Genomic DNA, 56428 nt, shown 5'->3' on the forward strand with positions numbered 1-56428 from the left:
TCTTGATGTTCATAGTAACTCCAGTTCCAATATCGATTAGGTATGACTATCCACGCCGAGAAAATCGACGCGCCCTACCCCACCTGGTTTTCAAACGTTGACCCCTGATCTGGGAGAACCAAGACATTCAGTCTCGATTCCGACATGATACATGACGGGACTTGGAGGCGATGTTTAGTAATGTATTTCTATAAAATTTATAGATTATAGAACAGCGTATTCTGTTGCGTAATTGTCACGGTATTGTCATGTGTATACCCGTCCGCAGGCAGGGAGCTGCCGGCGTCATCAGCGGCAAGTAGGCGCAATGGGCCTGTGCTGGGCGGTTCAATATCGCTGGCGAAACGGGCAGAAGCGACAGAGGCGCGATCATGCCGCAGGCATCCACGCCCAGCGATCGGCAGGCGCCTTGGATCGGTTCAGAAAGCCGCTGCGTCAAAGCAAGGAGGCAATGGGGCCGTTCTCTTGGCGATATGAAGCCGCCCGGCGCAATTTCATTGCGCCGCCAGCTCAACTGCCCCTGCTGAAACCTGCCGATCGGATGCGTGAAAATCGACCAGCAGCAACGCGATTTCGTAGCCGCGCCGTTGCAGCCAATGGGCAACGGTACGGGCCCGAACGCCAAGAAGATCGTCGATCAGGACCACCCTTGCGCCTCTCACCGAGATGGTGCGGTAGGCGACGCCCAGCAATTGCCCTCCTTCGGACGACAAGGTTCCCTCAAGATGGACCGTCTCGAATTCTTCGGGTGTCCGCACGTCGAGCAGGTAGGTGGTCCGATTGGGGTCGCCGGCCCACTTTCTTGCCGTATCGAGATCGATTTCCGGGAATTGATCAGGCTCGCTCAATGTTGCGATATGCTGGCGCGCGAAGTCGCGCGCCTCGTCCGTCGGGTCGCGATAGATGCGTGTCCTGCCGCTTTCCAGTTGAAGGCCCGCAGCGCTCCAGGCTTTTGTTCCGTCGTCGAGATAGGCAACCCGGTTTGGAACGTTCGCGTCGATGAGCGTCTGGGCGCCGAGGATGGCGCGCGGCAGTCCGGCACAGGAAACCACGACCCTTGTCGTTTCCGAGGGGACAATATCCCTATAGCGCAAAACCAATTCCGCCCCGGGAACGCTGACTGCGCCCGGGACGTGATCACGGGCGAATTCCGCCACCGTGCGCGTATCGATGACGATCACGTCTTCGCCTGCGTCCTGCAGCTTTTTCAGCTCCAGCGCCGAAATGGCTGGCGTCTTCCTTTCCTTTTCGACGGCCTTGGAGAAGTCCACGCCGGGTATGTCGAATGTCGGCAGCGGAGCGCCGTCATCGGCTGCGGTCCAGGCTGGTATGCCGCCTTCGAGCGCAAAGATATTCGGCCAGCCGGCCGCCCCCAGCTCGTCCGACAGGCGCGACGCAATCCCGTCGCCCGCATCGACAAGGACGGTACGAACGGCTTTGCGCGGCACGAACCGGCCGAGTTCGTTCACAACCCGGTCTGCCGGCAGGTTGGTGGCAAATAAAGGCGAAGCATAGCCGACAATGGCGGGATCGCGAATGTCGAGCACGGCAAGCTCCTTGCCATCCTCCAGCCAATTGCGAAAGGTGTCCTTGGAAATCGTCTTCTGGCTCATGATTTCGCTCCCGTGCGGTGCCGTTTCCTCCTTCAAACCTAGCGCCGGAGTTTGCCGGTGACGACGGCGGAGCCAGGCGCAATCGCCCGGCAAATGGGAAAGCATTTTTATAGTCTATAAAATCTATAGATAAAATTTTCTTACGATGAAGCCAATGCTTTCCTACTGTCTCGGTCATCGAACAGCGACGCGTTCGACCGCGTAGGTTCGATGCGCTGTTCTCGTCCGTCGCCAAGGAAAGGCATTATCGGAATGACCTGTTTGTCGCGCCTTTTTCAGAGAGTCGTCCTGCCAATCGCTCTGGCGGCCTCGTTCTCCATGTCCGCATCGGCCCAGTCCGCAGCCGATCTTTCAACGGTGACGGTCACAATCGGGACGCCGAACAAGACCGGCCTCCACCGTCAGCTGATTGCCGCCGGCGAGGTCGAGAATGTACCCTATAAGATCAAGTGGGCCGATTTCGATTCGACGCCGCCGCTTGTCGAGGCGCTAAGGGCCGGACATGTGGATATCGCCGCGGGAGGCGATACCGGCGTGCTTTCGGCGATTGCAAACGGCGTGAAGGTGACGATCCTGGCCGCGACCTGGGAGCGCAAGGAAAGCGGCAGCGCCATTCTGGTGCGCGGGGATTCCGATCTCGGCAAGGTGGCCGATCTCAAGGGTCGCAAGGTGGCGCTGCCTTACTTCACCAAGCAGCACTATCAATTCGCCAAGGCATTGGAACAGGCCGGCGTGCCGTGGGATCCAAAGCTGATCCTCAACCTCAACACGACGGATGGCCTGTCCGCTTTGGTCAATGGCCAGGTCGACGCCTTTGTCGTCTGGGACCCGAATACCGCAATCGCCCAGCAGCAGCACGGCGCCCGCATCCTCCAGTCCCTGAGCAAGGTCATCGATACGGCCGGCGTGCTCTACGCACCGACCTCCTCGCTTGCGGATCCTGCTCGCAAGGCTGCTCTTGAAGATCTCACGCGCCGGATCATCCGTGCGCAGGCCTGGGTCAACGCCCACCCGCAGGAATGGTCGGCGCAGGTCGCCAAGCTGTCCCAGATCTCGCCGGACGCCGCCAATCTCCAGACCAGCCGTTCTTTCCAGGAATACGCTCCGGCAACGGATGCGAATGCCTTGAAGGGCTGGCAACAGGAAGTGGCTTATTTTCACCAGAGCGGGCAATTCAAGAACGAGTTTCAGGTGGAGAATTACGTCGCCAAGGATTTTGACGATGTGATCAACAGCGAAAACAAGAAGCTCGCAAAGAAAAATTGATGGCGACGCTAGCAAGCCTTTCGGACGATACGTCGCCTCTATCGACACCTCGAAGAACCGTTTCGCGGTCGGAGCTTGCGGATCTCGAGCGTATTGTGCCGCTTGGCCGTCAGCATCGGCGACTTATTCCGGGCGGCGTCATCGGCAAGGGGCTCGGCCCTGCAGCGCTGGTGCTGCTGTGGTCCGTCGGCACGAGTTACGGCTGGATATCGCCGGACCTTCTGCCGACGCCTCAGACGCTTTGGGCGACGCTGATCGATCTCATTACCAGCGGCGATCTCTCCGACGCCCTGACCTTGTCGCTGCAGCGGGTCGCGGCTGGCTTTTGCTTCGGCTTCGTCATCGGTGTCGGTCTTGCGCTCGTTTCGGGACTTTTCCGCCTGGGAGAGGATTTGATCGACGCTCCGATGCAGATGGCACGCACCCTTCCATGGGCAGGCCTCGTGCCGCTTCTGATTATCTGGCTTGGCATAGACGAGACGCCGAAAATCGCGCTCGTCGCATTCGCGGTGACGTTCCCGCTCTACATCAACACCTTTGCCGGCATCCGCAATGTCGACAAGGCGCTGGTCGAGGCAGCGCAGACCCTGTCCTTCGGGCGAGCCGCTCTGATCTTTCAGGTCATCCTGCCCGGTGCCTTGCCCAACCTCCTGGTCGGCCTGCGCTATTCGCTGGGCTCTGCATGGCTGGCGCTCGTTTTTGCCGAGACCGTCAATGCTCAAGGCGGGCTTGGCTATCTCATCATGCATGCACGCGAGGTCTATCGCGTCGATATCATCATTCTCTGCCTCGTCATTTATGCCCTTCTCGGGCTCAGTGCCGATCTGGTCGTGCGGCTGCTGGAGCGGATATTGCTCCGCTGGCGCCAGAACTTCGACGGGGCGTGAGGATGGACAGTTCCGCTCCCAATCCTGCTGCCAGCCTTGCCGTGAGCGTTCAGGGCGTCGTTCGCCGCTTCGGAGACAGAACGATCATAGACCGCCTGAGCCTCGATATCAGGCGAGGGGAGTTCGTCGCGCTGCTGGGCACGAGTGGCTGCGGCAAAAGTACGCTGCTTCGCATCCTTGCGGGTCTCGATCGCGAAATCGAAGGCGAGGTCTTTGTCTCGCGCCGGCGTGGCGTTGCGTTCCAGTCGCCACGGCTCTTTCCATGGAAAAAGGTCTGGAGCAATGTCGTTGCGGGGCTGCCCGCCGGGCGCAACAAGGCGCGAGCCGAAAATGCCCTGGCCGAGGTTGGTCTTGCCCACCGCCGCGATGCCTGGCCCAAGGATCTGTCCGGTGGCGAGGCCCAGCGCGCTTCGCTCGCGCGGGCGCTTGTGCGCAATCCCGATCTTCTGTTGCTGGACGAGCCTTTCGGAGCGCTCGATGCCCTGACGCGCATCAAGGCACAGGCACTCGTCGCCGATCTCTGGCAGAAACATCGTCAGGCTGTTCTTCTCGTCACCCACGATGTGGAAGAGGCCCTGCTGCTTGCCGACCGTGTGCTGGTCATGCGGGACGGCATCGTGGCCCATGAGGCGCCGGTTGATCTGCCGCGCCCCCGTTCGGCGGGCGGCGCGGAATTCGACCGGCTGCGATCGCAGCTTCTGGCATGGCTGGGGGTCGCCGGTCCGGCAGCCGGCAAATCCGATATGGGCACGAGCAAGCCGGCGGGAGGAAAGCTCATGACGCAGGTTCAGTTCGGGCAGGCCGCAATTCAAGGAGCATTGCATGACCAGGATCAGTGACGGCTGGGGCAGCGGTCCCAGCGCCCGATATGATGAGATCGCCGCCCACTTCCGCCCGATTTTCGAGCGGATCGCTCAAACCGCGATCGAGAGAGATCAGGAGCGGCGCCTCCCCTTCAGGGAGGTCGAATGGCTGCGCGAGGCGGGATTTGGCGGTCTTCGCATTCCGAAAGCCTATGGAGGGAGCGAACTGACCTTGCCGGAGTTGTTTGCTCTTCTGATCGAGCTATCGGCGGCGGATCCCAACATCACGAATATCTTCCGCAGTCATCAAGGCTTTACGGAGGATCTCCTCAACGCGCCCCATGATCAATGGCGCGACGAGTGGCTATCCCGCCTGGGCGGCGGCGAGATGATCGGCAGCGGGTTCTCCGAGCTCGCCGGGGCCAAGGTGGGCGACTATGCGACGACGATTGTCACGGATGGTGACGGCTATCGCCTGAACGGCGAAAAATTCTACACGACAGGCTCGATCTACGCGGACTGGATCAATCTCGGCGCGGTTGACGGATCGGGAGAGCCGATCGCCGCCCTTGTCCCGACCTCGGCAGCAGGCGTCGAAATTCTGGACGATTGGGATGGCTTCGGGCAGGCGCTGAGCGGCAGCGGCACGGCACGATTCAAGGATGTCCGGCTGGAAAGCTTCCACATCAAGCCGAATTCGGCGCGTTTCCCCTATACGACGGCGTTCTTTCAGCTTGTGCATCTCGCAAGCCTTGCCGGGATCGGCCGAGCCGCCGCCGGCGAGCTATCGCGGCATGTGGGCGCGCGGGCACGCATATACCCTCGCGGGAACGGCGCGGCGAGCGCGGAGGATCCTCAGGTCCTTGAAGTCGTCGGCCGGGTGAGGGGCCCGGCATATGCCGCGGGCGCCATCGTGCTGAACGTCGCCACCGCCCTTCAGCGATCCTATGAAGCCAACCTCGCCGGAGTTGACCCGACCGAAACGGATATTCATCTGCTGGCAGAGATCGAAACGAGCCAGTCGGTGACGGTTATCTCGAAGCTGATCCTGGAGGCGACGACCGTGCTCTTCGACGCTCTCGGGGCATCGGCGGCCAAAAGAGCAACGGCCCTCGATCGTCATTGGCGCAATGCCCGCACGATTACATCGCACAATCCGCGCATCTATCACGACCGCGTCGTCGGCGAATTTGCCGTCTCCGGCAAGAAGCCCGTCGCGGTCGGTTACCGAAAGATCATCACGCCCTTCAGCACGACAAGCGAAGTGGCGGAATTGGGCGGGGTATAGACAACAACATGCCAAATGCTCCCGCCACGCAGCGGGAGTTCAATGCCGTTGGTAGCAAAGCATTCGCAAGGCACCTCTGCCGGGAACGGGCCTCTTTGCGCTATTCGGCAGGCGGCGATGCTTCCGCGTTCGCCGGAGCTGTCGAGGCAATACCACCGCTATTGGGCTATGCGCACGATCAGCTTGCCGAAATTCTTTCCTTCGAGAAGGCCCATGAACGCTTCCGGTGCGTTCTCAAGTCCGTCCACGATGTCTTCCCTGTACTTGAGGCGCCCTTCTGCGATCCACTGCGCCGCCTCGCGATAGAAATCGGGGCGCTGGTCGACGAATTCGCGCTGTATGAAGCCTCGTATCGTCAGGCTTCGGCGCAGGATGCCTCGCATCACCGTCGGAAGCTGATTGTGTCCCTCCGAAATCGAAGGCTCTTCGTTGTAGTGGGCGATCAGTCCGCAGACCGGGACGCGCGCGAAGTCGTTGAGCAACGGAAACACCGCGTTCCAGACGTGACCGCCGACATTCTCGAAATAGACGTCGATGCCATTCGGGCAGGCGGCCTCGAGCCGGCTGGCGAAATCGCTCGAACGGTGATCTATCACGGCGTCGAAGCCGAATTCCCGGCTTGCATAATCGCATTTCTCCGCGCCGCCGGCGATGCCGACGACCCGCGCTCCGAAAATCCTGGCAATCTGGCCGACTGCGGAGCCGACGGCGCCGCTTGCCGCGGCGACTACCAGGGTTTCGCCGGCTTTGGGTTTGCCGATATTGCGAAGCCCTGCATAGGCGGTAAAGCCGGTCATGCCGAGAATGCCGAGCGCCGTCGTGATCGGCGCTGCGTCCGGATCAAGCTTGCGCAATGCGGACCCGTCCGAGATCGCATAGCTCTGCCAACCGGAATGCGAGAGAACGATATCCCCTGGCTTGAACGCCGCGTTGCGGCTGCCGACGACCCGGGCGACCGTTCCCCCTTCCATGACGCCGTCGATCTCGACTGACTTGGCATAGGATTTTGCATCGTCCATGCGGCCGCGCATGTAGGGATCAAGAGAAAGATAGAGGATCTGGAGAAGAACCTCGCCTTCGCCGATATCCCGAACCGTCTCTTGTTCAAGCCGGAAATTGGCCGCGACCGGTTTTCCGGTCGGGCGGGACGCAAGCACGATGCGTGTGGTGACGGGCTGGGTGGCCATGCATATGTTTCCTGGCTCTGATCTGTTTTAACAATGAAACTTTAGGCGAGCAGCCGCGCGTTTGCGACCGGATTTATCGTCGTCTCCGCCGACGATCGGCGATCGGGTTATCGATATCGTCGTGGGAATGAATGGTCCCGGTCTATTCCTTGAACCAGAGAGCGACACCATTGGCGGCCTCGGCGTCAACAAGCAGGCCGTCTTCGAACGGCCGAGGCGAAACGCCGCCGAGCGCCAGAGCATCGGCGGCGGCCTTCAGGGAGCGAACCTTGAGTCCGAGCGCGACCTTGCGCTCATTGCCGTCGAAGCCCTGCGGAATGGCCTGCCCGAAGCGGGCGGCGGCGCTGTCTTCCGATAGGAGGTGGATCGTGACGATGCCGGCCTGAATGGAGATGCCGTCCTTGCCGGCTTGAGGGGCCGACGCCGCAGGAAATCCATCCAACAGCCTCGTGATCGTTTGGGGCGCGCGGCTGACGATGAAGACATCGCTGATGTTCACGACACTATTCGGATGGTTCTGATCGACCGACCGCCACACCAGCTCCGGCGTATTGTGCTGGCAAAAGAAGAAGCGGCCATTGGAAATCGCATCTCCGCCGATCTGGAAGGTACGGAAGCTTGCCGGCTTTTGCACGCCATCGACGTCGACAGGGCGCGAGAAATCCTTCCAATCCGTCACCGGTTTGCCGGCTGCCGCCAATTCGCCTTGCAGGGTGGCGGCATCGGTGGTGCGAAAGGCAAGACCGTTCAGGCCTGCCGGATACGACCAGAGATCACTCCTGGCCTTGGCGCCCTCCGCTGGAAAGCCCAGAAGCTCCAGATAGTTGTCGGTAAAGACGGCGAGATGGTTGATCGAGCCGAGCGTGTGATAGCCTCGCGGCGTCAGCGCGAATCCGAGCTTGCGATAAAGAGCTGCGGCGGCATCGAGCTGGTCGAGTACGCCAATAACCGCGTGATCGAGGACGAGGGGCTGGGTCGTGGCAGGCATGAATGGGATCTCCGAAATTTAGATCTGGTCGATGGCGATGGTCTCGTTGGGTCAGGCTCTGGTCCGACCCTGTGCTTCAGGCCCTTGCGAGAGCGCAAAGACGATAGAAAGGGCCGGGCAGTTCATGCCGCGCGCCTCATACGGATCCTCACTCATCTCGGCTCCAGCCTTTGATCTCCGACGTCTTTTCGACGAGGGATGCATAGTCCTTGCCGATCTCGTCCAGCTTGTTTACCAGTTCAGAGCCGGATCCGCCGAGCAGGCTCAGATAATCCTCGCCTCTTTGGGATTTGTCCCAATCATTCCCGATAAATCGCGCGGCCGCCCTGCCGGAGGCGGACACTTCCGGTTCCGGATCGCGAAACGATGCGGCCGTTTGTTTCAGGCCCTCAAGGAAAGCCGTGTCGTCGAGGCCGCTATAGGGCTTTCCTTCGGAATTGGTCACATTAAGGAAAATCTGCTCGTCTCCGAACACCGTATAGCCACCGCCCAGGCCCTTTCTCGTAGCGTCCGCCGCCTCGAAGAACCTTTGGGCGACGGCAGCGTTGAGGCTGTCCTTGGGAAAGCGCACGACGACGAAGCCGGTTCGGCCGGTGGTGTCGTCGAGGCGAGAGGCAAGGACGCTGTATTGACGGAAGACGTATCCCAGAGAGCCGGCAAGCCGATCGGCCGCGACGTCATCAAGGTCTCCCTCGGTCTGAAGCGACGCGTTTGTTTTCAGGAGATAACCGCCCGGCGTCACCTCCGTCTCCAAGGTCGCAGGATCGATCCCGTTGGCCGCTACGATCCTCGGTACGATCTCCCTCAGCACGTCAACCGAAAAGGCTGCCCGATCATCGTAGCTGGCCTTGGCAAGCTGCGGCAGGTGAAAGCCTGCAGAAGGCGTTGCCTCATAGGACAGAAGCACCTTCTGACCCGCCACCGCCGTCGTCTGAAACGAAAACGGGAGGATGACGAGCAGCGCCGCCATCCTCAATGTCGCTTTCAACACCGAGGCTCTTTTGGAGAATAGTCCGCTATGCATGTATGATGTCCTGATTGAGCGCCGCAGCGTTCCTTGGCGATGGCGATGGAGGAGGTCGATCTTCAGCGGCGGCCGAGACCATGGATCCGCACGGCTCTTCGCCGCAAGGGAGAGGTTGCAGCGTTCATGAAAACTTCGGCCTGTTCCATCAATGACGGTGCCTGAAGCGGCGCGAGGAGATTGCCGCGGAGAGTTCCGCGCATTTCGCTCGCAGCTCCTTGTCAGTGCCGTCCTCGAAAGGGTCTTCGAGGAACAGCGCGCTGAATTCTCGAAGAAGAAGCTTCGTTTCGATATCGTCGCGCTGCGCGGAGAGACGGAAGAAGTGGCGTAGCCTGGCCATGATTTCTCTCCCCGTCAGGCGGCGCGATGGGCGCCGGCGCTCGATACGAGCATCAGTTTATGGATCGCGCGCAACACCTCCGATGACGACGCAAAGTGCTGGCCATCGAGCTCATGCACATGAAATTTCACGGCAATGAACTTGAGCAAGTCCCGGTCCGGTACGACAATGCCAACCGGCACGCCGGCATATTCGATCACCTGTTTTGCCATTGCCGTCACCCCACACAATCTGTCCTTCAGCTACGCTTGCCGAGCGGGAAGGGAGGTTATTAGTCCATAATTTTAATAGACTATATGATGTGCCAACAGGGATGGCTATTCCGGTTGATACCAAATGGACCCGACAATCGTAGAAAAGAATTCCAAGATCTTGCCCGAAGTTTCTCTTCTGGAAATTGCCCGCGAATTGAAACGTTCCGATAGGAGCGCCCTGATATGCGTGTTCGCTCAGGCGTTGCCCCCGCGAATTCGAAAGCTCGCTCGAGCGGTGGCCGTGTTGTGGCGATATGTTTCAAGCTTGCGCCGGATATTAGGCATATATGTCGGATACCGGCGAAAATTCGAACACTCTATCTGTCGCCTTTGACGCCCGTCGGATGCACTATCTCCATAGTCAACGCGTTCGGCGTTTCGTTCCTCCCTGTTGCGCTGCGTTGGCTGTTCCCTCTGGAGGTTTTACCTTCAAACCTTAAAGGGCTCCGGCTATGCCGAGAGCCCTTCCTTTTTGTTTTGTGATGACACAGCTATGGGTCGCCCATCCTTTCGGTGACGATCCGGACAGCGGAACTCGCGAGACGTCGCCGCTGACCTGTCTTTGCAAGCGCGCGCCCTCTATCTCATGCGATGTGCCGTCAATTCGGCATCCGCCGTCTCGCTGGGTCGGGAGTGGACCAGATACTGCCTTGTCATGGACGGGTTCGAGAAATGCGTTTGCGTCGGCTGGAAGATACGTCGTGCGCTCTGCGCCCGCCGTTCCAGCAGCTGTTCGAATGCCTGTTTGATCCTCATCACATGCTTGGTTTTATATTCGAAGCCCGTGTTGTGAAGATGGATCAACATGGAGGCGTTGACTTCGAACACCACGACCCGGCCCTCGGAATCCAGCGAACAATCGATCCCGAAATAGTCCAGTCCCACCTCTCTTCGGATCGCATCCAGCGCCGCCATGGCCCCGGTTCCGAAGACGTCGTGGGGTCGTTCCAGGAATGCCTGCTCTTCCTTGCGCATCCATTCGACATCCGCCATGCGGGTTGACATGTGATGGACCTTCCAGACATCCCCGATTGCCAGGTGATAAGGGAGAATTTCGTCCCCGACGAAGATGAAGCGGTATTTGCGATAAAAGCCGTCGGCCGACCTGTAGTCGAAGAAATCGGTGAGATAGAGAGGTTGATCTCCCGCCTGCTCGGCAAAGGCACTCAATTCCCGAGAGGTGGAGAGCAACTCCATCTTGTCGCCTCCATGAGTGCCTGCGTGGCGGGCGATGAGGTTGATGCCCGGGAGAGTGTTTGTGCACAGGAACCGGTATAAAGCGGTTGCCTCTACCCGAATGGTGGCCGGCACGACCGCGCCGGCAATGGCCGCAAGCCGTTGTGCGATGCTCTGGCGATCCGTGCCGAGGATCAATTGCGGATGATTGATCACGGGCTTTCCGATGGAATCGACGAAATCCCCAGCCTGGGCGACGATATCTCGCCCGAGATCGGCTTCTGAAACCAGATTGACGACGACGTCCGCATTCACTGCGCGCGGATCGTCGGAATGTCCGGGCAGAATAAGGACGACATCGGCGTCGTAGCAGCTGTCGCTGATCAGATCTTCATAGGGCGTGTTACCGGAAAACGGCGAAAAGAGCAGTAGCGCCTGGAAGCGTGCCGGCTGGCATTTCGCTCGGTAGCTGCGAGCGACGCCCTTGGCCGCGACACGGCGAAAACAGTCATACGCCTGCCCGGTATTGCCGAGTTCCTGCTCGATGCCGGCGCAGAACAGCAGTGCATCCTTGTTGTCCGGTTCGATATGCAATGCAGCTTGTGCATGAGCAAGGGCAGCCTCCCTCTGCCCCGTCCGCTTGAGCGCAAATCCCTTGTTATAGAGACATTGAAAGTTTGCCGGCGAGACTTCCAGCCCTTTGTCGTAGGCCGATATCGCGCGTCCGAGGTCATCGTGCTTCATGCAGAGATCGCCGAAGAGCAGCCAGGACGATGCGTCGTTCGGCGCCAGTTGACAACAACGCATGGCCGACAGGGCCGCTCCCGAAACGTCGCCAAGCGCCGATAGAACCTGGCAGCGCTTGGTGAACGCTGCGACGTAGTCATCCTGAAGCTCTATTGCCTTGTCGAGGCTCGAAAGCGCCTCGCGCAAACGTCCCAGCTGCGTGAGCAAGGCACCATGATAGTACCAGGCAGGGGCGTGGTTCCAACGGGGCACGAGCGCGGCTTCGTAACACTGCAATGCGCGCGCAAGATCCCCGGTGGCCTGGCAGGCCATGCCGAGGCCCGAGAGCGCTTGAGCGTCGCCGGGGTTGACGGCAAGGGCGGCCTCGAACCAGGAAATGGCTTCCGGCGATCTATCATTGTGCAGCAGCAGGTAGCCGAGCGTGCAGCAGGCCAAAGGCTGCGATCGGATAAGATCCTGAACAGCCAGCAGGCTATTGATCGCGTCCTGGCTGTTTCCCGATGCCATCAGCTCGGAAACGTGATGCAAGATTCCGGCGAGTGCGGCCGGGTCCGGTGGGGTGACACCTGACGGCAAGATCATCCGCGTCTGCTTTCGGTTGAAGAGAGTGGGAACGTCGATTGCGAAAAGGCGGCTCTTCCCGGCAGGCGGTAGCCGCAGCTCTCCCGGCGCATCCGAACGCACCGAGCTCTGCCGCCGCCATGTTGTGGCGTCGCCGCAATGGTGCGGATAACGCCGGCCGGGCGGATCGGGGTGACGATGGGAAGGATTCTATTTCCGAATATCGAATCTCGGAGGAAGGACATTGCTGGCTCATGAATCGCGGTGAGCCGGTGTCTGCCTATGCGACGTGGAACAATGCATGGCGGCGGTTGCCTGCTCTATAAATCGGAAACATTGCAGACAAGGAGCTTCCTGCTCGCCGCTTTTGACGCTGCACCGCCTAGGAGGTCAGATAAGACTGGCAAAGACAATTGACATTTATGAATATTACGCAAATTTAATCAAATCTACTCTGGAGCTTGCAGGAAGTTGCATCGTTTCCCGCAAATTGCATTTCGAGAGCGAGTGCTTATCTTAAGTCGTCTCCAGTCAATACTTGAACGCCTGCGTTGGTAATACGTAGCCTCGAGGTAGTCGGCGCGTAGCCGAACTCAACCCTTGGCTACGCCCCAAGGCGCGCAGATCGGCAATTCGCCATCATTGTTGATATCGGCAGCCGCAGACTATCCGTACCGGTGCGGCTCGGCAGCGGCGAACAATGCCCGGTCTCCTTCGAATTCTCAGCTGCGAAATTCGGTATGCGGGATCCGGAAGGTGACCATTCCACACGATGCGCCGCCGCTGATTCGCGTCGCTCAGCGCAAGTTACGGCGTCATCAAACAAGTCGGGAATTGTTGCGGATCTGCAAGTCGAATGTCCCGGGAGGAGTGCGGTGCCAGCGACGTGGCCGGTCGTTCGGATCCCTTCAAGGCGACCCATCTCGTTCGGCGTTGCCGCTCCGTCCTTCAATGCGAGCGAAAACCCGGTCCAATGCCGAGACTATTGCGGCACGGCCGCCTCTCTCTTCGAAATCCGACAGGACCTGCTCATTCAACCCGCCCTTCGTTGCAAATTCTTCGCTGAGCGCGTGAAACGAATGTCCGCTGCCTTCGTTGGCCCGCTGCGCGAGGCTTTCAAATAGCGGCGCAATATAGGCTCGTCCCTTCGAGCGATCGAGCCCGTTCTTTTCCAGCCAGTCTGTCGTGAACTCCATGACGCCGAAGAAGGTCGACATCATGGCGCTGGCAGCGGCAAGAAGATCATATTCCTTTCGGGATTCGCATTGAACGGCGGTGCCAAGGGCATCGAAAAGGGCTGCTATTTCGGGATCGGGCGGATAGACGGCGGTTGCGCCGCGACGATCCGCGACAAAAGGCAACGGGATCGCCTGAACCAGACTTATGTCCGCCTGGATCCAGTCGAGCAAGCTTTGGCGCTCCATCGTCGCGACAACGCTGACGATGCTTTGTCCATCTCTGAAGCGGAGCCCGCGTATCACGTCTTCGGCAATCTGCGGGCGTATGGCCAGCACGACGATGTTGCTGCGATCGACGACCGCCTGGTTATCGGCGGCAACGGTCACATTGTCGAATCTGGCGGCAAGCCTTGCCGCGATGTCCGCATTGCGAGGCGAGAGATGGATGGCGGATACGTGCTTAGGCCCGGTCAGGAGACCCTGCACCATGGCTTCCGTGATCGCGCCGGTTCCGACAAAGCCGATTGTTTTCATCCCCGCCACCTACTGCGCCGCCCGCGCGGACCCGAGCGGGACGTCGGTGGTGTAGTTCTCGCGCATGAAGTTGATGAAGTTATCCTGGAACTGCCGGGTGTGAGCATGAGCGAGTTCATCCGCCAGATCGACGTTCTTGTCGCGGATCGCCTCCAGCATCAGACTATGCTCGTCCGTGAGAAGATACCCCTCGTGGGTGCGCTCCAGATATTCGAAATGCAGATGCAGCATGCGCTGGCCCTGAGACAGGAGCTTGTCGTAGAAGGTCGCCAGATACTGGTTCTTGCCGGCATAGGCGATCGCCATGTGGAATTCCTTGTTGGCCTCCGACATCGCCAGATGGTTTCCGGTTCTGACCGCGGTCGCGAAGGCCTTTTCCCGCTTGGCGATCAGCTTCAGATCGGTATCCGTTCGCAGCGCCGCCGCCAGCCGCGTGTTCATTCTCTGGGCGATGTCGAGTGCTTCCACGTATTTCGGAAAGGTCGCCACCTCGATCGGCGCGACGATCGTGCTGCGGTTGGAGAGCGTGACGACGAGCTCGTCGGCGCCCAGGCGGATCAGGGCTTCGCGCACCGGCGATCGCGACATGTCGAAACGCTCGGCCAGACTCATCTCGTCGAGGAGCTGGCCCGGCGGCAGGGCGAGAGCGAGAATTTCGTTTCGCAGCGTTTCATAGACGCTTTTCCAACCGGTTCCGCGGACGCGTTTCACTTCGGTTTCGTCAGACACTTAGGTCCCTTTCATCGGCGCATGCTGCATTGGGTCAGAAAAGCAGCGTGTCGGCAATGTAATTTTTCCGCTTGACTTTGTCGACACGCTGTTGACATAAATTTGTCAGTCGACACGCAGCCGACAGAAAAATTGAAAAGAAACGGCCAAAGCCGACGAGTGGAACCGCGCTTCGCGCACAGCAAAAGAGGAATGCCGATGCTTTCGAAGTTGATCACGTCCGCCTTGCGGGCGTTGCCTGCGCTCGCCCTCATGGGAGGTCTTTCCGTCACCACAGCACATGCCCAAACCGCCGATGGCTACTGGCAGGGCGTGCAGAAGGCCGGTGTCCTGAGGTGTGGAGCAGCCGTAGCGCCGCCCTACGTCATGCGCGATCCGGCAACGGGCGAGTATTCGGGCTTCTTTGCCGATCTCTGCAAGGAATTTGCCGATGTTCTCAAGGTGAAGCCGCAATTTGTCGATACGACATGGGACAATATCGTTGCCGGTCTTCAGGCCGGAAAATGGGACGTCTCGCTGGCCCTGAACCGGACGCCCACCCGCGCGATGGCCGTTCAGTTCTCCATCCCGGCGATGGAGTATCAGATCTCGCTCGCCTACAATAAGAACAATCCGAAGATTCCGGCGACGGCGGTCTCGGTGGCGGATATCGACAAGGCCGGTGTGACGATCGCCGTCATGTCCGGAACAGCCCAGGACAAGGCAATCTCGGCAGCCGTTAAGAATGCCACCATCATGCGTCTTCCCGGCAATGACGAGACGCGCCTGGCCCTTACCTCGAAGCGCGCCGACATTCTGGTCGACGCCTCCGACACCAACCAGCTTCTGACCCAGGCAAATCCCGACTGGGCCGTCGCCCTGAACCCGCAGCCCGCGCTTGCCAAGCAAGGCGTATCTTTCGGTCTGCCGCACAACATGTCCGCGGCGGACGTCGAAGTCGCGAACATCTTTCTCGAAGAGAAGGTAGCTACCGGTCATGTCGACGAGCTGATCCGCAAGGCCGTCGAGGAAGTCCTCAAGGGGGCAAACTAAGTCCCGCCCGGCGTCGGCGCTTCGTCGCCGGCGCACTCTCTCGCTTTTCAGACAAACCGAGATCGGCCATGACCATGTCCTTCAGCCTTCCCCTCGTCAAAATGCAGGCCCTTCACAAGAGCTACGGCAACGGAGCCATTCAGGTGCTGAAAGGCATCGACATCGAAATGAAACCTGGCGAACGCGTCGTTGTCATCGGCCCGAGCGGCGGCGGCAAGAGCACGCTGCTCCGGGTGATGATGGGCCTGGAGCAGATAGACAGCGGGTCGATCAGCTTTGACGGCAAAGCCTATATTTCGTCCGGAGGTGCCGGCAAGAAGACCCTCATCGATACGGAAGTCCGCCGGTCGATCGGCATGGTCTTTCAGCACTACACGCTCTTTCCGCATTTGAACGTGATGCAGAACCTCGTTCTCGCGCCTTGCAAGGTGCGCGGGGAAGCCAAGGCACATGCGATGGCGCGCGCGGAGGCCCTCCTGGAACGGTTCGGCCTGGCAGCGAAGGCCAGGGCCTATCCCGCCCAGCTCTCCGGCGGTCAGAAGCAGCGCGTCGCCATCGCCCGCGCCCTGATGCTGGATCCCAAGCTGATGCTGTTCGACGAGGTCACGTCGGCGCTCGACCCGGAGCTTGTCAGCGAGGTCGAGCAGGTGATCCTGCAACTGGCATCGCAGAACATGCCGATGATGATCGTCACCCACGACATGTGGTTTGCGAAGAATATCGCCTCGCGCGTGATTTTCTGTGCCGGCGGCGTCGTTGTGGAGGATGGCCCTCCCGAACAGGTGCTCGGCTCTCCCAGGGAGGAGCGTACCAAGGAATTCATCGACCGCGTCTTCCATATCAAGCAGCAGGGGGCGGTCGCGTGAACTACACGTTCGACTTCAACGCTGTATCGATCGCGCCGCTGCTGCAGGGATTGTGGGTTTCCCTGGAGCTGACCGCGGCGGCCAATGTCATCGGCATCGTTCTGGGCTTTGGATTGGCCCTTCTGATCATGAGCCCCTACAGGCTGGTCCGCTTGCCTTTCGTGCTCTTCGTCGAATTTTTCCGCTGCACGCCCGCCATCGTTCAGATCGTCTGGATATTCTACTGCGTTCCGATGATCTTCGACGTCTTCCTGGATCCGATCACCATGGGCGTGCTGGCGCTCGGGCTGAACCTCATGGCGTTCAACGCTGAGGCCTATCGGGCGGCAATCCAGGCGGTTCCAAAGGAGCAGATCGACGCGGGGATTGCGCTTGGCCTCTCGCCGCTGCAGCGCGTGCTCTACATCGTCTTCCCGACGGCGTTCCGTGCCTCCATCCCCGTTTTGCTGACGAACGGCATCGTCATCTTCCAGCAGAGCGCGCTCGTTGCGATCGTCGCAATCCAGGACCTGATGTACCAGGGAAAGACGCTCGCGACCGAAACGTACAGACCGATCGAAACATTCACCGTCGTGGCGCTGATCTATTTCGCCGTGTCCTTTCCGATCACGCAGATCGTCGGCTTCCTGGAACGCCGCCGACAGCTTCTCGTCAGCTAGGAGGCCAAGGATGACACTCGATTTCTCGATCCTTCTGCGCTTCGAGCACGCGCTTTTGCTCGGTCTTTGGATGACCGTAAAACTGACGGTGACCTGCATCGTGCTCGGATGTTCTCTCGGCTTTCTGGTCGGCCTTGCCAGAACGTCCCGCAATCTCGTGCTAAAAGCCGTCTCCAGCATCTATGTCGAGTTCTTTCGCGGCACGCCGGTCCTCATCCAGCTCTTCTGGATCTTCTTTTGCCTGCCTCTGCTGCTTGGCGTCGAGCTGTCAAACCTCGCATCGGGTGTCATCGCATTGACCCTCTACATGGGGGCGATCACCAGCGAAACCTTCCGGGCGAGTCTGAAGTCGATCGGACCGGAGCAACTGGATGCCTGCGTTGCTCTCGGACTTCCCCGAAATGTCCAGATCGTCAACGTCGTGCTTCCGCAGGCCGTCTTGCGCGCGGTCCCGACATTGCTGTCGAACTGCGTCAGCCTGTTCAAGGAGAGCGCCCTGGTTTCGGCGGTCGGCATGGCCGACCTGATGTTCGTCGGCCAGAACATCTCGAACAATACCGCGCGTCCCGTCGAAGTTCTGACCGTCGTCGCCCTGATCTATTTCGTCATCGCATTTCCGTTGACGCGAGCCGTCTCCCTCATCGAGGCGCGCATACTCAAGAAACTCGCCATCTAAACGCAATCGCTTCACGTACAGGAGATTTTCATGAAACTGTCCGGCGTCATGCCCGCGCTCATCACCCCCTTCGATGCGAACGGCAAGGTCGATTTCAAGGCCTTCGAACGACATCTAACCGCGCTGCGCGCCGCCGGCGTGACCGGATGGGTGCCCATGGGGTCGACGGGCGAGTATTCCGCGCTGTCGAATGCAGAGCGCGACGACGTGTTGAAGTTCGTCAAGGACTTCGCAAGGGAAGGCGAAGCGCTGATTGCCGGCACGAACGCGCCTGCTAGCCGAGAGGTCATTGAAAACACGCTTCGCGCGAAGGAAATCGGCTACGATACCGTTTTGCTGGCGACGCCTTTCTATACACGCCCCACGCAGGACGAACTCCTTGCCCATTTTCGCAGGGTGCTCGACGCAACCGACATCAACCTCGTGCTCTACAGCTATCCGTACAAGGATGGTGTCGAGATCGGCTTCGATATTCTCGATGCGCTCGCGGACGATCCCCGCGTTCTCGGCATCAAGGAAAGCTCCGGCTCGCTCCAGCGCGCGATCGACATTCATTCTCGGTACAAGGGCCGCATTGATCTGATCTCCGGGTCGGACGATATCGCCCTCGACTTCATGTTCTGGGGCGCGGACGCCTGGATCTGCGGACCCGCCAATTGCATGGCGAAGGCCTGCGTCGATCTCGATCGAACCTTCCGCTCGGGTGATCTTGCCGCCGCGCGCGAGAAGATGATCGTGCTCTATCGTGCGATGAACATTCTCGAGAGTGGAAAGTTCGTGCAGAAGGTCAAGTATGGCTGCGATCTTCAGGGCCTGCCCGTCGGCAATTGCCGCGCGCCGCTCGGCGAGCTGACGGCCGATGAGAAGGCTGAATTCAAGGCCGCGATGCAACCTATCCTGAACTGGTGAGCAGATCGGGTATCGCGGTGCGGTGGCGCCTCGATACCCATTTTTGAGGACGTGAAGTGGCTTCAATCGTTGTCGTCGGCGCCGGTATAATCGGAACCAGCCTTGCTTATGAGTTGCAGTGCCGCGGCCAGTCCGTCGTGCTCGTCGACAAGAGCGCGCCGGGGCAGGGCGCCTCCTATGGCAACATGGCCAGCATCGCGGTGACGGAATTCATGCCTGCCTCGCGCCCCGGTATCTGGGCGCAGATGCCCAAATGGCTTCTCGATCCCGAAGGGCCCGTTCGCATCCGGCCCTCCTATGTGCCGCGGCTGATCCCCTGGTTTCTGCGGTTCATAGCCGCAAGCCGCCCATCCAGGCTGAGACAGCTTGAAGAAGCCGGCGCGGCGCTGTGCGCACGCGTCCACGAGGATCTTGGAGCCTTCCTCAAGACGACTGGTCTCGAGCATATGCTGAGCGCCGAAGGATGCCTCAGTCTTTACGCCGACGAGGCCGAGTTCCGGGCCGATCGCGAGCATATCGAAATTCTCGAACGCTTTGGGTTCCGGCACGAGATCCTCGGCGGCAATGCCATCCGCGATCTCGAACCGGCGCTGACGACGAAGATCACAAAGGCCGTCCTGTTCCCGGACAATCGTTCGATCGCCGACCCCTATGGGTTCGTCCTTGCCATAGCCGACAGGTTCAGAGCCCTGGGGGGCATTATCGAACAAGGCGGGGTGATCGGCTTCGAGCATCGCGAGGAGGGCCTATCCGCCGTCAGGCTGAACGACGGACGATTGCTTGCTGCAGACAAGTTTGTCCTTGCGGCAGGCGCCTTCACGGCACGGCTCTCGGACATGCTGAGAGAGTACATCCCGCTTGAGACCGAGCGGGGTTACCACACGCAGATCATGGATCCCGGCGTTTCGATGCGTCATTCGATCATATGGCCGGCGCGTACCTTCATGGTCACGCCGACGGCCGGCGGCATCCGGGTCGGCGGGACGGTCGAGATGGCGGGCCTTGATGCGGCGCCGGATTATCGCCGGGCAAAAGTGCTGGTGAAGCGAGCCAGGGAGGCGCTTCCCGATCTGCAGCCGCGCCAGGCAACGGAGTGGATGGGACACCGTCCGGCTCTTCCCGACACGGTGCCCGTGATGGGGCCTTCCGCCAAGCGAAGAAACCTCTGGTACGCGACAGGCCATGGTCATCTCGGCCTGACCTATGCGGCGACCACCGCCCGGCTGATGGGGGACATCATTACTGGTCTCAAGCCGCCCGTGGACATGAAACCCTATCGCGTCGACCGGTTCTAGCGCCGCGGCGACCGATGTCAGCAAGGATATGAAGATGCGAAGCGAACTCTACATCGACGGCAATTGGGTGAAGCCTCTCAAGGGGGGCGTCTGCGAGGTAATCGATCCGGCGACCGAAGACGTCGTACAGACGATCGCAGCCGCAACGGCCGAAGACGTCGATGTCGCCGTCAGGGCGGCCAGGCGAGCCTTCGACAAGGACGGCTGGCCGAAGCTTTCAGGCACACAACGGGCGAAATACCTGCGCGCGATCGCCAAGGGTATTCGCGCCCGGCAAGCGGAGATCGCTCGTCTGGAGGTCATCGACAACGGCAAGCCGTTGCCGGAGGCCGACTGGGATATCGCCGACGCCGCCGGCTGCTTCGATTTCTATGCGGGACTTGCCGAGCAGCTCGACAACAATCCGGTGGAAACGATAGCTCTCGCGGATGATCGTTTCACATCGAAGGCGGTCAGGGAGCCGATCGGCGTCGCCGGCGCCATCATTCCCTGGAACTATCCGTTGTTGATGGCCGCCTGGAAGGTTGCGCCCGCTCTGGCCGCCGGCTGCACGGTCGTTCTCAAGCCGGCCGAGCTGACGTCGCTCACCGCATTGGAGCTCGCCGCCGTCGCCGATGAAGCCGGACTTCCGCCGGGCGTGCTGAACATCGTCACCGGTTCGGGTTCGGTCGCGGGACAGGCGATCATCGATCACAAGGGCGTCGACAAGTTGGCGTTCACGGGCTCCGGTCCGGTGGGATCGAAGATCATGGCGGCCGCGGCCCGCGACATCAAGCGCATCAGTCTCGAGCTTGGGGGCAAGTCGCCCTTCGTCGTGTTCGACGATGCCGATATCGACGAGGCGGTGGAATGGATCATGTTCGGCATCTTCTGGAACCAGGGCCAGGTCTGCTCGGCAACGTCCCGCGTGCTCGTGCATCAAAAAATCTACGAGCGCCTGCTGTCGCGCCTCGTCGAGGAGACGGGCAAGATCAGGATCGGCAACGGTCTGGAAGAAGGCGTCCTTCTCGGGCCGTTGGTGTCGAAGCGGCAGTACGATCAGGTGGTCGCAGCGATCGAAGGCGCCCGCAAGGCCGGGGCGACGATCGCCTGCGGTGGAACGCGCCCGGAAGGGTTCGACAAAGGCTATTATCTGCGCCCGACCGTGCTGACGGACGTTCCGCTCGACAGCGCCGCCTGGGTCGAGGAGATATTCGGTCCGGTCGTATGCATCAGGCCCTTCGAGAGCGAGGAGGAGGCAATCGAGCTTGCCAACGACTCCCGTTTCGGCCTTGCCGCCGCCGTCATGTCGAAAGACGATTCTCGTGCCGAACGCGTCGCCGCAGCGTTCCGGGCAGGTATTGTCTGGATCAATTGCTCGCAGCCGACGTTCACCGAGGCCCCATGGGGCGGATACAAGGAATCCGGAATCGGGCGGGAGCTCGGCCGCTGGGGCCTCGAAAACTATCTCGAGACCAAGCAGATCACCAAATACGTCACCGACAAGCCCTGGGGCTGGTATATCAAATAGAGGTCTCACGGGATGCGTTTCGAACGATCTCTCGAACTGCTGCTCGTTCACTGCCAGGGCGAGCTCGGCCACGTCCTCGTCGCCGGCGCTCCGGACATTCCCGGCGCGACGATGCTCGACAAGATGAACCACATCAATACGGTCGATGATAGCCTCAGGCGCTTCGTCACCTTCGAGCCGCGCGCCAATGTCGCCATGTCCGTCAACCTGCTGGTGGCGCCCACGCGCGCCGACGCCGATGCCGGTTTCATCGTGCTGCAGGCGGACCGTGCCCATCCCATGTCGGGCAGCAATTGCATCTGCGTTGTCACGGCGCTTGTCGAAAGCGGCCGTGTTCCCATGCACGAGCCGGAGACGGTGGTCCGGCTTGATACGCCGGCCGGCCTTATCGTCGCCCGCGCCCGCTGTGAGAACGGCCGTTGCCTCAGCGTCAGCCTCGACAACGTGCCGAGCTTCGCGGAACGGCTCGACCACCAGATCGATACGCCGCTCTGGGGTCGCGTCAAGGTCGATATCGCATTCGGCGGCGTCTACTACGCTCTGGTCGACGTAGGTCAGCTTGGGCTTACCATACGACCCGACAACGCACGGGCGCTCGCCGAAGCAGGCATTGAGCTCAAGCGTCTTCTCGCCGAGCAGGTGGCGGTCGTTCATCCGACGCTTCCCGGTATCGATGAGATTGCCTACGTGATGTTCCGCGACGCAGAGCCGGACGGCGCGGTTCGCACCTGCACGACACTGCAGCCTGGCCGTGTCGACCGCTCACCCTGCGGAACCGGCAGCTCTGCCAATCTCGCGACGCTCCATGCGCGCGGCGTGGTCACCGTCGGCGATGTCCGGACGTCTCGTTCCATCATAGGCGGAGAGTTTCTCGCCGAGGCGATCGGTGAAACGGAAATCGGCGGTCGCAAGGCCGTGCTGCCCCGCATTACCGGGCAGGCTTACATCTACGGACGCTCGGAACTCCGTATGTCCGATGACGATCCGTTTGCTGCGGGCTTCGCTCTCTCGGATACGTGGGGTCCGCAGGTGGGCCTGCTGAAATAGGAGACTGAAATGAGCAAGTCACTTGAAGGACACGCCATACTGGTCACCGGGGCGTCCGGGGGAATAGGTGCCGCTATTGTCGAGCGGCTTGCTGCAGAAGGCGCAAGGCCGATCATCCACTACGGTCGGGACAGGGAAGGGGCCGAAGCCTTGCTTGCCCGCGTTGGCGGTCACGGCTGGATTGTCCAGGCGGATCTGTCGACCGAGCAAGGCCCTTTCGGCCTTTGGCGAGGTGCCGTCGCGGCTGCAGGAAGGGTTCATGGCCTGGTGAACAATGCCGGCATTCGCACCGAGATTTCCGTCGAGGCATCTCCGGAAGACTGGAAGGCCGCCTGGCAGAAGGAATTCCAGATCAACTTCTTCGCCGCTGCCGATCTTTCCAAGGAAGCGATCGTCCATTTCAAGGCACATGGCGGCGGCCGCATCGTCAGCATCGCCAGCCGCGCCGGTCAGCGCGGTTATGCGGCCGAGGCGATGCCTTATGGCGCGAGCAAGGCGGCCCTCATCAACCTGACCAAGTCCATCGCCCGCAGCTTCGGGGCCGAAGGTGTGACGGCGGTGGCGATCGCTCCCGGCTGGGTGCGCACGGACATGGCGGAGGATTTTATCGCCGCGCATGGAAAGGCCGCTGCCGTCGCGGACATTCCGATCGGCGAGATGGCGTCGCCATCCGAGGTGGCTGAACTTGTCGCATTCGTCCTGCGGCCCAGCCAGGCGTCGCTGAACGGAGCGACGCTCGATGTCAATGGCGGAAGCTACATTCGATAATATGGAGATGGTTCTCATGAAGCGTTTTGAGGAAAAAGTTGCGATCGTCACGGGAGCGGGCGGCGGGATCGGCTCGGCCATCGCCAGGCGCCTTTCGAGCGAGGGGGCTTTCGTCGTCGTCACGGATGTGAACGCCGAGGCAGCCGCGCAGGTCGCAAGCGATATCGAGGCCGCCGGCGGCAAGGCGCGGGTGATCGCGGCAGACATCTCAAGCAGGGATTCATGCTTCAATCTGGTTGGGCAGGCATTCGGCTGGCGGAACCGCTTGGATATCCTCGTGAACAATGCGGGCATCAATCGTCGTGGCAATCTGCTGTCGTTGTCGGACGAGGATTGGGACATCAGCTTCGCAGTCAATCTCCACTCGATGTTCCATCTGTGCCGTGCAGTTCTTCCGCACATGGTTGCGGCGGGCGGCGGCGCGATCGTGAACACGGCCTCGCAATGGGGGCTTCATCCCGCGCCCAATCATATCGCCTACAACACCACGAAGGCGGCTGTTGCGGCATTCACGCAGAACCTGGCCCGCGACTATGCGCCGGACAAGATCCGGGTCAACGCAGTCTGCCCGGGCGAGATCCATACGCCTATGCTGGAGGCCGGGGTGAAGCGGTCCGGCCGCACGATCGCGGATCTGGACAGGCTCGTGCCCTTCGGGCGCATCGGCAAACCCGAGGAAGTCGCCGCCCTCGTCGCGTTCCTGGCCTCGGACGAAGCCGCGTTCATGTGCGGGTCGCTGGTCGAGATCACCGGTGCCCAAGCCGTCGCTTAGCGAGCCTGCGACGTTTGGTCTGCGTCGAGACGATCCTCCACGGAGGATCGTCTCGACTATCGAAGTGCACCGTTACTGACGCTCCCCGAAAGAAATGGGATAGGTGTGGTTACGGAACGTCAGCATCGGATCGGCTGGGTCGATGCCGGGATGCGAGGTGCCTGGCAGGAACAGGGTTTGCTTGTCGGCGACATCCTTGTCGGCCGGCAGGCGATCGAAGGTGAAGGTTCCGAGCTTGACGAGCTTGCGGCTTTCCGGCCATGCGATCGAAGGGTCTTCGATCTTGTCGCCATCCTCCGCGATCTGCGCGTACCAGTCGAATTCCACAGGCGCCTTGGCGATGCGGGCGACGATCTCGTCCTGCAGATAGTTCGGGCCCATGGTTTTCAGCTCTTCCGGCCGCAGGTAGCGCTCGCCGGCCCTGGGAACGAAACGATACCGCACGAACGCCGATTTGCCTGCGGCATTGGTCCACTTGAAGGAGTTGATACCGAAGAACGTCGCGGTCGCGTAGGACGCCGGCGAGGTCAGCGTCTCGACGAAGTGTTTCGATACCGGATGGGTATTGAGGAAGGTCTCGAGAGGGGTCGGGTGGGCGACGCCAGGCCCGCTTTCGCCGACGAGGCGAAGGAAGTTCGCAAACTCGTCGCTCGTCGCGACGACGAAGCCGTTGTGCTGGTCGGTGGCAAAGTCATACTCGGTCCCGTCCTTGGCCTTGATCTTGATCGCGAGGCCGGTCGGTGCCGCGCCATTCGCCGTGTCCGGGATATCCGGAACGCCGGCGAAGAGCGAAAAGCGGGCGACCACCGGCAGCTTGCCCATTTCGAATACGGACGCCTTGGTGATGGATCTGGCATCCTTTGCGGGGACGAAAGTTCCCACAACCATCACGCCCTTGGTGTGAACGGCTCGCGCATGATGCGCCCCGAACGTGCCGTGGAGCGCGTTCACGAGATCCTGTGGCGATTCCTTCTGCTCGATGCCCGCAGCGGCCAGGCTTGAGGTCGCAAGGCACAGGGCCGTCCCCAGCAGCCGGCCGGCAAAGCGTTTCAAAGTGAAGTCTTCGAACATCTGCTGCTCCTCTCGGTGTTGTCGCAGGACAATAATCGGATGGATGCTTCACTCGTTCTTTTGCAAGGCGGGCGCCTTTTTTCACGAAAGGGCCATGAAACGCGGAACCGCTGCAGCGCGGCGTATCGCGGCGATGCGAAGCAGACCTGCGAGAAGCATCAGAGCTTGTTTCTTGGAGTGTCGCTGCTCGGAGCCACGCCGGTACGCCGCTTGAAGTCGGCGGCAAAGCGAGCGCCGCTGGCATAATTCAGAAGCCTGGCGATCGTCTCGAGATCATAACCCCTCTGCAGCATTCGCCTTGCGCGCTCGATCCTCAGATCGCTTCGCCAGCGATGGATGCTGACACCCGCGCCGAGTTCGAACGAGGCCGCGAAATCGAGGGGCGGCATACCCGTCTCGTCGGAAAGGGTCTCCAGCGTTATCTCGCCATCCAGATGTTCGCGATCTGCTCCCTCGCGCGCTTGGCCTCAAGCGGCGAAAGCGCGTGAGCGCATGGACCGGCTGGAGGGTGCCGGCACGCATAGCTCTTTACCGCATGAGCCGTTGCGGCAATCGTGACATGGTCGACGAAGAGGCGGTTTGCGAGATCGGGCTTTCGAAAGCAGGCGAGCATCGCCCTTGCAAGACTGTGCAGAACCGGGTCCTTGACGCCGACGCCCGGATTATGGTCGAAGCCGTCGGTGTCCGGGATCGCCTCGCGCTCCGTGACTTCCCGTAGCGCGATACGAGGAAGATAGAAGCTCACATGATGAAAGGCGCTGATGCTATCGGCAACGGGCGAGGTTCTAAGATCGTAGATATTGGCCGTGCCCGCCGGAAGAAAGCCCGTCTGGATTCGGCGCTCGTCGAGAAACAGCCCATGCAAGGGGACATCCTTGAGCTGCACCGTAACCAGGAAGGCGTCCTCTCTCGGAATGGGCAACGTCATTCCGGTATTCTCATTGTCGCAGCGGATTTCGGTCACCGCGACCTTGGAATGCCTGAGCGTCCTTGCAACGAAGGACGGCGCAACATCCGTTTTGAAAGTTCGCCGGAGGGTTTCCCCGTATGCGCCTGTTTCTTCCATTGTTCGAAACCCTTTAGGACGCCCTGCGCCAGGCACCGGGCGTCATTCCAACCAGACGCGCGAAAGCTCTCGTGAAATGGCTCTGATCGGCGAAGCCGCAGGCAAGCGCGATCTCCGCCAGCGAGAGCGGCGACGAACGCAGCAGTTCCTTGGCCAGTTCGCAGCGCCTGAGCACCATCCACTGGTGAGGCGCGACACCGACCGATTGCTTGAAGGCGCGGGCAAAATGCCTGGAGGACAGGCCGCATTCCCGCGCGAGCAGCGCAAGCGAAATTTCCCCTGTGAGATTGGCGTCGATTATGTCCTTTGCCCGCCTCTCCATGCGCTCGGTCAGTCCGCCGACGACGGTTCGCCGTGGAAGCCGCAGGTCTCCATAATGGCCAGCAACATGGGATGCCACCGCCAGCGTCGTGTGGTCGAGGAACAGCTGGCTGGCATAGTCGGGGTTCTGGAATGCTGGAATAAGCGCCGCACTGAGCGCCGCCATGACCGGATCGTCGTTGGGGCGTCCCTCGCGGGCATCCAGTTCGCTGAAACGGGAGGCATGGTTTTCTTCCGCGAGCGTGTCGAATGCGGTTTTCGGCAGATAGTACATGACGCAGTTCGACGTCTCGCGAACGAAGGCGATCGGATCGACGCGAAGATCGTAGATGGAGGTCTGGCCCGCAAAAAGCGGCAGCTTGCCGCTTCCGCGGCCATTGATCCAGAGCTCGTGCTCGATGCAGTCCTCGATTTGAAACGCGACGAGATAGGCGTCCTCGGCCGGTATCGAGGAGGTAAGGCTTGGCTTCCGACATCGAATATGCGTTACGCCGATTTCGGAGCGTTTCAGGCTTCGCGTCACGATGGCGGGAGCATCTTCCAGTTGGAAGTGATCGCCCAGCTTTTGGCCGTAAACTCCCCTGTTGTTCATGCCAAGCCCTCCACGTTGCCAAGCTCCTCTGCGGATCTGGTAGGCCGGGACGATGTTACGAACGTTTCGAAAGCGAGATCCGGTAGGCCGGCGACCGGGCCGCGAAAATCTCGTCCGGAGGATGACCTATGCCCTCGGCCAAGCCGGCGGGATCGAATACCGAGGCGTCGCACGTTCCATTCGGTTCGAGCGCGTCAATCGTTATGCGTCCCAACACCACGCCAGGGCGCTCGTCCTCGTCGCTCCAGCGTTTCGTGACGTCGGAACAGTCGTCCCCGGGGCGGTCGAGAATGGCGATTACGTCGAACCGGACGTTGCCGGCCTGGATGCGTGCCTCCAGATCGTCGCGGAGAAAATCCGCACCCAGACCGGGGATTTCGGCCTCCGAGAATGTGGCGTTGCCGCCGGCCGGCACGATCTTGAACTTGATGAAGCGCGTCGCGCCTGTCTCGCTTGTCGCCGGAAACGAATGGACGCCCCAGTACGTCGTCAACGCGAAGCTTGCGGGAAGAGCGCGTGCGGCGACGAAGCGCGCCTGGTTCAGGGTCTCGGGGTTTGCTTCCGAAAATGCCTTGACCCGTTCCGCGTCGGGTTTGCCGTCGGGACCTGGGATCCTCGCGCGCAGGAATGCCAGCATCTGATCCAGCGTTCGCGCAAAATGAACCGGCGCATTCTCGAACAGGAAGTTCGACGATGCTTCATTCGAAAGTCTGACGCTGAAACCACGCAGGACCAGGCCGTTCGTGTCCGCGACATGGGGATTGCCGCCGCCGACCGAAAACCGTCCCAGAACCTGGGCGGGTCTAGTCAGGCTCTTCGAACGCGTCACGGATCCCGCTTCCGCGGACGGTTCGTAGCGGCCACGAACACAATGCCCTTTCGCGAAGCTCGCGCGGACGCCCGGCGGATGCCCCGCCACGGCCTTGAGAGCTTCGACGATCAGGCTGGGAGAAGCCTTCTCCAGGGGCAAGGCGCCCGGCAGGTCTTGGGCATCATGGTTCATTGTGCGCCTCCATCGATGAGGGCCGATCATAGACAACGGTACGGAACTGCCATGAACGATCCGGACAGCTTTTGTACAAAGCGGACGGAATCGGCTAATCCGATGCCGCCTGTTCGAGCATGGCCCGCGTCAGGGAAAGCAGAGAGGGTATCGGGGTGAAGCTCGTATGCAGAAGGTGGATGCGCCCCGCGAAGGTTGCGCAGCCGATCATCTGCTCGCCTTCTATGCCGACGAAGACCGAAGGTCCCCACAACGCCTCCACTTTCAGCGATCCCGCTGTTTCGGGAAGCGGAGCGACGCCGACATTCGACAACATCATCTCGCAGGCGCATACCGTGAGCTCGATTTCCGCGATCTCCGGCACACCGGGCGAGGTCGTCATGATCGCATCGAAGGCCGCGAAGGCGTTGACGATCGAGGAACGGGATTTCGCATCCGCAAGATCCGCTTTGACGGCTCGCGCCAGCTCCCACAGATCTCCATCCGGCTCCGGTGCGTAGGCGCCGGACGGGAAGACGATCGAGACGACGCAATCGTCGGCGATTTCGAGCGTCGGTCGCAGGTTTACCGGCGAGACCGTTCGCACCGGACCCTGCTGCCATGCCTTGTGAAGCCGGCGTCCCGCCAGCACCAGGGCGGCGACTAACGCTCCGTGGACGGTCGTGCCGTTCGAGCGGGCCGACGCCCTGAGATCGCTGGTGAGCTTGCTTGACAGGCGAAGCGACGATACGTGCGGGACACCCCTGCTGCGGTCGAGCTTGGTCGCTTTCCTGCCTCCGGCCGAGAGCGGTTCCGCGACGATCCCCCATCGCGCGGCGATGGTCTCCTGGGCCGGTGGCAACGCGAGGGGAGAAAGGGGCTGTTCCTCCATGGCAAGGAGAAGGTCGCGCATGAGATAGGCGACCGAGATGCCGTCCGCCACCGAATGATGGGCGGTGAAGATCAAGGTGCTGAAGCTCCAAGAGTGGAGCAGGACGGCGCGCACGAGAGAGGGGGCGTCATCGGGGAAAGGTTCCATGAGCTGCTTCGAAATCGTTCCTTCCCAGTCGTGCGGCTGCTCGCAGGGGATGACCCGAAGCGGAAGGTCCCGGTCACCGGCTTCAAGGAAGACCGGCCGTCCATCGGAGCTCGACCCTATGCTGACCCGAAGTAACGGATGGCGCGCACGCAGATGTCCGAGCGCTGCCTTCCAGCGTGCCGGCGTCGTCTCTCCCGACACCTGCAGGGCCATGCAAAAATGCTTGGGGCTGTTCTGATCGCTCAGCCAGAAATAGCGTTCCACGGAACCAAGAGGCCGAAGCGCATCCGGTGTGCCGGTTTGGGCAGTGACGGCAGTCTGATCCATGATGATTGTTCCTTTCTTGTCTGAGGGATCGTGTTGCAGCCTTTGCGATTTCCTAAGCGACGGCCCTAGCGAGCGCGCAGCGTGACCAGAGGGCGTGCAGCGCGTCGACGAGCTGCTCGATATCACCATCCGAATGCAGCGGCGTCGGCGTGATGCGCAGCCGCTCGGTCTTCTTCGGCACGGTCGGATAGTTGATCGGCTGCACATAGACGCCGGCATCCAGCAGCAGGTCCGATATCCACTTGCACTTGGCCGCATCGCCGACCATGACTGGCACGACATGGCTCGGGTTCGGCATGTGCGGAATGCCGTTGGCATCGAGCTGCGCCCGCAGCCGGCGCACCCGATCCTGATGGCGGGCACGCTCGAACTGGCTGACCTTCAGATGCTGGATCGAGGCGACAGCGCCCGCCGCCAGCGCCGGCGGCAGCGACGTGGTGAAGATGAAGCCGGAGGCGAACGAGCGGATGAAATCGCAAAGCGCAGCCGAAGCGGCGATATAGCCTCCCATGACGCCGAACGCCTTGCCGAGCGTGCCTTCGATGACGGTCAGGCGATCCATCAGGCCTTCGCGCTCGGCAATGCCGCCGCCGCGCGGGCCATACATGCCGACGGCATGCACTTCGTCGAGATAGGTCATCGCGCCATACTTATCGGCGAGATCGCAGATCTCCTTGATCGGGGCGATATCGCCATCCATCGAATAGACCGATTCAAACGCGATCAGCTTCGGCGCCTTCGGATCGGCGGCCTTCAGCTTGGCCTCGAGATCGTGCAGGTCGTTATGCTTCCAGATGACCTTGTCGCACTTGGCATAGCGGATGCCTTCGATCATCGATGCGTGGTTGAGCGCATCCGAGAAGATGATGAGGCCGGGAATGCGGGCGCCGAGCGTGCCGAGCGTCGCCCAGTTGGAGATATAGCCCGAGGTGAAGATCAGCGCGGATTCCTTGCCGTGCAGGTCGGCGAGCTCCTGCTCGAGCAGGACATGGTAGTGGTTGGTGCCAGAAATATTCCGGGTGCCTCCCGCACCCGCGCCACAGTGATCGATGGCCTGCTTCATCGCCTCGATCACCTTCGGGTGCTGGCCCATGCCCAGATAGTCGTTGGAGCACCAGACGGTCACCTCCTGCGGGCCGTTGGCCGTATGCCTGATAGCGCGGGGGAAATTGCCTCGGCGGCGTTCGAGATCGGCGAAGACCCGGTAACGGCCCTCACCGTGAAGTCCGTCAAGCTCGCCCTTAAAAAATGCTTCGAAATCCATTGCAGGCACTCCCATTTCCATGGAGGTGCTTTCTAGCGGCAGCGGACATTCGATTATGTAAGGCAAAGGCCGACTTTTGTTCGATTCGGCCGGGTTCTCTCGGCAAAAGGATCAACGGCGGCCAGATGTGATCGCCTGGATCGGCTCCTTGCCCGGTGTTCCCGCCCGCTGGAAAAGCCTCCGCAAGATACGATCCGCCGTCGCCCTGTTTCTCCACGGCCGATCTCGGATCGAACGAAGGCAAATGGTTCCGGCAACGGCTGCCTAAACATTACAGAAACTAGGATGTTTTCTGTAAAAATGTGATATAAGGCTGAAAATGTTCTGCAAAGGCCAGGGGAGGGGACCATGCAGTCGTTGGTCGCGCCAGTGCATATACCGGTGCCGGTGGAGGTTCTCGAGGCGGAGATCCGCAAGGTCTGCGGCGCGTTCAGTCTTGAACCGGCGCTGTCGTCCGGCATTGTCGCCGGCGATGTCGCGACCCGGCGCATAGGGCTGTTCGAAACCGCGATCGTCGGGCTCGATGCCAGCAAGCACGTCGAGCGCGGGACCAAGGCGATCCGCCAGGATCCCGGAGAGCACTTTTTCCTTCTCATCCAGGATGCCGGCCACTGTCGCGTCGAGCAGAACGGCCAGGTGGCTCATCTCGATCCCGGCGACATGTTCCTGGTCGATTCCGTCCGGCCGTCGCGTTTCTCCTATGGAGGCATCCGCTCAAGTCAGGTTTCGATCCACCTTCCGCGCGAGGAGATGGTCCACCGCTTTGGCGATGCCTTTGTCGGCGGTATCTCGATCAGCCGGAGCGACCCCTTGTGGCTGGCCATGCGCGCAGTGGTGACCAAGATGCTCGATGGCCCGGCCGCTCAGCCGCAGCTCGGCGAGGCGTTCCTCTGTCTGATGGGTGCTTATCTTCAGTCGGCCCGCGGCACCGCCGCGCCGGAAACCCTGCTTTCGCGGGCGCTTGCTCTGATCGATCGCTATGGCGCCGATCCGGCCTTCGGCCCGCGGGAGCTTGCCGGCCGTCTCAACGTGTCCGAGCGCATGCTGCAGCGGCATTTCCAGGCCCTGGGCGAAACGCCGGGACATCGTCTTTTGAATCGCCGTCTTGAGATAGCCCATAGCCGGCTTTGCGCCCGTGCCGCCGATATGGCCGGCGACGGCATCGCTGCGATCGCCTATGACGCCGGTTTCAACGATCTCTCCTATTTCTATCGTGAGTTCCGCAAGAAATACGGCATGACGCCAGGCGCCGCCACTCGCTGCCATTGACGCTTTTGTCCAACAGTCCGGACGTTTCCGTCCAAGTCTGACGCTCGTTCCTGGCTTAAGCTTCCCCCAATTCCCGGCTTTCGACCGGGATACAGTGGAGGAAACTGGCAATGGCGTTTTATTCTGCAACCATCGGCGGGACGTCCGTGGCGGGCGAGGCAGATTTCGTGGTGACCAACCCGGCAACCGGTCAGGAAGCCGGCCGCGCGCCCAATCTGGGTGCGGCTGACCTCGACCGGGCGGTCGATGCTGCCCGCGCGGCGTTCTCCGGGTGGTCCGCGCGTAGCGACAGCGAACTGCAGCGCATTTGTTCCGCCGTTACCTCCCGCATCGAGGAGCACGCCGACGAACTTGCCACCATCATCACGCTCGAGCAGGGCAAGCCGTTGAATGGTCTCGGCTCGCGCTGGGAAATGGGCGGTACGGTCGCCTGGGCAGGCTATACGACCGGGCTTTCGCTTCCGGTCAAGGTGCTGCAGGACAATGCCGAAGGCCGCGTGGAACTGCATCGCAAGCCGGTCGGCGTCGTCGGCTCGATCACCCCATGGAACTTCCCGGTCATGATCGCGATCTGGCATATCATGCCGGCGCTGCGCACCGGCAACACCGTCGTCGTCAAGCCGTCGCCGCTCACCCCGCTCTCGACGCTGCGCCTTGTCGAGATCATGAACGAGGTGCTGCCGCCCGGCGTGCTGAATGTCGTGACATCGGACGACAAGGGCTTCAATCTCGGCGCCGCCATGGCGGCCCATCCCGGCATCAACAAGATCGTCTTCACCGGCTCCATTGCCACCGGCCAGAAGGTCATGCAATCGGCCGCCTCCAACATGAAGCGGCTGACGTTGGAGCTTGGCGGCAACGATGCCGGCATCGTCCTGCCCGATGCCGATCCGGACAAGATCGCCGAAGGTCTTTTCTGGGGCGCCTTCATCAACAACGGTCAGACCTGCGCCGCGCTGAAGCGTCTCTATGTGCACGAGTCGATTCATGATGCCGTCTGCGAGGCGCTGGTCGCCTATGCCCGCAACATTCCGGTCGGCAACGGTATGGAGGAAACGAGCATTCTCGGCCCGGTGCAGAACCGCATGCAGTTCGAAAAGCTGAGCCGGCTTGTTGCCGATGCGGCAGGCCGCGGCAAGGTGCTGCTCGGCGGCGCGCCGGGCGAAGGATTGTTCTTTCCGCCGACCATTGTCGCCGGCCTTTCGAACGGCGATGCGCTGGTGGACGAGGAGCAGTTCGGCCCGGCGCTGCCCGTCATCAAATACGCTGATGTCGACGATGCCGTCCGCATGGCGAATGACAGCCCGAACGGCCTCGGCGGCTCCGTCTGGTCCTCGGACATATCTGCGGCGAAGGCCGTGGCCGCGCGCATGGAATGCGGCTCGGTCTGGATCAACAAGCACGGCGCGATCCAGCCCAATGCGCCTTTCGGCGGCGTGAAGGCATCCGGCTTCGGCGTCGAATTCGCCGAGGAAGGGCTGAAGGAATACACGGATATCCAGGTGATATTCGCTTGATCTTGGAAGGCATAGGACAGGGAGGATGAAAATGAACATGAAGCATTATCTGGCTTCGGCCGGGCTGCTGCTGACGCTTTGCGCGTCCGCAGCGATGAGCCACCCGCTCGACGGGCTGACGGCGGACGAGTACCAGAAGATCAACCAGATCCTGCGTGAGCAGAAGGTGGTCGATGACAACACGCTCTATCCGCTGATCGAACTGAAGGAACCGGCCAAGGCCGACGTCCTGCAGTGGAAGGACGGCGACAAGCCGCTCGACCGCGAGGCAAAAGTGCAGCTGACGAGTCCGCAGGGCTTCAAGGAAGCCGTCGTCAACATCACCAAGGGCACGGTCGAGAGCACGACGCCGATCAAGGGGCAGCCCATGGTGCTCTTCACCGAGTTCATGGACGCCCTGCAGGGCGTGCTTGGCGATCCGCAGATGATCGCAGGCCTCAAGAAGCGCGGCCTCACGCCGGACCAGGCCTTCTGCCTGCCGCTGACGGCCGGCAACTTCTTTACCGAGGAATACCAGAATTCCCGCCTGATGAAGGTGCCTTGCTACCGCGTTCCGGAGGGCTCGAACTATTACGCCAAACCGATCGAGGGCCTCTTTGCCATCTACGATATCGGCAAGAAGAAGGTGTTGAAGGTGATCGACACCGGCGCCATCGAAGGTCCGAAGGACAATTGGGGCTATACCGAGAAGGAAGTGGCCGAGCGCGAGCCGCTGCGCCCGCAGACCAATCTCGCGACGCTCTCGCAGCAGGGCGGCCCGAACTACAAGATATCGGGCAGTCATCTCGAATGGGACATGTGGCGCTTCAATTTCCGCGTCGACAAGCGCCCGGGCCTCGTCCTCTCCAACCTCGACGTGAAGGACGGCGACACCTGGCGCTCGGTGATCTACCAGTCGCATCTCTCGGAAGTCTTCGTGCCTTACATGGACCCGACCGAGGGCTGGTACTGGCGCACCTACATGGACAGCGGAGAATACGGTTTCGGCCTGTTCCTCAGCCCGCTGCGGGCCGGCCTCGACTGCCCGAGCTACGCGACCTTCCTGCCGGCGACCATCGCCGATGACAAGGGCAACCCGCTGACCATCCCGAACGCCATCTGCGTCTTCGAGCGCAGCATCGGCGATCCGGCGTGGCGCCATTTCGAGGTCTTTGCGCAGACGCCGGACAAGCCGGTTCCGGCGGAAGGCCGGCCGGGCAGCGAGCTTGTCGTGCGCACGGCGTCGGAAGTCGGCAATTACGATTATCTTATCGACTACCGGCTCCAGCCGGACGGCCAGATCCGCATCATGATCGGCGCGACCGGCCTCGATGCCGTCAAGGGCGTTCAGTCGACCTCGATGGATGATCCGACCGCTGCCGCGGACACCGCGCACGGCACGCTGATCGCGCCAAATCTGGTGGCCGCAAATCACGACCACTATTTCAACTTCCGCATCGACTTCGACGTCGACCAGCCGGCCAACCATTTCGGCACGATGGATATCGTCCCGGCCAAGGTCGACGCGAAGAACCCGCGTCGCTCGATGTGGACGGTCCAGCATACGATGCCGAAGACGGAAATGGAGGCGCGCTATCAGCTCTCGGCAATGAAGCCGCGCTACTTCATGATCTCCGACCCTTCGCGCAAAGGCTATCTCGGCCAGGAGCCGGGCTGGATGATCCATCACGGCGACGTCGCCTACGGCCCCTTCGACTTCGTCAAGGACCCGCCGATGAAGCGCAATGCCTATATCGAATATTCGGTATGGAACACGGTCTACGACCCGAACCAGCAATATGCCGGCGGCAAGTTCGCCATGCAGAGCGACGGTTCCGACACGCTGCCGGAATGGGTCAAGGCCAACAAGCCATTGATGGGCAAGGATATCGTCACCTGGTTCACCGCAGGCTTCCATCATATCCCGCGCATGGAGGATTGGCCTGTCATGTCGACCGAGTGGAAGACGATCCACATCGAGCCGCACAACTTCTTCGCACATAACCCGGCATTGACGCTGCGGAACTGACAATAAGACACCAGCGTCGCTCAGGCGGCGCTGGTGGCATTCCTGCATTGCCGGGGACTGCCCGAGCCGTGAATTCGCTATGCAGGATCATGTCTGCAAGATGTGGAAGAAGCCGCGAGCATGGCTCGCGGCTTCCTGTCGTTTACTTCTGAAGATCGGTCCAGATCTTGGTATAGATCTTCATGACTTCGGGTGAGCACGTCTGGGCCGGGAACCCGGCGCCGGCCAGCTTCGGCGGGATGTTGACTTCGGGCGCGGTTTTCATGTCTTCGGGCATGTAGGCGTCGGAACCCATGATCCCGTTGCCGTAGCGAGCATATGCCGAAATCATCGCGGCGTTCTCCGGCGTCATGATGAAGTTCATGAAAAGCTTGGCATTGTCGACATTCTTGGCGTCGGCCAAAATCGCCACATTGTCCATGAAGACGGGAAAGCCTTCCTGCGGGAAACCGAATTCCAGTTTTGGATTGACCAACCGGCTGCGGAAGGACGAGCCATTCCAGTTCATGCCGGCTGCGATGTCGCCCTGGGCCAGCTGCTCGACGGTGCCGTAATCCATGGAAAGCCAGTTCGGCTTGGCCGCAACGAGCAGGTCGCGCACCTTCTTCAGGACGGTCATGTCGTTGGAGCAGGTCTTGCCGCCCACGTAGTTTACGGCCAGCGCCATGAGATCGTTCATCTCCGGCACGATGTTGATCTTGCCCTTCAGCTCCGGCGGGGGATTGAAGAGGATGGCGGAAGTGTTGATGTCGCCCTTGTAGACATCCCGGTTCACTGAAATCCCGACCGTTCCCCATTGCCAGGGTACGGTGTAGTGGCGGCCCGGGTCGAACTCCGGATTGCGCCATTTCGGGTCGACGTTCTTGAAATTCTCCATCTGGTCCGGCCGAGCCTCTAGCAGAAGGCCTTTCTCGATCCAGATCGGCACGTAGATCCCCGCCGGAACGACGATGTCGAAGCCGTGACCACCGGCCTCCACCTTGGCAAGGGCGGTGTCGTTGCTGTCGTAGTCCGTGACGGTGACCTTCACATGGTAGGTGTCTTCGAACTTCTTGACGAGATCCGGAGGCGTGTAGTTGCCCCAGTTATAGATGTTCAGCTGGCCGTCTGCCAGGGCAGGTGCTGCACTCAGGGCAGCAATGGTAAGGGCGGAAAGAAAGGTTTTCATTGGTTCTCCTCTTTGGTTGTTCTTGTCTGCGCTATCGTTTTTCACGGCTTGCGAAGAAGAAGGCGACGACCATGATCACGGAAATGACCAGCAGAATGGTCGAGATCGCGTTGATTTCCGGCGTCAGATTGCGGCGCATCTGTCCCAGCATGTAGGTTGGGAGGGTGTCCTGTCCGGCGCTTTTCACGAATTCGGTGATGACCACGTCGTCCAGCGAGGTCACGAATGCCAGCATGGCGCCGGCCAGGATGCCGGGCCAAAGCAAGGGAAAGGTGATGTAGCGGAAGCTGCGCCACGGTCTTGCATAGAGATCGGCCGCGGCCTGTTCCAGTGTTGCGTCCATGCCCTGGAGGCGGGCGCGAACCGGCATGAACGCAAAGGGAATGCAGAAAGCGGAATGGGCGAGAATGAGGTAGCCGATGCCCGAATAGCCGGTCTGCACCTTGATCGCCGCAAAGACGACGAGAAGCGCGACCGCGGTCACGATTTCCGGCACCATCAGCGGCTGATTGATGAGCGCGAAGATGGTGGTCCTTCCCCTGAAGTTCTTTCCGCGCGTCATCGGCAACGCGGCAAGCACCGCAACGGTGGTCGAGATGATCGTCGCTGCCGCAGCGATCAGCATCGAACGCAATGTCGCTTCCTGCACGAGTTCGTTGTGCCAGGCGGAGACATACCAGGTCAGCGAAAAGCCGCTCCAGCTCGTCAGCGCCAGCCCGCTGTTGAACGAGAAGACGACCATCAGGATGATGGGCAGATACAGCATGACGAAGCTGAAAATGGCAATCGTCGTGAAACCGGTCTGCCGCCGCAGGTCGAAGGTCTTGCGAGATTCAGCCATGTCGATCTCCCTCGGCTCCTGCCGAGCGCACGTAGAATATCAGTGCCACGGTCACCACGAGCAGCAAGGTCAGCGACAGAGCGGCGCCAAGCGGCCAGTTGCGCGCCTGTCCGAACTGGAGCTCGATGAGGTTGCCCAGCATGAGCTGGGTGCCGCCGCCGAGAATTCGTGGGGTCACGTAGGCGCCCAGAGACGGTACGAAGACAAGGATCGACCCCGCGACGATACCGGGCTTCACGGCCGGTATGATGATCTTGCGCAATACGCGGCTGCGGGTCGCATAGAGGTCGAAGGCGGCCTCGATCAGGGAGAAATCCAGCCGCTCCATGGAGGCGTAAAGCGGCAGGACCATCAGCGGCAGGAAGACGTAGACCATGCCGAGCAGGATGGCGAAGTCGGTAAACATCATCTGTATCGGCTGCTGGATGACCCCTAGCGAGAGCAGGATGCCGTTCAGGATGCCTTCGTTGCGGATCAATCCCATGATGGCGAATGTGCGGATCAGCAGGTTCGTCCAGAAGGGAATGGTAATCAGCAACATCCAGAAATCGCGCTGCCGGGGAGGCCGGGTGGCGATGAAATAGGCTGTCGGAAAGCCGAATACGATGCAAAAGAACGTCGTCAGCAGCGAAAGCTTGACGGAGCGCCACAGGATCATGATGTGGGCATCGGCAAGGCTGAGCGTGCCGTCGAACGGATCGCGGGACGCAAAGACGCCGATCCAGCCGTCCCAGGAAAAATGCCAGACCACTCCGCCGTAGTCGCCGGCGGTCAGGAAGGAATAGACCACCACGACGAGCAGTGGCCCGATGGCGGCGGCCAACAGGATCACCAGCGCGGGAAGAAGCATGAGCCACCGGTTGCGGCTTTCCCGCCGCTCGGCAGCGATGATGTCGGGCAGTCGCGTTGCAAGCTGTGCCATCGTGTCAGTCTCCCAACACCTGGGCCGCTTGCGGCTCGAACCGGATGCCGAGGCGCTGGCCGGGCTGGAAGGCGGCCATCTGGCTCGGGTTGTTTTGCCGGCGCACGACGAAACGCGCGCCGTCGGCGAGCGCAAGATGGAAATGCGTGTCGGTTCCGCAATAGACGACGTCGTCCAGCACGCCCGAAAGCGGAGCGTCGGCGATATCCTCCTGCAGCTGCGCGTGTTCGGGACGGACCGCCAGGGTTACCTTCCCCGCCGCCGGCGCTGCTCCCTCGGGCATTCGCGGGCTCATCCGAGTGCCACCCGGCAACTCTACCGTACCGGCATCGAGATAGACCGCCTCGACGAAGTTGGTGTCGCCGATGAAGTCGGCTACGAACCGGCGGGAAGGATGGTCGTAGATATCGCGCGGGGTGCCGATCTGGAGGATCCGGCCGGCGCTCATCACGGCGATGCGGTCGCTCATGGTGAGAGCTTCCTCCTGATCGTGCGTGACGAAGATGAAGGTGATGCCGGTTGCGGCCTGCAGCCGCTTCAGCTCGATCTGCATTTCCTTACGCAGCTTCAGATCGAGCGCAGACAGCGATTCATCGAGCAGGAGAACCTTTGGTTTCGGGGCGAGAGCGCGAGCCAGCGCCACACGCTGCTGCTGGCCGCCGGAAAGCTCCGCCGGGCGCCGGCTGGCCATGGGCGACATCTTCACCAGCGCCAGCATTTCCTCCACGGTGCGGGCGATTTCCTGCTTCGGGCGGTTCAGCATGGCCAGGCCGAAGCCGACATTTTCGGCGACCGTCATGTGCGGAAACAGGGCGTAGTTCTGAAAAACGGTGTTTACCGGCCGCTCAAAGGGTGGCAAGCCCAGAATGTCCTTGCCACCGAGCCGGATGGCGCCGGAATGGGGTCTGATAAACCCCGCGATGGAGCGCAGAAGCGTTGTCTTCCCGCAACCCGACGGGCCGAGAAGGGTAAAAAACTCCTTCTCCTTCACCGTCACGGACACATCGTCCAGCGCGACGAATGCTCCCGGCCCAACTCCAAACCGGATACTGACGCGATCAACTTCTATCAATAATTCTCTCCTCCACTATAGGCTGGCGTGCCGGCTATGACTGTTTCGCCACGCCGGGCAGCACGCAAAGCATCTCGTAAAGGAAGTTTGCCGCGATTACCGCCGTGTTGCCCGACGGATCGTAAGGCGGCGACACTTCCACCAGGTCACCGCCGACAAGGTTGAGGCCCGCGCAGCCACGGATGATTTCGAGGCCCTGCTGGGTGGTGAGGCCCGCCACTTCGACGGTTCCGGTGCCTGGCGCAAAAGCCGGATCGAGGCTGTCGATGTCATAGCTCAGATAGACCGGCGCATCGCCGATTTTCGCGCGGATTTCAGCCATCAGCGGCGTCAACGATTTCCACCAGCACTCCTCCGCCTGGATGCACGTCCAACCCTGCTTGCGCCCCCAGTTGAAATCGTCGGGGCTGTAGCCGGTGCCGCGCAGGCCGATCTGGAACACCTTGTCGTTCTGGAGGCAGCCGTCCTCGAAGGCGCGGCGGAACGGGCAGCCATGGGCGACGGTTTCGCCGAACATATGCTCGTTCGTATCGGAATGCGCGTCGACGTGAATGAGAGCGACGGGTCCGTGCTTCTCCTTGACGGCCCGCAGGATCGGCCAGGTCAGCGTGTGGTCGCCGCCGAGCGTCAGCGGCTTGGCTCCGTGCCGGAAAATCCCGCGATAGAATTCGGTGATGATGTCGACCGACTTTTTCAGGTCGAAGGTATTGATCGGCACATCGCCGATGTCGGCAACCTGAAGCCGCTCGAAGGGGGCGGCCCCCGTCGCCATATTGTAAGGCCGGATCATCCGGCTCTCGTCCCGGATCTGCCGGGGGCCCATCCGCGTACCGGATCGGTTCGACGTGCCGATATCCATGGGAATGCCGACAAAGCATGCGTCCAGCCCTTCGGCTGTTTTCGCCGCGGGCAGACGCATCATTGTGACCGGCCCGCCGAAGCGGGGCATTTCGTTACCACCTAAGGGCTGATTGAATACCATTGATCCACTCGAAAGTTCACACTCCGAGCAGATTGGAGACAGTTCCGTGGCAGTAACATTCCAATGTGCAGGAATTTGCGTTGAGAAATCCGAATGTAATGCCGGCGAGGGCATTCCATCTCGTCAAACCCTGCCGTTGTCAGGACGACTTGCCCGCCTTGGCGGCATGGGGGCGGTGCAGGCCGATCAATGTTTCCTTGAACAGCTGAAAGGTGCGGGGATGCTGTCCGCTCTTCTGCACCAGCTGCATCTGGCAGCTGAAATTGTCTTCATGCGGCGGCAAGCGCCTCAGCCGCCCCTCCAGGACATAGCGGGCGGCGGCGTGGTCGGGCAGAAGCCCGACATAGGCGCCGCTCAGCACGAACAGGATCTGCGCTTCGATCTGATCGACGATCCGGTCTGCCTCGATGACCTGCTGCGCCTTTTTTCGCTGGCGGCTCCAGTAGCCGCGATGGACCCAGACACACTGGTCCATATGCTCTTGCGTGATCTGTTCCTCCGGCATGGCGAAGAGCACATGTGCCTTCCCGCAATAGAGCGAGTGGCTTTCCATATAGAGATCGGAATAGGAAAGTCCCTTGATCCTCGTATCGAAGCTGCCGATGCCTGCGTGAATGTCGCCATCGGAAACCCTGCGCAGGATCGATCCGGGCGTGTCGACCTCCAGTTCCAGCCGGATGCCGGGCGCCTTTTCCGTCAGCCTCATGATCGCATCGGTCAGTTTCAGCGTCGTATCCGTGGCGATGCAATCCACGACGGCTATTTTCAATTGGCCGACCAGGCTGCCTTTCAGGGATGTCAAAGCAGTGGAGTGGACGTCTATGCGGCGCAGGAGATCGACGGCGATCTCATGCACATGGCGCCCCTTTTCCGTCATCTGGAATCCGCGCCGCCCGCGTTGGCAAAGGATGACCCCAAGCCGGGCCTCAAGCGCGGTAATATGGTTCGATATCGTCGGCTGGCTGAGGCCAAGTTCGGCCTGGGCAGCCGAAAAACCTCCATTGCGGACGACGCTGTCGAATACGGCCAGGAGATGAAGATCTGTGCCAGAAATTTTCATGCATTCATTGAGAGGAGCAAATCCAAACAAATGTAAAGCGTGATTTTCCCTTTGCTGGTCGGTCTCTACAAATCTCCTCATCAAGGCGGCCTGCTTCCATGGGCTGCACGAAGAGGAGCTTGAGGTGAATTCCATCATTCGATTGTCCAGCGAAGGACTTAGCACCGGTGCGCTTGAACCTTGCGCTGTCGTTCCGCCCGAAGCGGTCCTGAGCGGCAAGCCCGAGGAGAGCGGTGCGATGCACTACGAAACCAAGGACGGCAAGTTCCTGGTCGGCACCTGGGAATGCACGCCCTATGCCGAAACGTTGAGCTACCCCGAGACCAGCGAGTTCTGCATCGTGCTTTCGGGCCGGGTTGCCCTGACGGGCCAGGACGGCAGGACGGAAGTATTCGGACCGGGCGACAGTTACATCGTTCCCAAGGGTTTCGAAGGCCGATTCGAGGTCCTGGAAACGTTGCGCAAGGTCTACGTTCTGCTGAATGGCTGAACGGCCGATGAATCATGAGCGGACGCCGCCGCGCGTCTGCTTTTCATGAAGACGATCCAAGAGAACTCAATGCTTTCGAATCGTGCACTCGCCAGCGTCACATTCTATCCCTACTGGCTCGACACGGCCGGCGCTCCCAAACCCGAGGCGCCGCTGATCGGGAAAACGGAGACGGACCTTCTCATCGTCGGGGGCGGGTTCACCGGGCTTTGGGCCGCGATAATAGCCAAGGAGGCCAACCCGGAACGGGATGTCCTGCTGATCGAAGCCGAGACGATCGCGTCTGGAGCTTCGGGGCGGCCCGGAGCGATCGTATCGACCTCGGTAATGCATGGGCTGCACAACGCAATTCGGATCTTCCCCAGGGATCTGGCGCAGCTTGAGGTGCTCGGTCAGAACAATATTGCCGGATTCCTCAGGACGATTGCCCAGCACCAGATCGATTGCGACGCCGAATGGAACGGCGAGTTGACCGTTGCCGTGGGCCGCGAAAACCTTCCGACCCTTCGCGAGGAATACGAGCTTCACAGGACGCACGGTCATGAGGTGCAGTTGCTGGATGCTCAGGCAACGCGCGCAGAGGTCAATTCGCCCTTGTTCGAAGGTGCACTTTGGGCGCGCAAGAACAGCGGCACCTTGCATCCGGCAAAATTGGCCTGGGGCCTGAAACGCGCGGCTCTGTCGCTTGGCGTGCGCATTCATGAGCACAGCCCGCTCAAGCGCCTCGAGGATGAGGGCAACGCGGTGACCGTTACCTCGCGCGACGGCGAGATCCGCGCCAGGCAGGTCCTGCTGGCAACGAACGCCTTCGCCGCCGGTCATGATCGCATCAAGAAGCGCGTCGCCATGGTTCGCGACCGTATCCTGATGACCGAGCCGCTGACCCCCGAGCAGATGGACCGCATCGGCTGGCGCAATCGCCAAGGCATCTATGATACGCGCACGCAGCTCAACTACATGCGGCTTACCCGCGACAACCGAATATTGTTCGGAGGGCGTCTGGGCTACTTCTACGGCAGTCCTCGCGATCCCGAGCTCGACCGGACGCCGGCCCCTTACGGCCGGCTGGCCGACGCATTTTTCCGCACGTTTCCCCAGCTCGACGATATTCGCTTCACTCACGCATGGAGCGGCCCCATCGCGCTTACCACCCGCATGGCCGTGCATTTCCAGACCTATCACGGCGGCAAGATGATCTATGCGGGCGGCTATTCCGGTTTCGGCGTTTCCGCCAGCCGTTTCGGTGCGGAGATCGGGCTGGCGAAGCTTGCCGGCTCCGAACGGCCGGAACTGAACCTCGAATTTGCGCGGACGATGCCGAACGTCATTCCACCCGAGCCTTTCCGTTATCTGGGCGCGTGCTTGACCATGCATGCGCTCGATACGGCCGACAGCAAGGGAGGCTGGCGCAAACTCTGGCTGAAGATCGTCGGAAGCCTGGGCTTTCCTCTATCCTGACCCCGGAAACTGGAGCTTGACATGACTGACCTCCATCGTGACGAAACCATTTTTATCAACGGCGTTTGGGAGCGCGGCGAAGCACCGGCGGCCATCGAGGTTCTTGATCCTTCCACCGGAGCTCCAGTCACCCGGATCGCCGCCGCTCGTCCGGAAGACGTCAGCCGCGCCGTTTCCGCTGCGGAACATGCGTTTCCGAGCTGGGCTGCAATGCCGTCTGCGATGCGGGCACACTATCTGCGCGGCTTTGCCCGCGGACTGGAACGCCACGCCGACGAATTGCGTGTCATCCAGATGACGAACGGCGGCAAGCCGCGTCCCGAGGCTGAAATCGACTTGGGCGACGCCGTGGCGACATTTGATTATTACGCAAAACTCGCCGATACGCTCGACGAGCGCCAGGATGCGCGGTCAAGCCTCGGCGAGGGAGCGCACAGGGGGCGTGTGCGGCATGAAGCGATCGGTCCCGTCGGCTTGATCGTGCCATGGAACTTCCCGCTGGTGACGAGCGCCTGGAAGATTGCCCCTGCTCTCGCCGCCGGTTGCACCGCCGTTCTCAAGCCATCCGAGGCAACGCCGCTCGCCGAACTGATTTATGGCGTCATTGCCAACGAGATCGGCCTGCCGCCGGGTGTGCTCAATATCGTCACCGGCGCGGCAGAGGTCGGCATGGCGTTGACCGGCGCCCGCGCCTTGCGAAAGATTTCGTTTACCGGGTCCAACGCCGTCGGAACGAAAGTCATGGCGGCCGCGTCGGCGCATGGGCTGCCGGTGACGCTGGAGCTTGGCGGAAAATCCGCCATCGTCGTGACAGAAGACGCCGATCTCGCGCTTGCCGTCGAGTGCGTCGCGCTCGGGATATTCTTCAACGCGGGGCAGGTTTGCTCGGCAACCTCGCGCCTGCTTGTTCACGAGGCGATCGAGGCAAAGCTGATGGAGGCGCTCGTCGAGCGTGTTCGCGGCATGGCCGTTGCCTCTCCTTTTGCCGGGCGTTGCGATATGGGTCCGCTGACCACTGCCGCGCAATTCCGGAAGGTGCTCAATTATTTCGACGTAGCACGCAGCGAAGGCTGCGATTGCATCACCGGCGGTCATGCGCTCGGCGAGGGCCATCTTGTCGCGCCGACCATCTATCGCAACGTTAAGACCACCAGCCGGGTATGGGCCGAGGAAATATTCGGCCCGGTGCTTGCGACGCGCAGCTTCGCCACGGACGCGGAAGCGATCGAACTTGCCAACGCGTCCAGCTACGGGCTGGCCGGAAGCGTCGCCGCGGGTGACGCCGATCGGGCGGGACGCATCGCCGACAAACTCGAGGCGGGGCATATCTGGGTGAACACGCCGCAGATCGTCTATCCCGAAAGCGCGTGGGGCGGCTTCAAGGCCAGCGGCATCGGCCGCGAACTCGGCCCATGGGGACTGGCGGGCTTTCAGGGCGTGAAGCACATCACCGCGGCCGCCTGAAGCTTTATTCGAGACGAACCGCAAAGTGAGGCTCCTTTGCGGATCTGGTTCATATCAGGGAGAGAGGCATGACCATTACCGCAGATACCATCATCCGCAACGGTGCGATCCGCACCATGGATGCGGATCGTCCACTGGCGCAAAGCATAGCCATTATCGGCAATCGGATCGTACGGGTCGGCTCGGAGGCGGAATGCGAGGTGCTGCGGGGACCGAAAACACAGGTCATCGACGCCAAGGGCGCGACCATCCTGCCGGGCTTCAACGAAGCGCATCTGCATATATTCGGCGGCAGCGTGTCGCTGCAGCAGCTTCCGGTCGCCGATGTTAAGGGTATTGACGAACTGAGAGCGCGGATTACCGCCTGGCGCGCGCAAAATCCGGAGCTGGATTTTATCGTCGGACACTCCGCTCCCTACAACTTCATCACCGACGAGCGGATGCCGCGCCGCGAGGATCTCGATGCCGCCTGCCCGGACATTCCGTTGCTCATTGCCTCCGCCGACCACCATACTGGCTGGGCCAATACGCTGGCATTGACACTGGCCGGAATCGACAAGGGCGCGGACGTCGGGCACGGCAGCGAGGTCGTCACCGGGCCGGATGGCCTTGCGACCGGCGAACTGCGCGAGGCGCCGGCGATGAACCGGGTCTATGCCCTTTCGCCGTCCGGCGGTCGGGACCAGCTGGGCGCCGTCACGACGGCGGAGGATTCCGGCATCACGCAGGAACAGCGCGCAAGCGATATCGCAGCCTTGCGCGAAGGGCTGGCCTATTGCGCGCGCAACGGCATCACGTCGATCCAGAACATGGACGGCAACTACTACCAGCTCGACATGCTGCGCGAACTGCAGGCAAAGGATGCGCTGCCGATCCGTGTTAGGGTGCCGTATCTGCTCAAGCCCGGCACTCCGGCGGCGGAGATCAGGGCTGCCGCCGATTGGCGGCAGGAGTTTCAGAACGATTTCCTGACCTGCGATTTCGTCAAGATCTTTGCCGATGGCGTGGTGGAATCGGGCACCGCCGTGCTGGTCGATGGTTATACCGACGCACCCGACCATAACGGCACGCAGCTGTTCTCCGATAAAGACCTCAACGAGGCGATTGCCTTTGCCGACAGCCTGGGCCTGCAGGTCGCGGTCCACGCTATCGGCGATGGTGCCGTCAGGCAGGTCCTCAATGCCTATGAGGTCGCCCGTACGGCCAACGGGCCACGCGATTCACGCCATCGCATCGAACATATCGAGCTGCTCCAGGAAAGCGACTTTCCTCGCTTCGCCGAATTGGGCGTGGTCGCCTCGATGCAGCCTTCCCATCCGCCGGGCGCAATGGATTTTCCGGTGGAAACCTATCTCCCCCGGATCGGTCGCGAGCGCGAAGACATCGCATTCCGTACCCGCGAGCTTCTGGAGAGCGGAGTCCCTCTCGTCTTCTCATCCGACTGGCCGGTCTCCCGGCTCGAGCCGCTTGCCAGCATTCAGGCAGCGGTCAACCGCAAGCCCTGGCATGACGGCGGCAAGGACCAGTCGGTGACGCTCAATCAGGCGTTGCATGCCTATACACGTGCAGGCGCCTGGGTTGAATTCCAGGAAGACCGGAAGGGCAAGCTAGCGCCGGGCTATCTCGCCGACATCGTCATTCTCGATGCGGACCTGACGAGCGTGCCGAGCGATGAACTCTCCGGCGTATTGCCGGTGATGACGATCTGCAACGGGAAGGTCATCTATCGGGATGACGAATTCTGATTTGCGCTGCCCGTCGGCACTTCGTCGGCGGGCTCCAGTCCTTCACGGATTTTCTCGTGGGGCTGCAAGTTGTGATCGCCCGGCCCCCTCCGTCCGGAGGAACAATCTGATGCCGCAGCCATTCCCCTTTCAGCTCTTACGAGCCGAACAGCAAAGGAGAATGCTATGAATACGAGAACCATCGTTTCAGCGGCGGCCGCCTTTGGCCTTCTCGCTGGGTCAGCCTTCGCGCAATCCTCGACGGTCACAGGGGCCGCGGGCGGTGCGGTTACCGGTGCCGTCGTGGGCGGTCCCGTGGGTGCCGCCGTCGGCGGTGTGGCGGGCGCCATTGTCGGAAGCGCAATCGATCCGCCGCCGCAGAAGGTCGTCACCTATGTCGAGGAACAGCCGGCGCCTGCGGCCGAGGCCGTCGTGCAGGACAAGATCGTCGTCGGTCAGCCGCTGCCCGAGGCCGTTGTCGTAACACCGGTCCCAGACAACCCAACCTACGCCTATGCGGTCGTCAACCATGAGCGAGTGATCGTTCAGCCGGAGACGCGCAAGGTCGTCAAGATTATCGAATAGTCTTATCGGAAAGGGCCTCTTATGGAGGCCCTTCTCGCATCGGCCCTTCCAGTCAGGCCGAGCCGCGAAGCATGATTTCTCCATGCAGCAATATGGTCGAAGCGTCGACCGCCGTCACATTCCCATCGTCCTGGTCGATCATGCGAAACAGAAGATCCATGGCACCCTGGGCAATCTGCTTGTAGTCCTGCGCGACGGTCGTGATAGGCGGACAGGCGTAGCGCGACAACGGGTGATCGTCATGGCCGGCAATTCTCAGCTCGCCCTGGCCGGTCTGTCCGACCTTGATACCGGCACGATATGCCGCAGCAATCGCGCCAAAGGCAATCCGATCGTTTGCACATAAGATGGTGTTGGTCGGAAAACCGCCGCTTTCGATGAACCGGACCGTCTGCTCGAAGCCGAACCGCTCGAAATCCCAGGTGTCGCCGGTTGAAATCGGCAGAACGACCGGCTCCTTGTTCAACTGCCGCATCGCATCGACATAGGCCTGCTCTCTCGTTCTGGCATTGGTGTTGACCAGAGGCATGCCCAGATAGCAGGGCGGCTCGCCCGACCGGCACAGATACTCCACCATCAGCTTGAAGCTTTGGCGATTGTCCGTGCCGACGAACGGAGAAGTGTCGTCCAGAGGAGAGTCGACATAGATGAGAGGGATGGATTGTCCCAGGGCATGCAGGGTATCTTGCTGAGACTTGGCGCCAAGTGCCGCGATAACGGCGCCGGCGACGTTCATCGATCGCAACGTTTCGATCGCGCGGGCTTCGAGTGCCGGGTCGCCGTCCGACGAGAGGACGAATGCAAGATAACCGGAACCGTTGGCGATGACTTCGATGCGGCGGGTCAGCGCCATGTAGAACGGATCGGTCGTGTCGGGAACGATGATTCCGAGAATGTTGCTGCGGCGGCGATTGAGGTTCACGGCGAAGATATTGGGTCGGAAGCCGCTATCCTTCAAAGCGGCCTCGATGATGTCGCGCGTTTTCTTCCTTACGGATGTGGGGTCGTTGAAGTACTTCGATACCGTTGGTCTGGACAGCCCGACAAACTCGGAAAAGTCCTCCATGGTCTTGATGGGCTTTTCTGACAACCCTTGTTCCACCCTGCAGTTATCGATCTGGATCTTAGGCACTTCTTTCGGGGCCCTGTTCAGCACCCGTCCGGAAATCGTCACCGGCAGGCTTCGAAATAGTCTTCCAAAACAAGGTCGATCGCGTCAAGGGCGAGTGCCTCGGCGCGCGGCACAATTTTGCCTTGGCGAACCGATTGATAGCTTGGGCGCAAGTATTGACTGATCAGCGTTTCGGGAATGTCGAGGCCTTCCAGCAGCGCGAAAAGCGACGTCACGGCCTCCGCGATTTCATGCTGCGGCCAGTAGTAGCGGATGCGGTCGCTGTAGCTGAAATGACGTTGGATGTGCCGCTCGAAATCCGAGCCATGGTAGTATTTTTCCCAGTTCCTGGGGTCGTGCGTCAGGACCCGTTCGATGACGGCGACAAGCGTTTCCGGCCGTTTGTCCGGGAACAGGAATTCGGCGATCCGATCGAGGCCGTAATAGGCTTCCCGAAGCGCGAAGGTGAGACCCGGCCCCACCTTCAGGATCGCAAAGCCGTCCAGCACCAGTTGCCGAAGCGCATCGCGGCTCTGATAGTCGGTGGAATGGGCTTCGAAGACCAGGCCAGGCAGGCTCGCGAGCGTCTCGCTCAGGGCGGCTGCTTTCTCGGGAATGTAAGCGATCACGTTCTCGTTGCCGAACTCGACGCCCGGCTGGACGACCGCACCGACGACGCGGGAGAACGCCTCGGTCACGCCGGCCGCCTCGAAGGCGCGGCGATGAACGGCAATCGTTTCAAGGGCCGCCTCCGGCTTGGTCACCTCCAGAACGTCGAGCTCCTCCATCGCACCGCCCGGAATGGGAACTTCGGTGCCGACGATGTAAACGGGCTTCACGCCCGGCACCTCCCGAAGCGTCTCTTCCGCGACTGCCGCAAGACGGGCGGCACGCTCCGCCGTCAGGGCATCGGGGAGGGCGACCGGCTCGCCGGCGCAGCCCATGCTGGTATCGAGATGCAGTTTGGTGAACCCCGCCTCGGCATAGGCCCTGATCATCTCGCAGGCCTTCGCCATCGCCTCATCTGCCGGCAGCGTTTTCCAGGGATTTGGGCCAAGGTGATCGCCGCCAAGGATCAATCGTTCCAGTGGAAAACCTGTCTTTGCGGCAATCTTTTCGACAAACTCCTTGAAGCCGGCAGGCGTCATGCCCGTGTAGCCGCCGTCCTGGTTCACCTGATTGCAGGTGGCTTCCACGAGCAGGTGGCAATCCTTGCGCTTGGCATGCAGCATCGCCGCTTCGATAACGGTCGGATGCGCCGAGCAGATCGAGGGGATACCCTTGAGGCTCGCGCGGTCGCGCCAGGTCGAGATGTCGGACAGATAGCTGGTCTGCATGTCAGGCAATTCCTTGTGAGTCTATAAGGGAACGAAGCTCGGCCTCCGTCGAGGCACCCTCCATCGGGCCGGCCTTCGTGACCGCCCTCGCTCCCGATGCATTGGCGTAGCGGAGGGCATCGGCAGGGCTTGCCCCTCTCAGCCAGAAGGTGACGAAGGTGGCGCCGAAGCAGTCGCCGGCCCCTGTGGGATCGACTTCCTCGACCTCGAAGCCCGGAAGATGCAGATGCAGTTCCGCATCGTGATAGGTGGCACCCGCGGCGCCACGCTTGATGACGATGGCCTTGATCCCGCGTCCCAGAAGATCCGCGACGGCCTCCGTCTCGGTCTGGGCCGTGGTAAACAGGAACAGTTCCTCGCCGCTCGGCAGGAACAGGTCCGTTTTCGAAAGCACCGTCCGCAGCGCTTCGCGCATGCCGGGCGTATCGAGAATTTCCGCGCGCAGGTTAGGATCGAAGGAGACGGTTCCGCCGTTCGCCTTGATCCGCTCGACCGCCGTCAGCACGCTTTCGACCACGCTTGGAGAATAGAGCGCGGTGCCCATGACGTGCATGTGGCTGCAACCGTCGACGAGCGCCAGCGTCTTCTCCGACAGCGTGATCGTGCCGCAGGCGCTGTGGCGAATGTTGAAGACGAAAGCGCGGCTGCCGTCCTCGCGATAGCGCACGAAGGCGCTGCCTGTCGTGCCCTGGGGAACGACTTCGATGCCCGAAATATCGACGCCGTCTTCCTGCAGCCGATTGGTGTTCACCCAGCCGAAATCGTCATCGCCGACGCGCGAGATGATGGCGCAGGGCTGTCCGAGCTTGCCGACCTGATCGATGAAGATGGCCGGCGCTCCGGACGGGAAGGGGCCAATCAGCGGGACCGCTTCGCGGAAACCGTTTCCGCGATCGGTGGCAACGATTTCGACCAGGATTTCGCCGATGGTAAGGACTTTCGACATGGTGCAATGGTGCCCTGATTTACTGCTTGGCTCGTTTCGCGCGCACATCCAGATAGACGGCCACCAGGATAACGACGCCCTTGACGATGAGTTGGTAGAAATAGGGAACGGACAGCATATTCATGCCGTTGTTGAGAACGCCGATGATGAGCGCCCCAATCAACGTGCCGACCATGGTGCCAACACCTCCCGAAAGGCTTGTACCACCAAGGACGGCAGCCGCGATAGCATCCAGTTCGTAGCTCATTCCCGCATTGGTTTGCGCTGAGAAGAGCCGGGAGGAGAGAAGGATGCCGCTGATGGCCGACATGACGCCGGAGATCATGAAGATGGTGATCTTCAGCCTGTCGACCTTGATGCCGGAATAGAGCGCCGCTTCCTTGTTGCCGCCCGTCAGATAGGCCCTGCGTCCGAACGTGGTCTTGCTGAGGAGAATATGGTTGAACACGAACAGCACAGCCACGAACCAGATGACGATCGGAATGCCGATGAAGCTCTGGGTGCCGATCGCCGTCCAGCTCGGGTCCATGATCATCGCCGGGGCGCCGTTGGTCGGAAGGCTGACGAGGCCGCGGTAAATCCCCATGGTCGCCACCGTGACGATGAAGGATGGCAGCATGAGCTTTGCCGTCAGCGCGCCGTTCACCAGGCCGAGTGTCGCGCCGGCAAGGACGGTTATGACGATGGCGGGCACGAAGCCGAGGCCGAAAAGAATGCATTGCGCTCCGACCATGCCGGCAACCGCGATGATGGAGCCGATCGAAAGGTCGATCTCGCCGAGCAGGATGACCCATGTCATGCCGAAGGCGGCAATGGCGATGACGGCCACCTGTTGAAGAATGTTCAGGAAATTGGCGACCGACATGAAGCGCCCGTTGGTGAGGGAAAAGATCACGCAAAGGGCAACGAGCGACAAGAAGATGCCGCCGTACTGCTTGAGGGCTCGGCTATAGGCAGCGTTGGCTGCGCTGGTGTTGCTCATGATAGGAATCCCGTCGCAAAGCTCATTATTTTTTCGGGCGTCATCTGGTCCGGCGCCGCGATTGCCGTCATGCGGCCTTCGCTCATCACGACGACGCGATCGCTCATGCCGATGACTTCCGGCAGTTCGGAGGACACCAGCAGGATCGCGGTTCCTTCTGCCGCCAACTGGCGGATGATCTTGTAGATTTCGAACTTGGCCCCGACATCCACGCCGCGCGTCGGCTCATCGAGGATGAGAATTCGCGGCCTGGTCAGCAACCACTTCGCCAGAACGATCTTCTGCTGGTTGCCGCCCGACAGGGAACCGGTCACGGTTTCGAGCGAGGCCGTCTTGATGGCGAGGCGACCGACCTCCGCCGTGGCGGCCTGCCGTTCGCGCCGGCGCTTGAGGAAGCCGAAGCCGTCGGCAAAGTCCTTCAGCGCCACCATCGAAATGTTCGTTTCGACGCTATGGGCAAGGACGAGGCCTTCTTCCTTGCGGTTTTCGGTGACGAAACCAATGCGTCTGTCGATCGCTTCGACGGGCGAGCGGATGGCGATCTTTTTGCCGTCGATCGAGATGGTGCCCGCGGAGGGCTGCCTCATGCCAAAGAGCGTGTTCATCACTTCCGATCGTCCGGAGCCGATCAGACCGAAGAAACCAAGGATTTCACCGCCTCGCACGTCGAAGCTGATATTGTCGAACTCGCCCGGGCGCGACAATCCCTGGACGGACAGGGCCGCCTTTTGATCCGCAGAAGGTGCGGGCACATCGCGCGGCGGGTAGATCTCGTTCATGTCGCGGCCGACCATCAGCGCGATCAGCTCCTCGATCGTCGTCCCGGTCTTGTCGCGCGTGGTGATGTAGCTGCCATCGCGCACGACCGTAATGTCGTCGCTCAACCGCATGATCTCTTCCATGCGATGCGAGACATAGATGATCGCGACGCCCTGGGCCTTCAGGCGCGAAATGATGTCGAAGAGAATTTCCGCCTCGTTGTCGCTGAGCGAAGATGTCGGCTCATCGAGAATGACGACCTTGGCCTTGATGCTGAGGCCCTTGGCGATTTCGACCAACTGCCGCTGCGCGATCGACAAATCGCCCACCTTGTCGGTGACGGAAACGGGCAGCTTGAGTTCTGCGACCAATTCGGCCGCTTCGCGAATGAGCGCCTTGTCGTTGATGAAGCCGTAGCGGGACGGTTCCCGCGTCGCCAGGATGTTCTCCGCGACGGTCAAGTTGTTGCAAAGGCTGAGTTCCTGAAAGACGATCGTCAGGCCGGCCTTCGTCGCATCCTGCGGCCCCGCCGGGGCATAGGGCTCACCGCCAAGGCGGATGCTGCCCGATGTCGGCTGATAGACGCCGGCAAGGATCTTCATCAGGGTCGATTTGCCCGCGCCGTTCTCTCCGAGGATCGTGTGCACGCGTCCCGGCATGACGCGCAGCTGCATGCCCTTCAGCGCGGAGACGGAGCCGAAGACTTTCGTTACGTCCTTGATCTCCAGGATTGGACTGCCATTCGAGGATGCCATGCCTCACCTTTTCTTGCCTGGTTCCGGCGGCCGCGATGAAACGCAGGCCGCCGGAGGAGCGGTCTTTTCCAGAGAAAAAGCCGTCTTGGGAGGAAATAAAATCAGTTCTTCTTCACGTAGACGCCGGGCACGATGGGCTGGCTTTCCGGAACGCTTTCGCCGGCCTTGACCTTGAGGGCCGTATCCACGGCAAGCTTGCCCATCTGATCCGGAAACTGCTGGATGACGCCGACCATGTCGGGATCCGTGTCGACTGCCTTGATCGCTTCCGGCATGCCGTCAAAGCCGATCACCTTCACCTTGCCGCCGAGCCCGGCGGACTTTACGGCGACGGAGGCGGCAAGCGCGGCATCGTCACCGAAGCCGAAAATGCCGTTGATATCGGGATTGGCCTGCAACATGTTCTGCGCCACGGCCAGAGCTTCGGCGCGCGTGATGCCGGTCTGGATCGAGACGATCTTGATGTCGGGATGCTTTGCGATCGCGTCCTTGAAGCCGTTCACGCGATTGACCACCGACTGCACCAGCGGATAGTCGATGATGGCGACATTGCCCTTGCCGCCGAGCTGCTGCGCCATCAGTTCACCGGCCTTTACGCCGCCGGCGTAGTTATCCGTGCCGATATAGGACGCGACCTTGGCGCCTTCGACCGGAACGTCGACGGTGATGACCTTGATGCCGGCTGCCTGGGCGCGCGCTACGGCCGCCAATGCACCCTTGCTATCGACGGGCGACATGATGATCACGTCGACGCCCTTGACGATGAAGTCTTCGATATCGGCGAGCTGCTTGTTCAGGTCCTGGTTGGCGATCGACATTTCGACCTGGACGTTCTTGGCGGCGGCTTCATCCGTGATCGCCTTGGCGAGCGCATTGTAGAAGGGGTGTTGCTGGGTGAGCAACGAGACGCCGATGTCCTCGGCATGTGCCGCGACAGCGGCCAACATGACGCTGGCGGAAACAAGCAAGGACTTGGTGAAAGAAGATAGGGTCAAAGGAGCTCCTCCCTGTGATGAGACCTCAGAAGCGAACATCCGTCCTGGCTCGGCCTCCCGCCAGCGGACGGAGAGCTTCATAGGGTAAATTATTGACGCGCGTCAAGTTTTATTTATGCATACGAATTGTTGTAATCGGTCTCGTGATAAGAAATTAGAGTGGCGGCAGGATTGCGGCTCGAAATGCATCGGAGGCATGTTGCGCTTTGCGCAATCGATACCGAGGCAGCCGATGGCGGCGGGCCGGCGGCATCTCCCTTCCTGGGCATCCGGCGGCTATCTGGCGTCATAGGTGGATTGTGCTTCTCTAACCTGTTCCCAGTTTGTCTTGGCCCAATCGACGAGCCCCTGCGTCGGTTGCAGCAGGCTTTTTCCCAGGATGGTGATCTCGTATTCGACACGCGGCGGCACCTCGGGAAACACTTCCCGCACGACCAGCCCGTCGCGCTCGAGATTTTTCAGGGTCGCGGAGAGCATTCGTTGCGAGATTCCCGGGACGGAGCGCTCAAGCTCGGAAAATCGCGCCCGGCCGCCGAGAAGATCAAGCGACAGGATGACGAAGATCGTCCATTTGTCTCCGATCTTGTTCAGCAGTTCCCGCACCGCCATGGGGTCTGAACTCCTGCATATGGCCGCAGGGTCGAGGCCGACGAATTTGCCCGGTTTCTTCATGACTTACCTCGGTGTTAGCTACTGAAATGAAAGTGCCTTCTTTTTCAGAATTAGCTTCCAATATATATGTAGCTCTCATTCGGTTAGCAACTACGCGAAACGCTTGGAGAGCCTGTGATGACGAATCCGAAATACGCTGTCTTTGACCCCGCCCGACCTTATTTCGACCTGGTCCGCACGGCGCTGGGCGACCTCGTCGATGGCGAGCACTTCTTCGATATCGTCGCGGACGATGTCGTCTACGAGGTTCTTTACGACATTGCCGGTTGGCCCCGCGTCATCGAGGGGCGCCCGGATCTGATGGCCCAGTTCAGGGGCTATTGCGACCACATCAGGCTACAAACCGCCGACAAGCTGGTTCGTCATGCGATGGATGACGGCAGGGGCCTTGTCATCGAATACGAAGTTCATGGAACCATCCTTGCGACCGGGGTGAAATACCACAACAGGTTCTGCTCGATCATCAGGATCGAAAATCGAAAAGTGGCGCATTGGCGAGACTACATGGACTCTCTGGCCGCCTGGAACGCGCTCACGGCGCGCGCCCGCTGACAAAACCTTCCGACAGAAATTGAGAGCTATCGTCATGAAACGAATTCTTATGATCGAAGTAAGCCCCCGGGGAGGCGAGTCGGCGAGCCGCGCGGTCGCGGATACGCTCGCAGCGCGGCTCGCCGCGCTTCATCCGTCTGCGGAACTGACGCGCCGCAACCTGGCCGCCGAGCATCTACCGCATTTGGACGAAACGACGCTTCGCGCCATTTCGACGAAGGATCCCGTCGAGGCAGGAAACCTCAACGAGGCGGCACGCCGGTCGGATCACCTGACCGATGAGCTTCTGAACTGCGATCTTCTGGTGATCGCCACGCCGATGTGGAACTTCGGCATTCCATCGGCTCTCAAGGCCTGGGTCGATCTGGTCGTGCGGCCGGGCAGGACCTTTCAATATGGGGGTGAGGGCGTTGTCGGCCTGGCAAAGGACAAGAAGGCCATTTTGGTTTTGGCTTCGGGCGGCGTCTTCACGGAAGGCCCATGGCGTCCGTGGGATTTCGTCGAGCCTTACCTGCGCCAGATCCTCGGCTTCATCGGGATCACCGATGTGCAGACCGTTCGGGCCGAAGGGATGAACATCCCGACGTTGGCGCGGGACGCAGTGCCCAAGGCCAGAAAGGCCGTCGAAGACCTGGTGCTATAGGGCTTGCTCACGGGTTTGACGCGCGACAGGGCCCGACCCCGCAATCGCCAATTATCGTTCCGCCACCTTCTGCTGAAGGCTTGCGACGGGGATTCTTTCCCACGGTGTTCGGTGTCGGGAAGGCAGGGCTCGAATGCCGTCAAGCGGTGCAATCCCCCCTGCCTCGATACCCACGAAAGGAGAAGCTCGCCATGGGCGCTCCACTTCCTCGTCAAAAATGGACGTAGGCTTCTCTCGGAAAGCTCACTAGCGTCCTGAAGGAGTAGACATAAAGGCTGCCGACGCAACGGGACCGTTGATCGCCACGGCCTGCCAATCGACAAAAAGTGAACCTACGAATGCTGT

53 protein-coding genes are annotated in these 56428 nt (G+C 61.0%); 24 read left to right on the forward strand and 29 right to left on the reverse strand.

Annotated features, from left to right (window positions below; translation table 11 throughout):
- Positions 1-494: 494 nt before the first annotated feature.
- Positions 495-1613 (reverse strand): rhodanese-like domain-containing protein, encoded by a 1119-nt coding sequence (locus tag GR212_RS30445; RefSeq protein WP_163992602.1) that lies wholly within the window; start codon positions 1611-1613, stop codon positions 495-497.
- 318 nt (positions 1614-1931) lie between these two features.
- On the opposite strand from GR212_RS30445, the gene GR212_RS30450 reads away from it, so the two are divergent.
- Genes GR212_RS30450 through GR212_RS30465 form a run of 4 tightly spaced genes read left to right on the forward strand, consistent with a single transcriptional unit; the run spans position 1932 to position 5857 of the window.
- Positions 1932-2879: an ABC transporter substrate-binding protein gene (locus GR212_RS30450; protein WP_163992604.1), complete on the forward strand. Its 948-nt coding sequence runs from the start codon at positions 1932-1934 to the stop codon at positions 2877-2879.
- Positions 2879-3766 (forward strand): ABC transporter permease, encoded by an 888-nt coding sequence (locus GR212_RS30455; protein WP_163992606.1) that lies wholly within the window; start codon positions 2879-2881, stop codon positions 3764-3766. Before GR212_RS30450 ends, GR212_RS30455 begins: the two co-directional genes overlap by 1 nt.
- A gap of 2 nt (positions 3767-3768) precedes the next feature.
- The gene (locus GR212_RS30460) at positions 3769-4605 is read left to right on the forward strand and encodes an ABC transporter ATP-binding protein (protein WP_163992607.1); all 837 of its coding nucleotides are present in this window, start codon (positions 3769-3771) and stop codon (positions 4603-4605) included.
- Positions 4589-5857: an acyl-CoA dehydrogenase family protein gene (locus GR212_RS30465; RefSeq protein ID WP_163992609.1), complete on the forward strand. Its 1269-nt coding sequence runs from the start codon at positions 4589-4591 to the stop codon at positions 5855-5857. The genes GR212_RS30460 and GR212_RS30465 overlap by 17 nt, the downstream gene beginning before the upstream one ends.
- 158 nt (positions 5858-6015) lie before the next feature.
- Here the strand turns inward: GR212_RS30465 and GR212_RS30470 are convergent, their stop codons facing one another.
- The 8 genes from GR212_RS30470 to GR212_RS30505 form a co-directional block, all read right to left on the reverse strand.
- On the reverse strand, positions 6016-7044 hold the full coding sequence (locus GR212_RS30470) for an NADP-dependent oxidoreductase (protein WP_163992612.1): 1029 nt from the start codon (positions 7042-7044) through the stop codon (positions 6016-6018).
- Positions 7045-7186: 142 nt separating this feature from the next.
- Positions 7187-8032, reverse strand: coding sequence for a VOC family protein (locus GR212_RS30475; RefSeq protein ID WP_163992614.1), 846 nt, complete (start codon positions 8030-8032; stop codon positions 7187-7189).
- Between the two features lie 148 nt (positions 8033-8180).
- The gene (locus GR212_RS30480; RefSeq protein ID WP_163992762.1) at positions 8181-8897 is read right to left on the reverse strand and encodes a hypothetical protein; all 717 of its coding nucleotides are present in this window, start codon (positions 8895-8897) and stop codon (positions 8181-8183) included.
- Between the two features lie 307 nt (positions 8898-9204).
- Entirely contained in the window at positions 9205-9396 is a 192-nt protein-coding gene (locus GR212_RS30485; RefSeq protein WP_163992616.1) for a hypothetical protein, read from the reverse strand.
- Positions 9397-9410: 14 nt separating this feature from the next.
- Entirely contained in the window at positions 9411-9608 is a 198-nt protein-coding gene (locus GR212_RS30490; protein WP_163992618.1) for a hypothetical protein, read from the reverse strand.
- Between the two features lie 621 nt (positions 9609-10229).
- Complete coding sequence (locus GR212_RS30495) at positions 10230-12155, reverse strand: tetratricopeptide repeat protein (RefSeq protein WP_163992620.1); 1926 nt, start codon at positions 12153-12155, stop codon at positions 10230-10232.
- An 887-nt stretch (positions 12156-13042) separates the two neighbouring features.
- A complete protein-coding gene (locus GR212_RS30500) occupies positions 13043-13846 on the reverse strand; it encodes a pyrroline-5-carboxylate reductase (RefSeq protein WP_163992623.1) in 804 nt (267 codons plus the stop codon).
- 9 nt (positions 13847-13855) lie between these two features.
- The gene (locus GR212_RS30505) at positions 13856-14575 is read right to left on the reverse strand and encodes a GntR family transcriptional regulator (protein WP_163992625.1); all 720 of its coding nucleotides are present in this window, start codon (positions 14573-14575) and stop codon (positions 13856-13858) included.
- A gap of 198 nt (positions 14576-14773) precedes the next feature.
- Here GR212_RS30505 and GR212_RS30510 point away from each other — a divergent pair, with 198 nt between their 5' ends.
- The 10 genes from GR212_RS30510 (at position 14774) to GR212_RS30555 (ending at position 24109) form a co-directional block, all read left to right on the forward strand.
- On the forward strand, positions 14774-15607 hold the full coding sequence (locus GR212_RS30510; RefSeq protein ID WP_163992627.1) for a substrate-binding periplasmic protein: 834 nt from the start codon (positions 14774-14776) through the stop codon (positions 15605-15607).
- A gap of 68 nt (positions 15608-15675) precedes the next feature.
- Positions 15676-16473, forward strand: a complete 798-nt coding sequence (locus tag GR212_RS30515) for an amino acid ABC transporter ATP-binding protein (protein WP_163992629.1) — start codon at positions 15676-15678, stop codon at positions 16471-16473.
- Positions 16470-17132 (forward strand): ABC transporter permease subunit, encoded by a 663-nt coding sequence (locus GR212_RS30520; protein ID WP_163992630.1) that lies wholly within the window; start codon positions 16470-16472, stop codon positions 17130-17132. The genes GR212_RS30515 and GR212_RS30520 overlap by 4 nt, the downstream gene beginning before the upstream one ends.
- 10 nt (positions 17133-17142) lie before the next feature.
- A complete protein-coding gene (locus tag GR212_RS30525; RefSeq protein WP_163992632.1) occupies positions 17143-17808 on the forward strand; it encodes an amino acid ABC transporter permease in 666 nt (221 codons plus the stop codon).
- 30 nt (positions 17809-17838) lie between these two features.
- On the forward strand, positions 17839-18717 hold the full coding sequence (locus GR212_RS30530) for a dihydrodipicolinate synthase family protein (protein WP_163992635.1): 879 nt from the start codon (positions 17839-17841) through the stop codon (positions 18715-18717).
- 56 nt (positions 18718-18773) lie between these two features.
- Positions 18774-20012 (forward strand): FAD-dependent oxidoreductase, encoded by a 1239-nt coding sequence (locus GR212_RS30535; protein WP_163992637.1) that lies wholly within the window; start codon positions 18774-18776, stop codon positions 20010-20012.
- A 34-nt stretch (positions 20013-20046) separates the two neighbouring features.
- A complete protein-coding gene (locus GR212_RS30540) occupies positions 20047-21522 on the forward strand; it encodes an aldehyde dehydrogenase family protein (RefSeq protein ID WP_163992639.1) in 1476 nt (491 codons plus the stop codon).
- A gap of 12 nt (positions 21523-21534) precedes the next feature.
- Positions 21535-22569: a proline racemase family protein gene (locus GR212_RS30545; RefSeq protein ID WP_163992640.1), complete on the forward strand. Its 1035-nt coding sequence runs from the start codon at positions 21535-21537 to the stop codon at positions 22567-22569.
- A gap of 9 nt (positions 22570-22578) precedes the next feature.
- A complete protein-coding gene (locus GR212_RS30550) occupies positions 22579-23337 on the forward strand; it encodes an SDR family NAD(P)-dependent oxidoreductase (protein WP_163992642.1) in 759 nt (252 codons plus the stop codon).
- A 16-nt stretch (positions 23338-23353) separates the two neighbouring features.
- Positions 23354-24109 (forward strand): SDR family NAD(P)-dependent oxidoreductase, encoded by a 756-nt coding sequence (locus GR212_RS30555; RefSeq protein WP_163992644.1) that lies wholly within the window; start codon positions 23354-23356, stop codon positions 24107-24109.
- A gap of 72 nt (positions 24110-24181) precedes the next feature.
- Here the strand turns inward: GR212_RS30555 and GR212_RS30560 are convergent, their stop codons facing one another.
- The 7 genes from GR212_RS30560 to hemA form a co-directional block, all read right to left on the reverse strand.
- A complete protein-coding gene (locus tag GR212_RS30560) occupies positions 24182-25180 on the reverse strand; it encodes a catalase family peroxidase (RefSeq protein WP_163992646.1) in 999 nt (332 codons plus the stop codon).
- Between the two features lie 158 nt (positions 25181-25338).
- Positions 25339-25569, reverse strand: coding sequence for a helix-turn-helix domain-containing protein (locus tag GR212_RS30565; protein WP_163992648.1), 231 nt, complete (start codon positions 25567-25569; stop codon positions 25339-25341).
- Between the two features lie 29 nt (positions 25570-25598).
- Positions 25599-26108 (reverse strand): hypothetical protein, encoded by a 510-nt coding sequence (locus GR212_RS30570; protein ID WP_163992650.1) that lies wholly within the window; start codon positions 26106-26108, stop codon positions 25599-25601.
- Positions 26109-26259: 151 nt separating this feature from the next.
- Positions 26260-27159 carry a helix-turn-helix domain-containing protein gene (locus GR212_RS30575; protein ID WP_163992652.1) on the reverse strand — a complete coding sequence of 300 codons (900 nt, stop codon included), beginning with the start codon at positions 27157-27159 and terminating at the stop codon, positions 26260-26262.
- Positions 27160-27214: 55 nt separating this feature from the next.
- Complete coding sequence (locus GR212_RS30580) at positions 27215-28162, reverse strand: catalase (RefSeq protein WP_163992654.1); 948 nt, start codon at positions 28160-28162, stop codon at positions 27215-27217.
- A 94-nt stretch (positions 28163-28256) separates the two neighbouring features.
- A complete protein-coding gene (locus GR212_RS30585) occupies positions 28257-29507 on the reverse strand; it encodes a phthiocerol/phthiodiolone dimycocerosyl transferase family protein (RefSeq protein ID WP_163992656.1) in 1251 nt (416 codons plus the stop codon).
- Positions 29508-29559: 52 nt separating this feature from the next.
- Positions 29560-30771 carry a 5-aminolevulinate synthase gene (gene hemA / locus GR212_RS30590; protein WP_163992658.1) on the reverse strand — a complete coding sequence of 404 codons (1212 nt, stop codon included), beginning with the start codon at positions 30769-30771 and terminating at the stop codon, positions 29560-29562.
- 348 nt (positions 30772-31119) lie between these two features.
- Here hemA and GR212_RS30595 point away from each other — a divergent pair, with 348 nt between their 5' ends.
- The 3 genes from GR212_RS30595 to GR212_RS30605 all read left to right on the forward strand — a co-directional run bounded on the left by GR212_RS30595 (position 31120) and on the right by GR212_RS30605 (position 35565).
- Positions 31120-32040, forward strand: coding sequence for a helix-turn-helix domain-containing protein (locus tag GR212_RS30595; protein ID WP_163992660.1), 921 nt, complete (start codon positions 31120-31122; stop codon positions 32038-32040).
- 110 nt (positions 32041-32150) lie between these two features.
- Positions 32151-33557, forward strand: coding sequence for an aldehyde dehydrogenase family protein (locus GR212_RS30600; protein ID WP_163992662.1), 1407 nt, complete (start codon positions 32151-32153; stop codon positions 33555-33557).
- Between the two features lie 31 nt (positions 33558-33588).
- A complete protein-coding gene (locus GR212_RS30605; RefSeq protein ID WP_204326834.1) occupies positions 33589-35565 on the forward strand; it encodes a tyramine oxidase in 1977 nt (658 codons plus the stop codon).
- 142 nt (positions 35566-35707) lie between these two features.
- On the opposite strand, the gene GR212_RS30610 is transcribed toward GR212_RS30605, so the two are convergent.
- The 6 genes from GR212_RS30610 to GR212_RS30635 form a co-directional block, all read right to left on the reverse strand.
- Positions 35708-36733: an extracellular solute-binding protein gene (locus GR212_RS30610; RefSeq protein ID WP_163992664.1), complete on the reverse strand. Its 1026-nt coding sequence runs from the start codon at positions 36731-36733 to the stop codon at positions 35708-35710.
- A gap of 31 nt (positions 36734-36764) precedes the next feature.
- A complete protein-coding gene (locus GR212_RS30615) occupies positions 36765-37574 on the reverse strand; it encodes an ABC transporter permease (protein ID WP_163992666.1) in 810 nt (269 codons plus the stop codon).
- Complete coding sequence (locus tag GR212_RS30620; protein ID WP_163992668.1) at positions 37567-38496, reverse strand: ABC transporter permease; 930 nt, start codon at positions 38494-38496, stop codon at positions 37567-37569. The genes GR212_RS30615 and GR212_RS30620 overlap by 8 nt, the downstream gene beginning before the upstream one ends.
- A gap of 4 nt (positions 38497-38500) precedes the next feature.
- Positions 38501-39568 (reverse strand): ABC transporter ATP-binding protein, encoded by a 1068-nt coding sequence (locus GR212_RS30625; protein WP_163992669.1) that lies wholly within the window; start codon positions 39566-39568, stop codon positions 38501-38503.
- A 34-nt stretch (positions 39569-39602) separates the two neighbouring features.
- Positions 39603-40550 (reverse strand): agmatinase, encoded by a 948-nt coding sequence (speB, locus tag GR212_RS30630; protein WP_163992671.1) that lies wholly within the window; start codon positions 40548-40550, stop codon positions 39603-39605.
- A 139-nt stretch (positions 40551-40689) separates the two neighbouring features.
- The gene (locus GR212_RS30635) at positions 40690-41610 is read right to left on the reverse strand and encodes a LysR family transcriptional regulator (protein ID WP_163992673.1); all 921 of its coding nucleotides are present in this window, start codon (positions 41608-41610) and stop codon (positions 40690-40692) included.
- Positions 41611-41734: 124 nt separating this feature from the next.
- Here GR212_RS30635 and GR212_RS30640 point away from each other — a divergent pair, with 124 nt between their 5' ends.
- The 5 genes from GR212_RS30640 to GR212_RS30660 all read left to right on the forward strand — a co-directional run bounded on the left by GR212_RS30640 (position 41735) and on the right by GR212_RS30660 (position 47331).
- A complete protein-coding gene (locus GR212_RS30640; RefSeq protein ID WP_163992675.1) occupies positions 41735-42100 on the forward strand; it encodes a cupin domain-containing protein in 366 nt (121 codons plus the stop codon).
- Positions 42101-42169: 69 nt separating this feature from the next.
- Positions 42170-43558 carry an NAD(P)/FAD-dependent oxidoreductase gene (locus GR212_RS30645; RefSeq protein ID WP_163992677.1) on the forward strand — a complete coding sequence of 463 codons (1389 nt, stop codon included), beginning with the start codon at positions 42170-42172 and terminating at the stop codon, positions 43556-43558.
- Positions 43559-43579: 21 nt separating this feature from the next.
- Positions 43580-45022, forward strand: coding sequence for an aldehyde dehydrogenase family protein (locus GR212_RS30650; RefSeq protein ID WP_163992679.1), 1443 nt, complete (start codon positions 43580-43582; stop codon positions 45020-45022).
- A 68-nt stretch (positions 45023-45090) separates the two neighbouring features.
- Positions 45091-46767 carry an amidohydrolase gene (locus tag GR212_RS30655; protein ID WP_163992681.1) on the forward strand — a complete coding sequence of 559 codons (1677 nt, stop codon included), beginning with the start codon at positions 45091-45093 and terminating at the stop codon, positions 46765-46767.
- 165 nt (positions 46768-46932) lie between these two features.
- Positions 46933-47331, forward strand: coding sequence for a DUF1236 domain-containing protein (locus GR212_RS30660; protein ID WP_163992684.1), 399 nt, complete (start codon positions 46933-46935; stop codon positions 47329-47331).
- Positions 47332-47383: 52 nt separating this feature from the next.
- Here GR212_RS30660 and GR212_RS30665 read toward each other — a convergent pair whose 3' ends face one another.
- The 7 genes from GR212_RS30665 to GR212_RS30695 form a co-directional block, all read right to left on the reverse strand.
- Positions 47384-48397 (reverse strand): LacI family DNA-binding transcriptional regulator, encoded by a 1014-nt coding sequence (locus GR212_RS30665; RefSeq protein WP_163992767.1) that lies wholly within the window; start codon positions 48395-48397, stop codon positions 47384-47386.
- A 104-nt stretch (positions 48398-48501) separates the two neighbouring features.
- Complete coding sequence (locus tag GR212_RS30670) at positions 48502-49779, reverse strand: D-tagatose-bisphosphate aldolase, class II, non-catalytic subunit (RefSeq protein WP_163992686.1); 1278 nt, start codon at positions 49777-49779, stop codon at positions 48502-48504.
- Between the two features lies 1 nt (position 49780).
- Positions 49781-50725 (reverse strand): tagatose kinase, encoded by a 945-nt coding sequence (locus GR212_RS30675; protein ID WP_163992688.1) that lies wholly within the window; start codon positions 50723-50725, stop codon positions 49781-49783.
- A 19-nt stretch (positions 50726-50744) separates the two neighbouring features.
- A complete protein-coding gene (locus GR212_RS30680) occupies positions 50745-51707 on the reverse strand; it encodes an ABC transporter permease (RefSeq protein ID WP_163992690.1) in 963 nt (320 codons plus the stop codon).
- Positions 51704-53221 carry a sugar ABC transporter ATP-binding protein gene (locus GR212_RS30685; protein WP_163992692.1) on the reverse strand — a complete coding sequence of 506 codons (1518 nt, stop codon included), beginning with the start codon at positions 53219-53221 and terminating at the stop codon, positions 51704-51706. The genes GR212_RS30680 and GR212_RS30685 overlap by 4 nt, the downstream gene beginning before the upstream one ends.
- A gap of 101 nt (positions 53222-53322) precedes the next feature.
- Entirely contained in the window at positions 53323-54168 is an 846-nt protein-coding gene (locus tag GR212_RS30690; RefSeq protein ID WP_246726095.1) for a substrate-binding domain-containing protein, read from the reverse strand.
- 324 nt (positions 54169-54492) lie between these two features.
- Entirely contained in the window at positions 54493-54888 is a 396-nt protein-coding gene (locus GR212_RS30695) for a winged helix-turn-helix transcriptional regulator (protein ID WP_163992696.1), read from the reverse strand.
- Between the two features lie 117 nt (positions 54889-55005).
- Here GR212_RS30695 and GR212_RS30700 point away from each other — a divergent pair, with 117 nt between their 5' ends.
- A complete protein-coding gene (locus GR212_RS30700; protein WP_163992698.1) occupies positions 55006-55440 on the forward strand; it encodes a nuclear transport factor 2 family protein in 435 nt (144 codons plus the stop codon).
- Between the two features lie 34 nt (positions 55441-55474).
- Positions 55475-56083: an FMN-dependent NADH-azoreductase gene (locus tag GR212_RS30705; RefSeq protein WP_163992699.1), complete on the forward strand. Its 609-nt coding sequence runs from the start codon at positions 55475-55477 to the stop codon at positions 56081-56083.
- Positions 56084-56428: the final 345 nt, after the last annotated feature.

This window comes from Martinezella lusitana (assembly GCF_010668395.1).
GTDB lineage: Bacteria > Pseudomonadota > Alphaproteobacteria > Rhizobiales > Rhizobiaceae > Rhizobium > Rhizobium lusitanum_A.

Coding starts and splice junctions, on each gene's coding strand:
- GR212_RS30665 (WP_163992767.1), bottom strand. CDS start 48,397: ATGGAGGACTTTTCCGAGTTTGTCGGGCTGTCCAGACCAACGGTATCG.
- speB (WP_163992671.1), bottom strand. CDS start 40,550: ATGGTATTCAATCAGCCCTTAGGTGGTAACGAAATGCCCCGCTTCGGC.
- GR212_RS30615 (WP_163992666.1), bottom strand. CDS start 37,574: ATGGCTGAATCTCGCAAGACCTTCGACCTGCGGCGGCAGACCGGTTTC.
- GR212_RS30550 (WP_163992642.1), top strand. CDS start 22,579: ATGAGCAAGTCACTTGAAGGACACGCCATACTGGTCACCGGGGCGTCC.
- GR212_RS30560 (WP_163992646.1), bottom strand. CDS start 25,180: ATGTTCGAAGACTTCACTTTGAAACGCTTTGCCGGCCGGCTGCTGGGG.
- GR212_RS30485 (WP_163992616.1), bottom strand. CDS start 9,396: ATGGCCAGGCTACGCCACTTCTTCCGTCTCTCCGCGCAGCGCGACGAT.
- GR212_RS30465 (WP_163992609.1), top strand. CDS start 4,589: ATGACCAGGATCAGTGACGGCTGGGGCAGCGGTCCCAGCGCCCGATAT.
- GR212_RS30490 (WP_163992618.1), bottom strand. CDS start 9,608: ATGGCAAAACAGGTGATCGAATATGCCGGCGTGCCGGTTGGCATTGTC.
- GR212_RS30645 (WP_163992677.1), top strand. CDS start 42,170: ATGCTTTCGAATCGTGCACTCGCCAGCGTCACATTCTATCCCTACTGG.
- GR212_RS30585 (WP_163992656.1), bottom strand. CDS start 29,507: ATGGATCAGACTGCCGTCACTGCCCAAACCGGCACACCGGATGCGCTT.
- GR212_RS30600 (WP_163992662.1), top strand. CDS start 32,151: ATGGCGTTTTATTCTGCAACCATCGGCGGGACGTCCGTGGCGGGCGAG.
- GR212_RS30580 (WP_163992654.1), bottom strand. CDS start 28,162: ATGAACCATGATGCCCAAGACCTGCCGGGCGCCTTGCCCCTGGAGAAG.
- GR212_RS30530 (WP_163992635.1), top strand. CDS start 17,839: ATGAAACTGTCCGGCGTCATGCCCGCGCTCATCACCCCCTTCGATGCG.
- GR212_RS30460 (WP_163992607.1), top strand. CDS start 3,769: ATGGACAGTTCCGCTCCCAATCCTGCTGCCAGCCTTGCCGTGAGCGTT.
- GR212_RS30570 (WP_163992650.1), bottom strand. CDS start 26,108: ATGACGTTGCCCATTCCGAGAGAGGACGCCTTCCTGGTTACGGTGCAG.
- GR212_RS30555 (WP_163992644.1), top strand. CDS start 23,354: ATGAAGCGTTTTGAGGAAAAAGTTGCGATCGTCACGGGAGCGGGCGGC.
- hemA (WP_163992658.1), bottom strand. CDS start 30,771: ATGGATTTCGAAGCATTTTTTAAGGGCGAGCTTGACGGACTTCACGGT.
- GR212_RS30565 (WP_163992648.1), bottom strand. CDS start 25,569: ATGCCGCCCCTCGATTTCGCGGCCTCGTTCGAACTCGGCGCGGGTGTC.
- GR212_RS30510 (WP_163992627.1), top strand. CDS start 14,774: ATGCTTTCGAAGTTGATCACGTCCGCCTTGCGGGCGTTGCCTGCGCTC.
- GR212_RS30455 (WP_163992606.1), top strand. CDS start 2,879: ATGGCGACGCTAGCAAGCCTTTCGGACGATACGTCGCCTCTATCGACA.
- GR212_RS30500 (WP_163992623.1), bottom strand. CDS start 13,846: ATGAAAACAATCGGCTTTGTCGGAACCGGCGCGATCACGGAAGCCATG.
- GR212_RS30545 (WP_163992640.1), top strand. CDS start 21,535: ATGCGTTTCGAACGATCTCTCGAACTGCTGCTCGTTCACTGCCAGGGC.
- GR212_RS30515 (WP_163992629.1), top strand. CDS start 15,676: ATGACCATGTCCTTCAGCCTTCCCCTCGTCAAAATGCAGGCCCTTCAC.
- GR212_RS30620 (WP_163992668.1), bottom strand. CDS start 38,496: ATGGCACAGCTTGCAACGCGACTGCCCGACATCATCGCTGCCGAGCGG.
- GR212_RS30690 (WP_246726095.1), bottom strand. CDS start 54,168: ATGTTGGCCGCTGTCGCGGCACATGCCGAGGACATCGGCGTCTCGTTG.
- GR212_RS30610 (WP_163992664.1), bottom strand. CDS start 36,733: ATGAAAACCTTTCTTTCCGCCCTTACCATTGCTGCCCTGAGTGCAGCA.
- GR212_RS30675 (WP_163992688.1), bottom strand. CDS start 50,725: ATGTCGAAAGTCCTTACCATCGGCGAAATCCTGGTCGAAATCGTTGCC.
- GR212_RS30685 (WP_163992692.1), bottom strand. CDS start 53,221: ATGGCATCCTCGAATGGCAGTCCAATCCTGGAGATCAAGGACGTAACG.
- GR212_RS30705 (WP_163992699.1), top strand. CDS start 55,475: ATGAAACGAATTCTTATGATCGAAGTAAGCCCCCGGGGAGGCGAGTCG.
- GR212_RS30700 (WP_163992698.1), top strand. CDS start 55,006: ATGACGAATCCGAAATACGCTGTCTTTGACCCCGCCCGACCTTATTTC.
- GR212_RS30495 (WP_163992620.1), bottom strand. CDS start 12,155: ATGATCTTGCCGTCAGGTGTCACCCCACCGGACCCGGCCGCACTCGCC.
- GR212_RS30660 (WP_163992684.1), top strand. CDS start 46,933: ATGAATACGAGAACCATCGTTTCAGCGGCGGCCGCCTTTGGCCTTCTC.
- GR212_RS30470 (WP_163992612.1), bottom strand. CDS start 7,044: ATGGCCACCCAGCCCGTCACCACACGCATCGTGCTTGCGTCCCGCCCG.
- GR212_RS30635 (WP_163992673.1), bottom strand. CDS start 41,610: ATGAAAATTTCTGGCACAGATCTTCATCTCCTGGCCGTATTCGACAGC.
- GR212_RS30670 (WP_163992686.1), bottom strand. CDS start 49,779: ATGCAGACCAGCTATCTGTCCGACATCTCGACCTGGCGCGACCGCGCG.
- GR212_RS30655 (WP_163992681.1), top strand. CDS start 45,091: ATGACCATTACCGCAGATACCATCATCCGCAACGGTGCGATCCGCACC.
- GR212_RS30475 (WP_163992614.1), bottom strand. CDS start 8,032: ATGCCTGCCACGACCCAGCCCCTCGTCCTCGATCACGCGGTTATTGGC.
- GR212_RS30680 (WP_163992690.1), bottom strand. CDS start 51,707: ATGAGCAACACCAGCGCAGCCAACGCTGCCTATAGCCGAGCCCTCAAG.
- GR212_RS30575 (WP_163992652.1), bottom strand. CDS start 27,159: ATGAACAACAGGGGAGTTTACGGCCAAAAGCTGGGCGATCACTTCCAA.
- GR212_RS30595 (WP_163992660.1), top strand. CDS start 31,120: ATGCAGTCGTTGGTCGCGCCAGTGCATATACCGGTGCCGGTGGAGGTT.
- GR212_RS30540 (WP_163992639.1), top strand. CDS start 20,047: ATGCGAAGCGAACTCTACATCGACGGCAATTGGGTGAAGCCTCTCAAG.
- GR212_RS30605 (WP_204326834.1), top strand. CDS start 33,589: ATGAACATGAAGCATTATCTGGCTTCGGCCGGGCTGCTGCTGACGCTT.
- GR212_RS30525 (WP_163992632.1), top strand. CDS start 17,143: ATGACACTCGATTTCTCGATCCTTCTGCGCTTCGAGCACGCGCTTTTG.
- GR212_RS30450 (WP_163992604.1), top strand. CDS start 1,932: ATGTCCGCATCGGCCCAGTCCGCAGCCGATCTTTCAACGGTGACGGTC.
- GR212_RS30445 (WP_163992602.1), bottom strand. CDS start 1,613: ATGAGCCAGAAGACGATTTCCAAGGACACCTTTCGCAATTGGCTGGAG.
- GR212_RS30695 (WP_163992696.1), bottom strand. CDS start 54,888: ATGAAGAAACCGGGCAAATTCGTCGGCCTCGACCCTGCGGCCATATGC.
- GR212_RS30650 (WP_163992679.1), top strand. CDS start 43,580: ATGACTGACCTCCATCGTGACGAAACCATTTTTATCAACGGCGTTTGG.